Consider the following 43,936-nt stretch of genomic DNA (forward strand, 5'->3'; position numbering starts at 1 on the left):
CCGAGGTCGTATCCCCGTGCGTCGCCCGCCGCGGCGACGGCGCGCGCGGTCCCCGGCGGGGCCTGGCCGAGCGCTTCGCGCGCGCGGACGAGGGCGGTCTCGGCGTCGAGCAGGGCCTGGAGGTACGCCGCGTCACCGGTCGCGTCCGCCACGGCCGTTCCGGCCCGTACGGGTGCCAGCAGTCCGATGTCGGCGGCGGGGTCAGCCGAAGTCAAGGAAGACCGTCTCCTCGTGTACGCCGTCGTGCTGCAGACGGATGTCGAAGCGGTGGACGCCGTCGCCCTCCGGCACGGTGATCAGGGTCGCACGCCGGGCGGCGGGCAGGCCCGCGAGGAGCCGGTCGGTGCCGAGGCCGGGGGCGTCGTGCAGGTAGGCGCGTGTGTACAGGTGGTGGGTGAGTCCCCGGGCGAAGACCGCGAGCGCGACATAGGAGGCGCCGCCCGGAGCCAGGGTGCGTACGGCGTAGTGGCCGTCGGCGTCCGTGGCGACCCGGCCGAAACCGGTGAAGGCGAGGCCGTGGCGGCCGGCGACCGCGCCGGTGACGGGGTCGCGGCGCAGCGAGCCGGGGGCCCCGTTCCGCGATCCGTCGGGCGCCGGCTGCCACACCTCCACGAGTGCGTCCGGCACCGCCGCCCCGGCTCCGTCCAGGACCCGGCCGTGCACGACGAGGGCGTCGGGGTGTCCGGGCGGGGCGAGGTCGCCGCCCCCGGTGAAGGGCAGGGCGTATCCGTAGAAGGGCCCGACGGTCTGCGACGGGGTGGGGCCGGGCGGCGGCGGGGTGGCGGGCATCAGCGGCCTTCCTCGGTCCAGGTGGCGGACGGGCCGTCGAGGACGATGTCCCAGCGGTAGCCGAGCGCGTACTCGGGCACGGACCGTTCGTGGTCGTACGCGGCGACGAGCCGTTCGCGCGCGGCGTCGTCGGTGACGGACTGGAGGATCGGGTCGTAGCGGAAGAGCGGGTCGCCGGGGAAGTACATCTGGGTGACGAGCCGCTGGGTGAACGCGGTGCCGAACAGCGAGAAGTGGATGTGCGCGGGGCGCCAGGCGTTGGTGTGGTTGCGCCACGGATAGGCACCGGGCCTGATCGTGGTGAACGCGTAACCGCCCTGGTCGTCCGTCAGACAGCGGCCGACGCCCGTGAAGTGGGGGTCGAGCGGGGCGGGGTGCTGGTCGCGCAGATGGGCGTAGCGGCCGGAGGCGTTGGCCTGCCAGATCTCGACGAGCTGGCCGCGCACGGGGCGGCCGGAGCGGTCGAGGACGCGGCCGGAGACGGTGATGCGTTCGCCGAGCGGTTCGCCGTGGTGCTGCCGGGTGAGGTCGTGGTCGAGGTCGGTGACGTCGGTGACGCCGAAGACGGGGCCGGAGAGTTCGACGGCCTCGGGGTCCTCGCCGACGGCGATCAGGGGGTTGCGGGGGTGGCGCAGGGTGCTGGAGCGGTAGGGGGCGTAGTCCCGGGCGGGGTGCGGGCGGGCGGGGGCGCCGGCCGCGAGCGCGGCGGCGTAGGCGGAGCGGGCCGCGTCGATCTCGGCGCTGATCCCGGCCTGGTCCGGCGGGCGCGGGGCGGTGTCGCTTCCGCTCGGGTGCGGTATGCGCGGGGCGGCGGGGGCGGTCATGCGGGTCGGTCCTCTCGTTCCCGTACGGGGGCGTCGGTGCGGGCGCGCACCTCGGCGGCGTCGACGCCGGGCGCGGTCTCGACCAGGAGCAGTCCGTCGGGGGTGATGTCCAGGACGGCCAGGTCGGTGATGACGCGGTGGACGCAGGCGCGCCCGGTGAGCGGCAGGGTGCAGCGCTCGACGAGTTTGGGGCTGCCGTCCTTGGCGGTGTGGGTCATGGTCACGATGACGCGGCGTGCCCCGTGCACGAGGTCCATGGCGCCGCCGATGCCGGTGACGAGCTGTCCGGGCACCGCCCAGTTGGCGAGGTCGCCGCCTGCGGAGACCTGCATGGCGCCGAGTACGGCGGTGTCGATGTGACCGCCCCGGATCATGGCGAAGGAGAGCGCGGAGTCGAAGAACGACGCGCCCGGCAGGACCGTCACGGTCTCCTTGCCCGCGTTGATGAGGTCGGGGTCGACGTCCTCCTCGTACGGGAAGGGCCCGGTGCCGAGGATGCCGTTCTCGGACTCCAGGACGACGTGCACGTCCGGGGGCAGGTGGTTGGGGATCAGCGTCGGCAGGCCGATGCCGAGGTTGACGTACTCGCCGTCCCGCAGTTCGGCGGCGGCGCGGGCGGCCATCTCCTGGCGGGTCCAGCTCATCGGCGGCCGTCCTCGTCGGGGCTGGGGCGGGGGGTCACGGTGCGCCGCTCGATCCGTTTGTCGGCGGCCTGGGCGGGGGTGAGCGGGACGACGCGGCGGACGAAGACACCGGGGAGGTGGACCCGGTCGGGGTCGATCGCGCCGGGTTCGACGAGCTCCTCGACCTCGGCGACGGTGATCCGGCCGGCCATGGCGGCGAGCGGGTTGAAGTTGCGGGCGGCCTTGGCGAAGACGAGGTTGCCGTGCCGGTCGCCCAGGGCGGCCCGGACGAGCGCGAAGTCGGTGCGGATGCCGCGCTCCAGGACGTGCGGGACCCCGTCGAAGTCGCGGACCTCCTTGGCCGGGGAGGCGACCGCGACGCCGCCCCGCCCGTCGTAGCGCCAGGGCATGCCGCCGTCCGCGACGAGCGTGCCGACCCCGGCCGGGGTGTAGAAGGCGGGGATGCCGGCCCCTCCGGCGCGGAGGCGTTCGGCGAGGGTGCCCTGCGGGATGAGTTCCAGTTCGAGTTCCCCGGCCAGGTACTGGCGGCCGAACTCCTTGTTGGCGCCGATGTACGAGCCGGTGACCCGGCTGATGCGCCCGGCGGCGAGCAGGGTCGCGAGCCCGGACTCCTGGGCGCCGCAGTTGTTGGAGACGACGCGCAGGTCGCGGGTGCCCTGGGCGTGGAGGGCGGCGATCAGGGTGTCGGGGACGCCGCTGAGCCCGAATCCGCCCACCGCGAGCGAGGCGCCGTCCGGCACGTCGGCCACGGCCCGCGCGGCGGAGGCGACCACTTTGTCCATGGGACGGCTCCTCACGTGTTCGCATAGTGAAGTTTCTTTCACTATTCTTGGCCCGGAGTCTGCCGCCGCCCCGGCCCCCTGTCAACGGCCGGCGCCGCCGCCCGCTTCATTACTGTGTCCCCACCACGCACCACGGAGAGCCGATGCCACCGACCCCCACCGACCGCGCGACCGGCACAAAGCCGCCCGCCGAGGCCGTCACCCCGCTGATCCGGGGCATCGCCGTGCTGCGCCGCCTCACCGACGCGGGCGGCGCGATGAGCCCGAGCGCCCTGGAACGCGCCACCGGACTGGCCCGTTCCACCGTCGACCGGATCGTCGCGACGCTGGCCCGGATGGAGTACGTCCGGGTGGAGGGCCGGGACGTGGTGCTCGCCCCGCACCTGATGGAGCTGGGCAACGCCTATCTCTCCGCGCTGCGCCTCCCGGACCTGCTCGGCGGGCGCGCCGACGCCCTGGCCGACGCGCTCGACGAATCGGTCTCCCTCGCGGTGGCCGACGGCGACGGGATCCGCTTCGTCCATCAGGCCACCCGGCGCCGGGCGATGTCGCTCAGCTTCCGCATCGGTGATCCGCTGCCCGCCGAACGAACCGCCCCCGGACCGCTGTTGGCGTCCGGCTGGGACGAGGAGGACTGGCGGTCGTGGCGCGAGGGCCGGGCCTCGGACCCGGACGGTACGGCCTTCCCGGCGGCGCCGCCCCGGCCGCCGGCCGACGAGGCGGAATTCGCCGCGCGCGCCCGGCGGGCGGGGCGGGACGGCTGGGCCCTGGACGACCAGCTCATCGAACCGGGACTCGTCGCCCTCGCCGTACCGGTCCGCTCCCCGGACGGCTCCCCGGCCTGCTTCCTCAGCATCGTCAGCCACACCAGCCGGCACACCGCCGACTCCCTGCGCGAGACCCTGCTGCCCCGGCTGCTGACGGCGGCCGGGGAGATGGAGCGGGACCTGCGCCAGGCACCGCCCGCCGCCGCCCCGGACTCCCCCACCGCGCTCGCCTCCTGGACCGGCGCGTCCAAGCAGGAGCTGGGCCGCGACTTCAACGAGTCCCTGGCCCGGGGGCTGAGCGTGCCCACGGCCTTCGGCGCGGGCCGCGAGGCGCTCACGCTGAGCGAGGTGGCCCGTGCCACCGGACTGGCCAGGGCGACCGCCCGGCGGGCGCTGATCACCCTGGAGCACCTCGGCTACGTCACCGTGCGGGACCGGACGCACCGCCTCACCCCCCGCGTCCTCGCCCTCGGCTACCCGCCGCTGTCCCGGGCGACGCTCCCCCAGATCGCCCAGCCGCATCTCGCCGCGCTCACCGAGCGGGTCCGGGACTCGGCCTCGCTCGCCGTCCTGGCCGGGGACGAGGTGCAGTACGTCGCACGGGTGGCGACCCGGCGCATCATGAACGTCAACATCACGGTGGGGACGCGCTTCCCGGCGTACGCGACCTCCATGGGCCGGGTGCTGCTGGCCGCGCTGCCCGAAGAGGAACGCGACGCCCGGCTGGCGCGGAGCGCGCCGCACGCCCTCACCGAGCACACCGTCACCGACCGGGACGAGCTGCGCGCCGCCCTGGACACGGTCCGTGCCGAGGCGTGGGCCCTGGTCGACCAGGAGCTGGAGGCCGGCCTGCGCTCCCTGGCCGTTCCGGTCCGGGACCGCCGAGGCGCGGTGGTCGCGGCGGTGAACGTGGCCATGCACGCCAGCAGCCGCACCCTTGAGGAGTGCGCCTCGGAGGTGCTGCCCGCGCTGCGCGACGCCGCCTCCCGCATCGAGGCCGATCTCCACCTGACCGAACGGTTCGTCCGCGTCCCCGCCCTGTGAACCTCGCGGGGCGACGGCCGCGCGGCGCCCCGTGAGGTTCACAGGGCGGGGTAAATCCACGGGCCCCGCCGGGGGCCGGCTGTTAAGATCGTCGTGCTGTGCGGCGACGGGCCGCGTACGACGAGGAGACCAGACATGGCAGGCGACGACGACATCTCCGGGTGAGACCCGGTAGTGATCGGCCACCGCGGGCGCCCGGAAGCGTCGGCGAAGTGGCCATCTCGTTGTCCCTTTCGGCCATTCTCCGGACGGCAGTCCGTGCCGGTTCCGGAATGCACACCCTGAGGTCTTCCGCATGTCCGACGCATCCATCATCTGCTCCCAGCTCTCCTTCTCCTGGCCCGACGACACCCCTGTCTTCGCCGGGCTCTCCTTCACCGTGGGCCCCGGCCGCACGGGTCTGGTCGCACCCAACGGTTCGGGCAAGAGCACCCTGCTCAAGCTGATCGCGGGCGAGCTTCGCCCCACCGCCGGTTCGGTCACCGTGGAGGGCACGCTCGGCTATCTCCCGCAGAGCCTTCCGCTGACCGGAGATCTGTCGGTGGCCGAGGTCCTCGGTGTCGACGCGGTGATCCGCGCGCTGGACGCCGTGGAGTCCGGCGACGTGGACGAGAAGCACTTCGCCGTGATCGGTGACGACTGGGACATCGAGGAGCGCACCCGCGCCCAGCTCGACCGGCTCGGTCTGGGAGGTCTCGCGCTGGACCGGGGCATCGGCACGCTCAGCGGCGGCCAGGTCGTCTCGCTGGGCCTGGCCGCGCAGCTGCTGAAGTCGCCGGACGTCCTGCTGCTGGACGAGCCGACGAACAATCTGGACCTGGACGCCCGCCACGCCCTCTACGACACCCTGGAAGGGTGGAACGGCACGCTGCTGCTGGTCAGCCACGACCGTGCGCTGCTCGACCGCATGGACCGCATCGCCGAGCTGAACGCCGGTGAACTGCGGCTGTACGGCGGCGACTTCACGGCGTACGAGGAGGCCGTCCGGGCCGAGCGGGAGGTCGCCGAGAAGAACGTCCGCAACGCCGAACAGGAACTCAAGCGCGAGAAGCGGGAGATGCAGCAGGCCAAGGAGCGGGCCGAGCGCCGGGCGAGCAACGCCGCCCGCAACCTCAAGAACGCGGGCCTGCCGCGCATCTTCGCCGGGAACATGAAGCGCGGCGCCCAGGAGTCCGCGGGCCGGGCCGGTCAGACGCACGCCGCCCGGGTCGGCGAGGCCAAGGCCCGCCTCGACGAGGCGGGGCGCGCCGTGCGCGACGACCAGCACATCACGCTCGACCTGCCGGACACCGACGTCCCGGCCGGGCGGACGGTGCTGCTCACCGAAGGGCTCCAGGTCCGCCTCGGTGACCGGGACCAGTTCGCCGCGCCGGGCATCGGCCTCACGATCCGGGGCCCCGAGCGCATCGCGCTGACCGGACCCAACGGCGCGGGCAAGAGCACTCTGCTGCGCCTGGTCAACGGCGATCTGGAACCGTCCGGCGGCAGCATCAGGCGGGCGGACGGGCGGATCGCCTATCTGTCGCAGCGCCTCGATCTGCTGGACCCCGCCCGCACGGTGGCGGAGAACTTCGCGGACTTCGCCCCGCACCGCACGGAGGCCGAGCGGATGAACCTGCTGGCCCGCTTCCTCTTCCGCGGGGACCGCGCCCATCTGCCGGTCGCCGTGCTGTCGGGCGGGGAGCTGCTGCGGGCCACGCTGGCCTGTGTGCTGTGCGCGGAGCCGGCCCCGCAGCTGCTGCTCCTGGACGAGCCGACGAACAACCTCGACCTGGTCAGCGCCGACCAGCTGGAGAGCGCGCTCGGCTCGTACCGGGGCGCGTTCGTGGTCGTCAGCCACGACGAGCGGTTCCTGGAACGGATCGGGGTGGGGCGCCGGCTGCGGCTGGCGGACGGGAAGCTCACGGAGGCCGGGGCGCCGCTGTCATGACCTCCTGACGTGCGGTTCCGGCCCGCCGACCGGCGCGCCGTCCAACGACCCCGTAGGAGTTCCCTCATGAACGAGCGCCACCCCCTGCCCCCGTCCGCCCTGCTCGCCCACGACCTCGTCCGCGTCCTCGGCGGACGGCGCGTCCTGGACGGGGTGTCCCTCACCGCGTCCCCCGGCCACCGCATCGGCCTGATCGGGGAGAACGGGGCCGGCAAGTCGACGCTGCTGCGGTTGCTGGCCGGCGCGGACGAACCGGACTCCGGCACCGTGACCCGCCCCGCCGACGTGGGCTTCCTCCACCAGGAGATGGCGTACGACGCCAGGGCGACGATCGCCGACGTCCTGGACGAGGCACTGCGCGAGGCCCGCGCCGATGTCGCGGAGCTGGAACGGCTCTCCGGGCGGCTCGCCGCGACCGACGAGAGCTCCCCGGCGTACGCCGCGCTGCTGGAGGCGTACGGCGGGATGCTGGAGCGGGCCGAGGAGCGTGAGGTCTGGGACGCCGACCGGCGCGCCGGCGTCCTGCTGACGGGACTCGGTCTCGGCGCGCTGGAGCACGGGAGGACCCTCGGATCGCTGTCGGGCGGCCAGCGCGGCCGGCTGGCGCTCGCGGCGCTGCTGGTGCGGCGTCCCGGCGCCCTGCTGCTGGACGAGCCGACGAACCATCTCGACGACGAGGCGGCGGCGTTCGTCGAGGAGCAGATGCGCGCCGTGGCCGGTCCGGTGGTGATCGCCAGCCACGACCGGGCCTTCCTGGACGCCGTCTGCACGGACCTGATCGACCTCGATCCCGCGGTGGACGGCCCGGTGCGGTACGGCGGGGACTACACCGGCTATCTGGCCCAGAAGCGTGCCGAACGGGCGCGCTGGGAGCGGCGGTTCGCGGAGGAGGAGCAGGAGCTGTCCGCGCTGCGGCGGTCGGCGGACGTGACCGCCCGCGCGGTCGCGCCGGACCGGGCCCCGCGCGACACCGAGAAAATGGGGTACGGGCTGCGGGCGGGCCGGGTGCAGAGCCAGATCGCCCGCCGGGTCCGCAACGCCTCGCGCCGGGTGGAGGAGCTGGAGCGCAACCGGGTGGCGGAGCCGCCTCCGCCGCTGCGGTTCCGGCACACCGCCCTGGCCGGGGAGTCGGAGGACGGGATCCTGGTGTCGCTGCGCGATGTCAGCGTCCCGGGCCGGCTGGCGGTCGGCCGTCTCGATGTGACGGCCCGGGACCGGCTGCTGGTGACCGGCGGCAACGGAGTGGGGAAGTCGACGCTGCTGGCGGTCGTCGCCGGGAGGCTGGAGGCGCACGGGAAGGTGGAGCGGCGGCCGGACCTGTTCTGGGCGATGCTCGCCCAGGACACCCGCTTCTCCCGGCCCGAGCGCACGGTCCGCACGGTGTACGAGTCGGTGCTCGGCGCCGAGCGGGCGGAAGCCGTGCCGCTCGCCTCGCTGGGGCTGATCCACGACCACGACCTCGACACCCCGGTGGGCCGGCTGTCGGCCGGCCAGCGGCGGCGGCTCGCCCTGGCGATGCTCACCGCGCGCCCCCCGCAGCTCCTGCTGCTGGACGAGCCGACGAACCATCTGTCGCCGCGCCTGTGCGACGAGTTGGAGGACGCCCTCGGCCCCGGGCCCGGAGCGGTGGTCGTGGCCAGTCACGACCGCTGGCTGCGCCGGCGCTGGCAGGGCCGGGAGATCCGGCTCGGCGCGTGAGCGCCCGGGGGCCCGCGGGCCCCCGGGCGGCCTCCCTCAGCCGACCCGGGACTCCTCACCGACCTCGATCAGGAGGGCCTGGGCGGGGTCGAGGGTGGGGAAGGGCAGTCCGGCGCGGGTGAGGACGGTGCCGGGGAGCGATATCCAGCCGTCGAGCGCCGCCTCGTACCAGGCGGGGGCGGTCACCTCGTGCAGGGACGGCAGTCCGGCCTCGGTGCGGATCCTGAGGCCGTAGGTGCGGTCCGGTGCGAGGCCGGGGAGGGGGACCCGGCCGGACTGGGCGGGTACGGACGTCTCGGTGCGGGTCCAGCAGTACAGGGCGGAGCGGGCGTCGTGGGCGACGACGCCGTGGAGGTGTGTGGCGTCGTCGCCGAGGTCGGCGCGGACGACGCGTCCGGTGTGGAGCAGGCCGCGTACCTCTTTGTAGAGGGCGGCCCAGCGGGTGAGCGCGGTGCGTTCGTCGGGGGTACGGGCGGTGAGGTCGTCCTCGATGCCGGCATGGCCGAACAGGGCGGTGATCAGGCGGAAGGAGAGGTCGGTGGTGCGGGCGGTGGTGTGGCTGCGGGGACCGCCGACGTGGGCGCCGACGAGTTCGGGGGGCAGGAGTTGCGCGGTCCAGCGCTGGACGGCCTGGCGTTCGACGGGGTCGTTGCAGTCCGAGGCCCAGACCCGGTCCGTGCGGGCGAGGATGCCGAGGTCGGTGCGGCCGCCGCCGCTGGAGCACGACTCGATCTCCAGGCGGGGGTGGCGGGCCCTGAGCGTGTCCAGGAGCCGGTACAGGGCGCGGGTCTGGGCGTGGGTGCCGGGCCGGTCGCCGTGGCGGGGGTCGCGGTGCACGGCCTCGTGCAGGTCGCGGTTGTGGTCCCACTTCAGGTAGTCGATGCCGTAGGTGGCGACCAGGGCGTCCAGGGTGTCCAGGAGGTGGGTGAAGGCGTCCTCGTGGGCGATGTCGAGGACGTACTGGTGGCGGGAGGCCGGTCCGAGGCCGGCGGACGGGCCGAGGATCCATTCGGGGTGCTCGCGGGCGAGTTGTGAGTCGAGGTTGACCATCTCGGGTTCGACCCAGAGCCCGAATTCCATGCCGTGGGCGTGCACCCGGTCGGCCAGCGGGCCAAGCCCCTCGGGCCAGACCGCGGGGTCGACGGTCCAGTCGCCGAGGCCGGCGGTGTCGTCGCGGCGGCCGAGGAACCAGCCGTCGTCCAGGACGAGGCGTTCCACGCCGACGGCGGCGGCCGCGTCGGCCAGGGCGAGGAGCCGTTCGGGCCGGTGGTCGAAGTAGACGGCCTCCCAGGTGTTGAGGGTCAGCGGGCGCGGGGTGGAGGGGTGGCCGGGGCGGGAGCGGAGCAGGGTCTGGAAGCGGTCGGCCAGGCCGTCGAGACCGTCGGCCGACCAGGCGAAGAAGCACTCGGGCGCGGTGTAGGCGTCGCCGGGGGCGAGCCGGATCTCGCCGGGCACGAGGAGCTCACCGCCGCCGAGGACGGCCCCGTGCACGCCCGCGCCCTCGGGCCGGCGCTCGGCCAGCCAGCGCTGGTTGCCGCTCCAGCCGACGTGGAGCGCCCACACCTCGCCCTCGCGGAAGCCGAAGCCGGGCACGCCCACGGTGAGCAGATGCGGTGCGTCGTGGCCGGGGCGGCCCCGGCGGACCTCGCGGACATGGCCGGTGTGGGTGAGCGGGGCGCGCTGCGGGGCGCGTTCGCGGCACCAGGTGCCGGTGAAGTCCATGATCTCCTGGGCCCTCGCGGGCAGCGGGAGCAGCACGGTGGCGGCCGTGAGGTCGTAGGGGGCGGGGCCGGGGGCGTCGTCCGGGGCCGTGATCCGGGCACGCACGGCGAGGATGCCGGAGGGGTCGAGCCGATAGGTGAGGGTGAGGTCGAGTCCCGCGTCGTCGTCGTGGAGGCCGATCACCAGGGTGTCGGCGCTCTCCTCGGTGCCGGTCGTCCGGAGCCGGGGGGTGGTCGCGGTGCCGGCGCGGTGCCCCTCGTGGCCCGGGGTCCCCGACCAGCCCTCGGCCTGAGTGGGCCAGACCGTGAACCGGCGGGGCTCGTCCAGCGCGCAGTGCAGCCCCGCACCGTCCCCCGACAGGGCCAGGGCCGCGAGCCCGTCGCCGTCGAGCGGGCCGAGGTCCTCGCCCCAGTGCAGCACGCGGGGCAGCGGAGCGAGCAGTTCGACGACGAAGCTCACCCCGCCCGCGCGTAGATGGACGATCCGGGCGGTGCTGCGGGTCATGCGGGGTCCTCTCCGGTCCGGGGCCGAGCTACGGCATGGGTGAGGCAACCGCCCCCGGGACCGGTGCGGCACCGCGGGAGCCGTCACGGCTTCCCCGCTGCCGCCTCCCGGATCACCCGGACGGGCACCTCACCCGCCATGGCATGCCCATGCTGCGGCGGCCGGAACCCCGGTGTCCGCTCACTCGTAGTCCAGGAAGCAGTGCGCGGCGATCCCGGCCGTGGGATAGCCGACGCCGGTGTCCGTGAGCATGCGGACCAGGAACTCGGCGACCCCGCAGTCGTAGCGCTCCCAGGCGTCGCCGTCGGAGGCGTCCTCCTCCCAGCCGCCGAGGTCCGTGCGGACGGCGACGGTCCAGTCGTCCGGGTCGGCCGCGCCCGTCCGCCACATGAACTCCAGCTCCTGGTCGGACGACCCCCACCGCAGCAGCCCGCCCGGGGCCGGGAAGACGGGCACGCCGCGTCCGGCACCGCTCCCGGCCGCGTCCGTCCCGGCCCAGCGGACCAGATCGAGCCCGCGCCTGCCGGGCATCAGCAGGTCCACGTAGAGGTCGAAACTGCCGCACCCGAAGAGGTCCACGAGCGCCTTGTAGTCGGCCGGCAGCCGCGTCCCGAGCTCCTCCTCCGCCCTTCGCCAGTCCACCGGTGTCCGGGGCACCGGCTCCCAGCCGGTGAGCAGCCTCAGCCGCTCGACCCAGTCGGCGTCCTGCGGCAGTCCCCCGGCGGCGGGATCCTCGCGGTGGGCGACGACCGCCACCTGCCGCTCCCGTCCCGCTCCCCCGTCGAGCACGGCGCAGCCGATCCAGTCGTTCCAGTGGGCCCACGCGCGCAGTTCCCGCACGTCGTCCCCGAGGGCGTCCACGAGCGGCCGGCCGGTCCGCGCGGTGGCGGCCACCGCGCTCCTGCCTCCGGTACGCAGCGTTCTCGGCGTCCCGGCCCTGCCCGAGACGGCGTCGAGGAGGTCGTCGAAGTCCGTCCCGTCCGGCACGTCCAGCAGGACGGCGGCGCGGGGTGCGGGGGCGGGTCCCAGCACGGGACGCAGATGCTGCCAGATGGTGTCCAGGAACGGGTGATCGGCCATGGGGGAAGTGAAGCGCATCCCACTGACAGTCCCGGACCGTCGTCCCGCGCCGCCGGGCCTCCACCTCTCGCGGCGGCGTGCCGGGACCGCGCGCTCCGTGGACGCTGGTCGACCGCCGGCTCGGGTGATAGCCTTCTCAAGGAATTTTCGGCTGGTGACGACATGAGGGAGGTGAGGTTCATGACCGCGGTGGAGACCGCTGCCTTCGGCAGCACCCGGGCCATCCTCACGTCCCGGGTCCCGGTCTGAGTTCGTTTCTCCTCCACCCTGCTTGGAGCGTGTTCGCTCGCGTGGCGGCGTGACGTCCTGACGGGACCCTCGTTCAAAGGTCTCCGACGTTGTCATCCACCTTCTCCACCTCTTCCTCGTCATCCGATCCAGCCGGTTCCACCCTGGCCGCGTTCGGGTGGGACGAAGCGTTCGACCGTGATTTCGCCGCGCATCGCGCCGACGGCCTCGTTCCCGCCCGGATCGTCCGGGTGGACCGCGGCCGGTGCGACGTGGTCACCGAGTCCGGCCCGGTGCGGGCGGGCTCCCCGGCGGTGTCGTCGCCGGACCCCCTCCTGTCCCCCTGCACCGGCGACTGGGCCGCTCTGCGCACCGGCTCCGATCCGCAGCTGGTGGCCCTGCTGCCCCGACGGAGCGTCATCGTGCGCTCCGCCGCCGACCGTTCCTCCCACGGGCAGGCCCTGGCCGCCAACATCGACACCGTGGTCGTCGCCGTCTCCCTGGCGGCCCCGCCGAACCCCGGCCGGATCGAACGACTGCTCGCGCTGGCGTGGGACAGCGGTGCCGTGCCCGTGCTGGCACTCACCAAGCAGGACCTCGCGGACCCGGCCGACGCCGACGCCGCGCAGACCGAGGTCGCCGCGCTGGCGCCGGGCGTCGACACCGTGGTCACCAGCGCCGCCACCGGTGCCGGACTGGACATCCTCACCGCGCTGGCCCACGGCACCACGGTGCTGCTCGGCCCCTCGGGCGCGGGCAAGTCCACGCTGGCCAACGCGCTGCTGGGCGCCGAGGTCCTGGCCACGGGAGCGGTCCGGGCCCAGGACGGCAAGGGCCGGCACACCACCGTCCACCGCGAACTGCTCCCGCTGCCCGGCGGGGGCGTGCTCATCGACACCCCGGGGCTGCGCGGGATCGGACTGCAGGACGCCGCCGAGGGTCTGGAGCAGGTCTTCGCGGAGATCGAAGCCCTCGCCCAGGAGTGCCAGTTCCGGGACTGCGGGCACGACAGCGAGCCCGGCTGCGCGGTCCGGCGCGCGATCCGCTCCGGCGGGCTGAGCGAACGCCGTCTGGAGAGCTACCGCAAGCTGCTGCGCGAGAGCGAATGGGCGGCCTCCCGCAGCGACGCCAGAATGCGGGCCGGCCGCACCGACCAGCAGAAGTCCATCACCCGGCATCTGCGCGCGACCTACCGCTTCCGCGAGCGCCAGCAGTGACGGCGCACGGCAGCACCGCTCCGACCTCCCTTCCCCTTCCTCTCCACGAAACGGACCCGGCTCTTCCCATGAACGACTCCGTCATCTGGACCACCCGCCCCGAAACGCCCGCCGACGCCCATGCGATCCGCGAGGTCAACCTCGGCGCGTTCCCGACCCCGTTGGAGGCCGATCTCGTCGAGGCCCTGCGCACCGATCCGGCCTGGATTCCCGGCCTCTCCCTGGTCGCGGAAGCCCCGGACGGCACCCTCGCGGCCTTCGCGCTGCTGACCCGCTGCCACATCGACGACGCCCCGGCCCTGGTTCTGGGCCCGTGCGCGGTGCGTCCCGCGTATCAGCGGACGGGCGCGGGATCCGCCGTGATCCGTGCCGCGCTCGACGCCGCCCGCGCGCGGGGCGAGAACATCGTCACCTGCCTGGGGCACCCGGAGTACTACCCGAGGTTCGGCTTCACCCCGGCCTCGCGGTACGGCATCCGGCCCGCCTTCGAGGTTCCCGACGAGGCGATGATGGTCCTGGTCCTCGACACCACCGTCCCCGCCCCGGCAGGCACCATCCACTATCCGGCGCCCTTCGGCGTCTGACGGACGCGGGAACGGCCGGCCCCTCGCTCGACGGCGGGGGGGCCGGCCGGCTGTGGCGCCCGTGCGTGCGGGCCGCACACCGGGCGTACGTTCACGGGTCCGTGGTGACGGGCAGCGGTTCCCCGGCGTCGTGGTGGATGGGTGTGCCCGCCCCGGTCAGCCGGGCGCCCGTGCCGCCCCGGCGTTCGGCGACGATCTCGGCGGCGATGGAGAGGGCGGTCTCCTCCGGGGTACGGGCGCCGAGGTCGAGGCCGATCGGGGAGTGGAGGCGGTTGAGTTCCCGGTCGGTGAGGCCGGCTTCGCGCAGGCGGCGTTCGCGGTCCTCGTGGGTGCGGCGGGAGCCCATCGCGCCGACGTAGGCGACGGGGAGGCGAAGGGCGGTCTCCAGGAGCGGGATGTCGAAGCGGGGGTCGTGGGTGAGGACGCAGAGGACGGTGCGGGCGTCGGTCGCGGTGCTCGCGAGGTAGCGGTGCGGCCAGTCGACGACGAGTTCGTCCGCGTCGGGGAAGCGCGCCCGGGTGGCGAAGACCGGGCGGGCGTCGCAGACCGTCACATGGTGGCCGAGGAACTTGCCGGCCCGCACGAGCGCCGTGGCGAAGTCCACCGCGCCGAAGACGATCATCCGGGGCGGCTCCAGGCTGGACTCGACGAACAGCGTCAGTCCGCCGGGGCAGCCCGAGCCGTCCTCCGCCAGCTCGGCGGAGCCCGTGCGCCCGGCGTCCAGCAGGGCGCGGGCCTCGGCCGCCGCCACCCGGTCCAGCTCCGGCCGTCCGCCGAGCGTGCCCTCGTACGCGCCGTCGGAGCGCACCAGCAGCGCCTGCCCGAGGAGGTCGTCCGGCCCCCTGGCGACCCGGGCGAGCGCGGCCGGCTCCCCGCGCACCGCGGCCTCGAACGCCGCCGCGAACACCGGCGTTCCGGCGCGCACCGGGGTGACCAGGACGTCGAGGACACCGCCGCAGGTCAGTCCCACGGCGAAGGCGTCCTCGTCGCTGTAGCCGAACCGGCCGCGCACGGTCCGGCCGTCCCGGAGCGCCTGGACGCAGAGTTCGTAGACCTCGCCCTCGACGCAGCCGCCGGAGACCGAGCCGATGGCGGTGCCCTCGGTGTCGACGGCCAGGGCTGCGCCGGGGCCCCGGGGGGCGCTGCCGCCGACCCGCACCACGGTGGCGACGGCGAAGTCCCGGCCCTCCCGGGACCATTGGCGCAGGTCGGCGACGATGTCAAGCACCCGGTGCTCCCTCCTGCGCCGCGGTGAGGACACGGTCCGGGCGGATCGGCAGGCTGCGGTGGCGCACGCCGGTCGCGTGCCAGACGGCGTTGGCGACGGCGGCGGCCGCACCGACGATGCCGACCTCGCCGACGCCCTTGATCCCGACCGGGTCGTTCGGGTCGTGGTCGTCGACCCAGTCCGCCTCGACGCGGGTCACGTCGGCGTGGGCGGCGACGTGGTATCCGGCCAGGTCGGCGCTGACGTAACCGCCGGAGTGCCGGTCGCGGACCGCTTCCTCGTGCAGGGCCATGGACAGGCCCCACGTCATGCCGCCGACAAGCTGGCTGCGGGCGGTCAGCGGGTTGACGACGGTGCCCGCGGCGAAGATGCCGAGCATCCGGCGCACCCGCACCTCTCCGGTGGTGGTGTCGACGGCCGCCTCCGCGAACTGGGCTCCGTAGGTGTGCCGTTCGAGCTGGGCCAGCGCCTGGACGGCCTCGGTGGTATCGGACCGGGTGGTGAGGCCCTCGGGCGGGATCGTCCCGCCGAGCGCGAGCATCTCGCGCAGTTCCCCGGCCGCGAGCCGCACGGCCCACGCCCAGGAGCGGGTGCCCATGGAGCCGCCCGCGATCCACGCGGGGCCGATGTCGCTGTCGCCGATCAGGATCCGGACGCGGCCCGGGTCCACACCCAGCGCGTCGGCCGCGACGGAGGTCATCGCGGTCCGGGCGCCCGTGCCGATGTCCGCGGCGTTGACCCGTACGGTGAACCGGCCGTCCGGCAGGGCGGTCGCGGACGCCGTGGACGCGCCGGCGCCGGCGGGGAAGGTGGCCGCGGCCACCCCGGTCCCCAGGAGCCACCGCCCTTCGCGGCGGATGCCGGGGCGGGGGTCCCGGCCGGCCCAGCCGAACCTGCGGGCACCCTCCTCCAGGCACGCCCGCAGATTCCGCTTGCTGAACGGCAGTCCGGACACCGGTCCGGTCTCCGGCTCGTTGCGCAGCCGCAGCTCGACCGGGTCCAGGCCGCACTTCTCCGCCAGTTCGTCGACGGCCGACTCCAGGGCGAAGGAGCCCGGTGTCTCGCCGGGGGCCCGCATCCACGTGGGCGTCGGTACATCGAGCCGCACCACGCGGTGTCCGGTGCGGTGCGCGTCGGCGTCGTACATGACCCGGGAGACCGTGGCGCCGGGCTCGATGAACTCGTGCACGGTGGAGGTGAGGCTGAGCGACTGGTGGTCGAGGGCCAGCAGCCGGCCGTCGGCGTCGGCGCCGAGCGTCACGCGCTGGTGCGTGGGGCTGCGGAAGCCGACGAGGGTGAACATCTGGCGCCGGGTCAGCACCACGCGGACGGGGCGGTGCAGCATCGTGGTCGCCATCACGGCGCCCACCTGGTGGGGGGCGAGTCCCTTGGAGCCGAAGCCGCCTCCGACGTGTTCGGAGCGGACGCGGACGGAGCCGGGGTCGAGGGAGAACAGCGAGGCGAGTTCGCTCGCGACCCAGGAGGTGCCCTGGTTGGAGTCGACGACCTCCAGCCGGCCGCCGTCCCAGCGCGCGGTCGCCGCGTGCGGCTCCATGGAGTGGTGGTGCTCCTCGGGGGTCGTGTACTCCTCGTCCACGACGTACGCGGAGGCCCTCAGCCGTTCCGCGAGGTCGCCCTTGTCGGTGCCGGCGTCGGGCATGGCCTCCTCGGGGACGTAGGCGCCGGGGTGGCCGGCGGCGAACTCCACGTCGTGCGGCTCCCGCTCGTACTCCACGAGCAGCGCGCCCGCGGCCTCCCTGGCCTGTTCGGAGGTCTCGGCGACGACGAGGGCGACGGGCCAGCCCAGGAACGGGATCCGGTCGTGCTGAAAGAGGCCGACGACCGGGTTGGGCGATCCCAGCATGCCGATGTACCCGGTGTCGACGCGGGGAGCGTTGCCGTGGTGGAGCACGGCCAGGACCCCGGGCATGGCGAGGGCCGGGGCGTCGTCCAGGGAGCGGATGCGGCCGCGCGCCACGGTCGACAGGACGAACCAGCCGTGGGCGAGGCCGGCGAACGGGATCTCGCCCGCGTAGCGGGCGGCCCCGGTGACCTTGTCCCGGCCCTCCACGCGCGTCCGGGCGGTGCCGACGGCGCGGCCGGTGGTCGTGGTGTCGGTCGTCGTGGTCATCGGGCGGCCTCCTGGGCGAGTTCGGTGAGGACGGCGACGACGAGGTTGCGCATCAGCGTCACCTTGTACCCGTTGTCCGGAAGGGCCCGCGCGCCGGCCAGTTCGGCGTCGGCGGCCGCGCCGAAGGCCGCCGTGTCCGCCGGGCCCCCGGTCAGGACGCGTTCGGCCGCGTGGGCCCGCCAGGGCCGCGAGGCGACCGCGCCCAGGGCGAGGCGCGCCTCGCGCACGACGCCGTCGCGGATGTCGAGTCCGGCGGCGACCGAGCCGATGGCGAAGGCGAACGAGGCGCGCTCGCGCACCTTGCGGTAGCGGGAGTGCGCCGCGGCGGCGGCCGTCGGCACCGTGACGCCCGTGATCAGCGCCCCGGGCGGCAGCTCCGTCTCCAGGTGCGGGGTCACCCCCACGGGCCGGTAGAACGCGGACAGCGGCAGGACGCCGGGGCCCTCGGCCGTCTCGTACGACACGACGGCGTCGAAGGCCGCGAGCGCGACCGCCATGTCCGAGGGGTGGGTGGCGACGCAGTGCTCGGAGGCGCCGAGGATGGCGTGGTTGCGGTGCTCGCCCGTGAGGGCGGGGCAGCCGCTGCCCGGGGTGCGCTTGTTGCACGGCCGGGAGGTGTCGCCGAAATAGCCGCAGCGGGTGCGCTGGAGCAGGTTGCCGCCGACGGTGGCCATGTTGCGCAACTGGCCGGAGGCGCCGGCCAGGACGGCCTGGGCGAGGGCCGGGAAGTGGCGCCGCACCTCGGGATGGGCGGCGAGGTCGCTGTTGGTGACGGTCGCCCCGATGCGCAGGCCATCCTCCGTGAACGCGATCTCGCCGAGGGGCAGTTCCTGGACGTCGACGAGGAGCGCCGGGCGCTCCACACCGGCCTTCATGAGGTCGACGAGGTTGGTTCCGCCGCCGAGCAGCCGGGCCTCCGGCTCCGCCGCGAGCAGGGCGACCGCCCCGGCGACGGTGTGCGCCCGCTCGTATCCGAACTCCCTCATGCGGCGGCCTCCTCGGACCCGGCGTCGGCCGCGGTCCGCTCGGCGGCGCGGGCGACGGCCCGGACGATGGACATGTACGCGCCGCAGCGGCAGAGGTTGCCGCTCATCCGTTCCCGGATCTCCTCGTCGGTGAGGGCCGGTGGTCCCGCCTCGGGCCGCACGTCGTCGGTGACGGCGCTGGGCCAGCCGGCGGCGTGCTCCTCGATGACCGCGAGGGCGGAGCAGATCTGGCCGGGGGTGCAGTATCCGCACTGGTAGCCGTCGAGATCGAGGAACGCCTGCTGCACGGGGTGCAGCCGGTCGCCGTCGGCCACGCCCTCGATGGTGGTGACCGCCCGCCCCTCGGCGGCGACGGCGAGCTGGAGACAGGAGACCGTGCGCCGCCCGTCGAGCAGGACCGTACAGGCCCCGCACTGTCCCTGGTCGCAGCCCTTCTTCGTACCGGTCAGATCGAGGCGTTCTCTGAGTGCGTCGAGCAGGGTGGTGCGGTGGTCGACGGGAAGCGTGTATTTTTCGCCATTGATGTGCAGCGTGATGGCGCTGGACGTCGATGGGGACATGATCGGCCTTCCTTCGTACTGCGTGAGCGCGTCGGAACAAGACGAATCCGGTGAACCACCGGACGTGACACGGCGATACGGGTGGAGTGAACGGTGCGGGGGGAGACGGGTCGGCGGGATCGGCCGGAACTACCGCTAGGGTGCGGGGAAGCGGACAGCTGTCCGCTTATCTCCCGAACCTAGCGGACAGCTGTCCGCTCAGCAAGGCCGTTTCGTTGGTGTGTCCGGAAGGAGCAGGTGTGCGGGACGATATGAGCGCCCCTCAGCGCCCGGACGCCCAGCGCAATCGCGAACGCATCCTGGCCGTCGCCCTCGTCGAGCTCACGCGCGCCGCGGACACCCCGGTCAGCGTGATCGCCAAGAAGGCGGGGGTCGGCCAGGGCACGTTCTACCGGAACTTCCCCAACCGCGAGGCCCTGGTCCTGGAGGTGTACCGCTACGAGATGCAGCAGGTCGCCGAGACGGCCGCCCAGTTGCTCCTCGCGCGCCCCCCGGACGTGGCGCTGCGGGAGTGGATGGACCGGCTGGCCCGCTACGCGATGGCGAAGGCGGGCCTGGCCGACGCGCTGCGGACCACGGCGAGCCGCTGCGGCAGCCTGGCCCAGCTCGGGCACGGCCCCGTCACCCACGCCCTCACCCTGCTGCTGGACGCCAACGAGCGGGCGGGCACGATCCGGTCCGGGGTGACGCCGGACGACTTCCTGCTCGCGATCGCGGGACTCTGGCAGCTCGACCCGCACGGCCCGTGGGAGCCGCGCGCGGCCCGCCTCCTGGACCTCGTGATGGACGGTCTGCGCGCCGGGGCCCCGGGAGCGGCCCCTCCCCCGGCCTGAGCCGCGTACGGGGGTGGCGGGACGCACACGTATGGCCCCGCCCGCGCCCGTGCGGCCGCCGGGATCTCAGCGTCCCGTGCCGCCGCGCCCGATCATCACCGTGCGCGCCCAGGAGGGCGGTTCGTCCGGGACGTAGGTGGCGTCGTCCTCGTCCCACGTCGGGAGCCGGGTCCGGTCGAAGAGACCGATCACGGTGCGGCAGGGCGGCGGGGCGGACGGCCACGGCGTCTGTCCGTCGGTGAGGGCCACGACGACGTCTGGGCCGGGGCGGGTGCGCAGCGCACGGGCGAAGCCGTCGCGCAGGTCCGTGCCGCCGCCCCCGGCCAGGGGGATGCCCTCGGCCCGGCACAGCGGGTGCACCACCCGGGTCGCCGCGTCGCACGACAGGACCGTGATCAGGTCCCGACGGCCGCCCACGGCCCGGGAGATGGCCGTGACCTCCAGCAGCGCACTGCCCAGTTCGGTGTCGCTGACGGAGGCGGAGGTGTCGATGACGACGGCGACGCGGGGCGGCCGGCGCCGCAGGCCCGGGAGCACGGCCCCGGGCACGCTCGCCGAACGGCGGGCCGGTCTGCCGTACGAGTAGTCCTCTCCGGCCCCGGGCCCGGAGGCCGCCGAGCGGACGGCGGCCCCGAGCAGCTCCCGCCAGGGCTGCGGCGGGTGGAACACCTCCTCGGCCCAGCGCGCCCAGCCCTCCGAGGTGTCACCGGGCCGCCCGGTGATGCCCCGGGCGACGCGGAAGCGCACCGCGTCCCGTTCCTGGGCGCTCAGACCGTGGGCACCGTCCGGCCCGAGGTCCCACTCCCTCTCCAGCCCGTCGGCGCCGCTGCCGCAGTCCAGCCAGGCAAGGTGCGCGGTGAGCCGGCCGAGCCGGAACCGGGAAAGGTATTGCTCCATCAACTGCCCCTCGGGCAGGGCCAGATCGGCGGGCACCACGGCCCCGGCGGGGCGCGGCAGCGCCTCGTCGAAGGCGTCGTCGTTGATCTCGCAGTCCGCCGCGATGTTCATCCGCAGCCGCTCGGCGCGCCCGGTGAGCCCGTTCCGGCGGGCGTAGGCGTCGCCGCGCCCGTGGTGGTCGCGCAGGAGGTGCGAGACCTCGTGGACCCAGACCGCGGCCAGTTCCTCCACGGGGGTGGCGTCCACGAAGGCGGGTGAGACGTAGCAGCGCCAGAAGCGGTCCACGGCCATGGTCGGCACGCGTCGCGACGCGACGGTGTGCAGGGCGAACAGGGCGGTGGCGAGGTAGGGGCGGGCGCGGGCCGCGTACAGCCGGGCGGCGAAGAGCTTGTCGCGGTCCAGCGCCGCCGTCCTGGCCGGGTCCGTCTCCCAGGCCGGGGTCCCCGGCTCGGCCGGGTTCACCGGCGGGCTCCGGCGGGGGCGGTGGTGCGGGCCGCCGCCCGGTCGGCGCGGCGGGAGATCGAGACCACTCCGGCCATCCTCTCGATGGTCTCCGGCACGTCCCAGTCCTCCTGCCGCAGGGTGGCGAGCGTGGTGGCGGGCACCACCACGAGGTCCGGGGCGCCGGTCTCCAGGGCCCGGACCAGCAGCCGCCACGCCGCGTCCCAGCGGGCCCGGTCCGGCCGCTTCCGGACGGCGGCCACCACCCCGTCGAGTACGGCCTGGCGCAGATCACCCCGCTCGGGCAGAGCGGCGCCGTCCGGGTCGGCGAGCAGCATCTCCGGGTCCGGCAGGTCCATCCGGTCGACGGCGGCCAGCAGCTCCAGCCCCGGTCCGTCCCCGACCGCGCCCCGGACCAGCAGGGAGAGCACCTCGCGGGAGACGTCCGCGGCGGTCGCGAAGGCGATCAGGCGCACGGTCATCTCCCAGCTGCGCGGGGAGGGCCAGGCGCCGCCGCGCCGGGTCTCCCCGCTGGGCAGCCGGTGCACCAGCGCGGGCCGGGCGGCGAGCAGACCGCAGACCGCCCGGCGGGCGAACTCCACGGCCCCGGTGAGCCGTTCGGGGTCCAGCCGGGGCAGGGTCGCACGCGGCCAGGTCCCGCCGAGCCCCCGGACGACGACGTCGTGGTCGTGCACCCACTGCAGGTGGACGAAGCGGTTGGCGAGCGGCGGGCTGAGCTCCCAGCCGTCGGCGGCCGAGGACCGGGGGTTGGCGGCGGCGACGATCCGCACCCCGGGCGGGAGGCGGAGGGCGCCGACGCGCCGCTCCAGGACGAGCCGGAGCAGCGCCGCCTGGACGGCGGGCGGGGCGGTGGAGAGTTCGTCGAGGAAGAGCAGCCCGCGCCCGGCCCGGACCAGGCGCACCGCCCAGTCCGGTGGTGCCATCGGGACGCCCTGTTCGGCGGGGTCGTCGCCGACGATCGGCAGCCCGGAGAAGTCGGACGGCTCGTGGACGCTGGCGATGACGGTCGTCAGCGGGAGGCCGAGTGCGTCGGCGAGCTGGGTGAGCGCGGCGCTCTTCCCGATGCCCGGCTCGCCCCAGAGGAGGACGGGCAGGTCGGCGGCGACGGCCAGGGTCAGCGCCTCCAGTTGTGCGTCGGGGCGCGGTTCGGTCGACGTGGTGTCGAGCAGGGCCGTCAGTTCACCGGCGATGTGGAGCGGGTCGGCGGAAGCGGACAGGGGCGGGGACATCGTCATGAGGGCATCACCTTGGGTTCTCGTAGGTCCGCCACGGCCCGGAGGGGCCGGGCGGGGCCGCCTCCGGGTAAGGACACGGCAGGGCCCGGGTCTCGTCCACCCGGGTCGTTCGTTGGGATCAGACCGGTGCGGGCGTCGGGGCACACGCGTACGCCGTGCGGGGCGTGCGTCCGACGCCCGTGCGCGGCCGGGGCGTCAGGGGGATCGGTCAGCGGCGGCTTCGGCGGCGGGGAGAGCGCGGGCGGACCGGCTCTCCCCGGCGGGTGCGCGGGGCGGGTTCGGCGAGGCCGGCACGGAAGAGCCCGTACGCGATGCGGCGCCGCGCCGCGGATTCCAGCTCGTCCCGCAGCGGGCCGTCGCGCAGCACCGCGTCCGGTCCGAGCAGTCCCTCGACGACGGCGAGCGCACCGCCGATGTCGCCGTGGTCCAGCCGTTCGCGGACCCCGCCGAGGCAGTCCGGGCGGCGGTGCGCCGCGTCGACGGCCTGGAGACAGGGCAAGGGGGTGCCCGTCAGCGCGGCCAGCAGCTCTTCGCGGCGGAGTTCGGCGGGATCGTGGTCCAGCGGGGCCAGGACGCCGTCGACCAGGCCGATCCGGTGCGCCTCGCCCCGGCAGTCCACCAGCCGGACCCGCCCGGCCCCGCCCTCGGCCCCGGCCGGTGCGGGGGCGGAGTGGTCCGGGTACAGGGCGGTGCGCACGAGCGGATGCAGGCGTCCCGGGTCGAGCGCCCCGGCCCGGACCAGCTCCGCGTCGGGCAGGGCCCAGGTGGCGGCGTCGGGGAGCACGGGCGGGATGTCGCCGGCCCGTTCGCCCGGCGGATCCGCGATCCGGAGCACGGGCACCGCTCCCGGCCCGTCGCCGCCGGTGGCCAGGTCGAGCAGGAGCCGGTGTCCGCCACCGAGGCGCACGGCGAACGTCCGGTCCGTACGGGACCCGGCCCGCAGCAGCAGGTCCGCCTCGGCCGCCCACCGGTGCACGGCGCAGCGACGGCCCGCCGGCACCCGTGCGGCGACCGCCGGATCGAGCGCCGGGCCACGGGCGGGACCGGCGGGGCCCGCTCCGGAGCGCTCCCCCAGTTCGGCCGTGCGGCGCGCGTCCCAGAGGTGGCGGTGCAGATCCAGCCGGAAGCGGGCGCTGGGCCGGGGATGCGGGTGGCGGGCCGGGGCCGCGCGGGTCCCGTCCCACAGGGCGAGGCTGATCCGCTGTCCGGCGTCCGCCCAGGCGGGCGGGGTCCGGACGACCAGATGCACGGCCTCCCGTGGACCCGCGTCGCCGGTCTCGTACCGGGCCAGCGGGATCGTCAGCCCCGGGCGCAGCAGCCCGCGCGGAGCGATCCTCGGCAGATGCCAGCGCAGCAGGTCCGGTGCCAGATGGCGCAGGTCGGCCCGGATCCGGTCGGTGAGCTCCCGGCCGTACGCGGCGACCAGGGTGCGCGGTGCGAGGTCGACGTCGACCCCGGCCGCCGCGCAGGCGCCGGCCCAGTCTCCCGCCGTGCGCCGGGCCGTGGCGGTCTCGATCATGGAGGGCGGCACGGCGAACTCGCGCACGCGCAGCCAGAAGGTCAGGAAAGGGTCCCGAAGCGTTCGGTGAGTGGTCATCAGCACTCGCCTTGCTTGTTCGGGTCCCCCCATCTGTGAACAGTCCGGTTCGTCATCGCGGGGCAGCCTAGCGGGCGGCAGTCCCGGGGTCGAGATCTTTTTTTCCTTCGAGGCGGGGTGCCGCCGGTGCGGTGTCCCGGCGACCGGCCCTGCCGACGGGGCGCGGACGGGCGCGCACGGGGCGGCGCCTCGGTGCCCGAGATCGCCTGCTCCAGGTGGGGCCGGGGGCCGAAGGACCGCTGCCGGGCCGGGTGCGTCAGGGGCGAGGCGTCCGCAGGGCCGCGACCGCCCATCTGGCGCGGGTGGACAGGGGGGCGAGCCGCTTGGCCGATTCCTTGCCGATGAGGTCGAGCAGGGTGCGGGCCTGGGCCAGGGTCGTGTGTGCGAGGGCGGCGTCGCCGACTTCGGCGGCGGCCAGGGCGAGTTCGAGGTGCTGTTCGGTGATCAGCCGACCGAGGCCGCGCCGGTGCCATCCGGCCACCTGTTCGTCGGGCGCCGGGCCGCCGAGGCCGACGGCGGCCCTCGCCCATTCCAGTGCCCGGCCCGACGCGACGAGGTCGCCCGCGCGGCGCTCCAGCCAGGCCAGGACGTACGCCTCGGTGGCCCGGCCCGTCGCGGTGTCCTGGAGCGACAGCAGGTTCCTCCCGGCGCGGGCGGCCTGGGCGTGCTCGCCGATCGCCTCCAGGGCGCGGCTCAGTTCGCGCAGCCGTGCGGCGTCCGGGCCGGTGTCGTCGAGCATCCTGATGAGGGCCGTGCGCGCGTGCCCGGTCAGGCCCTGGCGGTGCGCCAGGTCGGCCCAGGTGACGTCGTTCTCGGACCCGGCGTCCTGCCCGTAGCGGCTCGCGTCCTCGGCGCGGGCCCAGGCGACGGCGGTGCGGGCGTCGGTGACCTGTCCCGAGGTGGCCTCGCGCAGGAGCGGCACGTCCTGGTCGCCGCCGTGCAGGGCGACGAGGACGGCGGCCAGCCGCCGTTCCTCGAACCGGTCCGTCCGCTCGGCGCACTCGGCCTCCAACAGGGCGCGCAGCAGCGGCAGATCGTCCGCGCGGCGGTCGAACTGGGCGGCCCGCAGCACTCCGGCGCGCAGCACCGGGTCGGTCGCCGCGCCGGCCGCGGATAGGGTCTCGCCCGCGCGCATCCGGTCCAGGGCCGTCCGCGCCGGGGCGAGGACGACGTCCCGCAGGCACATGCGGTAGGCGTCGTCGGGCAGCCGGTAGGCGCAGAGTTCGGCGGAGTTGAGGAGGAGGTGGTCCGGTTCGGTGCGGGCGGCGGCGGACTCCGCCATGGCCAGGAGTTCGGTGAGCGGCCGGTCCGGGAGGCCGAGTCCGGCGACGAGCGCGGCACGGTCCGCGTCGAGATCGGGGGCGAACTCCTCGCGCGCCTCGTCGTCGCAGGCGCGCACGACGGCCCGCAGCGCCTCCTCGTCCAGGTCGGCGGTGAGCCCCTCGCACCAGCCGGGCAGCCGCACCAGCATCTCCAGCGCCTCGGTGACGCTGTCCGCGATGAGCACGGCGTCGCCCTCCGACGAGGCGTAGAGCACGGCCGTGCCGCCCGAGAGGAAGTAGGTGCCTCCGGTGTCGTCCCCGGCGATCGGCTCCAGGGAGGCGCCGGACGCCAGATGCACGTCCTCCACGTGGTACGCCCGGCTCACGTCGAAGTCGAACGGGAACGCGGCCGTTTGGGCCAGTTCGGGGCGGGTGCGCAGGAGGTGCAGGACGGGGTCGGTCATGCGAGGGAAGCCTACTGAGGGGACCGTCCCGTGCGGCGCCCCGGGTGGCGGGGCGCCGCACGGCGGGCTCAGTGCGCGGAGGCGACGGGAGCGGGGCGGACCGGGGCCCAGGCGAACGGCGGATCGGGGATCTCGCGCCGCAGGACCGGGGCGATCTCGGCCTGGAAGAGTTCCAGCGAGTCGCGGTGGCGTGCGTCACCGAGCCCGCCCGCGTCGGCCTGCAGGTGCAGTACGGTGTGGCCGAGCGCCTCGTGGTAGCGGTGCACCTTCTCGATGATCTGCTGCGGGCTGCCGATCAGGGCGGAACTGCGCTCGACGAAGTCCTCCAGGGTGGTGAAGACCGGTTCGACACCGTGCTGCCGAAGGAAGGCCCGGTGCCCCTCGTAGACCGGCCGGTACGCGGCGACGGCCTCCTGCGAGGTCCGGGCGGTGTGGAACCCGGCCGTTCCGGCGCCGACGACGGCGCGGGCCGGGTCGTGGCCGTGGTGCGCCCACCGCTCCCGGTAGTGGCGGACCAGTTCCGCGTACGGTTCGACGGGGTGGGTGACGTTCGCCGAGAACAGCGGGTCTCCGTAGCGGGCGGCGAGCTCGACCGAGGCGCGGCTGGTGGCGCTGCCGTGCCAGACCCGGACCGGCTGCTGGAAGGGTTTCGGCCAGACCTCGGCCTCGTTCAGGGGCGGACGGAAGCGCGGGGCCGCCGTGACCCGTTCCTCGCGCCACAGCCGGCGGAAGAGTTCGTACCCCTCGGTGTTGCGGTCCCACTGGTCGTCGGCCGTCACCTGGAACAGCTCGCGCTGGGCCGTCCCGTTGCCCTTGCCGATGATCAGGTCGAGGCGTCCGCCGGAGAGCTGGTCGAGGGTGGCGTAGTCCTCGTACGCCCGCACCGGGTCGAGCAGGCTGAGGGTGGTGACGGCGGTGAACAACCGGATCCGCGAGGTGAGCGCGGCGATGTGGCTGAGCACCACCGGGGGCGAGGACGAGAGGAACGGCCGCTCGTGGCGTTCTCCGACGCCGAAGCCGTCGAAGCCCAGCTCCTCGGCGAGCACGGCGTTGTCCACGACCTCGCGGAACCGTTCGTGGGTGGAGCTCAGGACCCCCGTGACCGGGTCCGGGGCGTGGGCGACGAGGGTGATGGCGAGGAACTTCACGAGGCGGCCCGCCGGGTCCGGGCGGCGTCCGGGTGGGCGAGGCCGAGATGGTCGCGCAGGGTCGGTCCCTCGTACTCGGTGCGGAAGACGCCGCGTTCCTGGAGGAGGGGGACGACGGTGTCCGCGAAGCCGTCCAGCCCGCCGGGGGTGAGATGCGGGACGAGGATGAAGCCGTCGGCGGCGTCGGCCTGGACGAAGGAGTCGATGGCGGTGGCGACGGTGTCCGGGGAGCCCACGAAGGACTGGCGGTTGCCGGTCTCGATGACCAGATCGCGGATCGACCAGTTCTTCGCCGCCGCCAGCTCCCGCCATTCACGGGCGGTGGCGACCGGGTCGCGGTACATGCGGACCTGGGCGCGGCCCCGGGCCACGGTGTGTTCGCCGGGGTCGGGGTCGATGTCGGGCAGCGGTCCGTCGGGGTCGTACGCGGAGAGGTCGCGGTTCCACACGAATTCGAGGTGCTTGATCGCGGTGGCTCCGCTGACCTGCTGCCGGCGGACCTCGCGGGCGAGTTCGGCCGCCTCCGCGTCGGTGTCGCCGAGGACGAACGTCGCGGCGGGCAGGATCAGGAGCTGGTCGGGGGTGCGGCCGTAGCGGGCGAGGCGGCCCTTGACGTCGGCGTAGAAGGCCCGGCCCGCCGTGAGCGTGGCGTGCCGGCTGAAGATCGCGTCGGCCTCCGCGGCGGCGAACTCGCGGCCCTCGTCGGAGTCGCCCGCCTGGAAGATCACCGGACGGCCCTGGGGGCTGCGGGGGACGTTGAAGCGCCCTTCTATGGCGAAGTGCCGCCCCCGGTGCGCGAAGGAACCGGCGCGGGCGTCCCGCAGGAACGTGCCGGTGACGGGGTCGGCCACGAGGTCGTCGCGGTCCCAGGAGTCGAAGAGTTCGTGGGCCGTGGCCAGGAACTCCCGGGCCCGGGAGTAGCGCTCCTCCTGCGGGAGGAACCCGCCCCGGCGGAAGTTCTCCCCGGTGAACGCGTCCCAGGAGGTGACGACGTTCCACGCGGCGCGCCCGCCCGAGAGGTGGTCGAGAGCGGCGAACTGGCGGGCCACCTCGTAGGGCTCGTTGAAGGTGGAGTTGATGGTGCCGGTCAGTCCGAGGTGGTCGGTGACGGCGGCGAGGGCCGACAGCACGGTGAAGGTGTCGGGGCGTCCCACGACGTCCAGGTCGTATATCTTCCCGCCCTGTTCGCGCAGGCGCAGCCCTTCGGCGAGGAAGAGGAAGTCGAAGCGGGCGCGTTCGGCGGTGCGGGCGAGATGGGCGAAGGAGCTGAACTCGATATGGCTACCGGAGCGCGGATCGCTCCATACGGTGGTGTTGTTGACTCCCGGGAAGTGTGCGGCGAGGTGGATCCGCTTGACGGGTTTGCCGGTGGCGCGGTCGCTGCTCATGTCGGTGGTCCCTCCGGCTCAGACGGTGGCGTAGCGGTTGGCGGGCCGGGCGAGGCCGAGGAGTCCGCGCAGGGTGTCGGCCTCGTAGGCGGTCCGGAAGGCGCCGCGGCGCTGGAGTTCGGGGACGAGGCCCCGGGTGATCGCGGGGAGGTCGTGCGTGGTGACGGCGGGGCGCAGCCGGAAGCCCGTCAGTCCGGCCTCGCGCCGGTCCAGGAGCAGATCGGCGAGCTGGGCGGGGGTGCCGGTGAACACCTGGGCGTCGCTGGTGTACGCGGCCCCGGCCACCGCGTCGAGCCGGCCGAGTCGGTCCTCGGCGGCGGCGGGGGTCTCGTCGAGGAGGACGACGAGGTCCCCGAAGAGGTGGAGGGGTTCGCCCTCCCGTCCGGCGGCGCGCTGTTCGGCGCGGACCTCGTCGACGATCGCGCGGGCGTGCGGGGTGTCGCGCGGGGTGACGTAGCCGATGTCCGTGGAGCGGGCGAGGAGGCGGTAGGGGACGGTCTGGTGGGCGAGGGCCGTGACCGGGGGCTGGCCCTGCGGGGGCCTGGGGGTGATCGAGGGGCCCTTGACGCTGAAGTGCCGTCCCTCGAAGTCGGTGTAGTGCAGCCGGTCGCGGTCGATGAAGCGGCCGGTGGCGGCGTCGCGGATCTCCGCCCCGTCCTCCCAGCTGTCCCAGAGCCGGCGCACCGCCTCGACGTAGTCGGCGGCCTCGTCGAAGAGTTCGGCGGTGAGGGCGCGGACGGCGGGGGTGTCGCCGTCCTCGATGTCGAAGGCCGGGAAGGTGCGGCGTCCGAAGTGCGCCGCCTCGGTGCGGCGCGGGGAGACCTGGACCCGCACGCCGGCGCGTCCGGTGCTGACGTAGTCGAGGGTGGCGACGGCCTTGGAGATGTGGAAGGGCTCGGTGTGGGTGACGACGACGGTGGGGACCAGCCCGATGTGCCGGGTGAGGGGGGCGACGCGGGCCGCGACGAGGACGGCGTCGAGCCGGCCGCGTTCCCGGTCGGTGCGGTCGTCGGGTCCGTCGTAGCGGGTGGACTGGAGGCGCAGGGCGTCCTCGATGGTCACGAAGTCCAGCAGGCCGCGTTCGGCCTCGGTGACGGTGTCGGTCCAGTACGCGGGGGTGAGGAGTTCTGCGGGGCGGGCGCCGGGCTCGCGCCAGGCGGCCGGGTGCCAGCCGGCGCCGTCGAGGGCGGCGGCGAGGTGCAGCGGGGTGCGGGCGGGGTGCGGCCATGACGATGCGGACACGTGAGGGTGCCTTCCTGATCGACCGTGGAGGATCGCCGGGCCCCGTCGGGGGGCTGCGGCGTCGGGGGTACGGATCAGGGGCGACAGAGCGCGGCGGACACGCGCTGGAGGTCGATGTGCGGGCGGGAGTACAGGTGGACGCGGTGGCGGGGCACGAGCGCGACGGCGGGCGGCCGGGACTCGGGCATGACCGTCGCCTCCCCTCCTGACTCGGGACCTGTCCGGAACGCTACGCGCGACGGCGTCGCCGCGCAATGGTCCCGGATCATGGTCACGGCGGTCGCCGCACCGGTCACAACAGCGCGTCGGTGCGCGTTTGTTCCGGCCCGCCGCCCCGGATCCCTCGGGTGACCGGGCGTCAGTCCGCCAGGCCGGCGGCCAGGGTGGCGCCCAGCTCCCAGCACGCCTCGATGTCGGCCTTCGCGGGTTCGCCGGTGACCTCCACGGTGGCCGCCGCCCGCCGCCAGCCCAGACCCGTGGTGACCGAGTCGACGGCGCGCACGGCGCCGGTGACGTCGTTGCCGCCGTGCACGTAGTACCCGAAGGGGCGGCCGCGCGTGGCGTCCAGGCAAGGGTAGTAGATCTGGTCGAAGAAGTGCTTGAGGGCGCCGGACATGTAGCCGAGATTGGCGGGGGTGCCGAGCAGGACGCCGTCGGCGGCGAGGACGTCCGAGGCCGTGGCGGCGAGCGCCGGGCGCCGCTCCACGCGGACCCCTTCGATCCCGTCGGCCGTCGCTCCGGCGAGCACGGCTTCCAGGAGGGCCTGGCAGTTCGGCGAGGGCGTGTGATGAACGATCAGGAGAGTGGCCACACCCCGGAACCCTGCCGTGCCGGCCGCCCGCCCGCAAGCGCCCCCGCCGCGCGCGACCTGGGCGTTGTCCGGGACCGGCCGGTCGTCGATCATGGGCCGGACAGCGGCCGGAGGCCGGTCCCCCGGTGGCCGGCGGCGGGCCGGACGGATCCGGAGGGGGACGCATGGCATCCCGTACGACGCATCGCCAGGACATCGCCGTGCTGGCCGACGACCTCACGAGCGCGGGGGACGGGGCGGCGCCGTTCCGTCGCGGCGGCCATCCGGCGCGGATCGTGCTCTCCGCGGCGTCGGAGGCGGGCCCGGTCACGGGTGGTGCCGGGGTGACGGCGGTCGATCTGGCGACCAGGCTGCTGGACACGGAGGCGGCCGCCGCGCGGGCGGAACGGGCGGCGCGCGCCTTCGCCGGCTCCCCGGTGCTGCTCAAGACGGTCGACTCGACGCTGCGCGGGCATGTGGCGGCGGAGATCCGGGCGGCGTGGGCGGGTTCGGGGCGGCGGGCCGTCGTCCTCGCCCCGGCCTTCCCGGCGGAGGGCCGGGTGACGGTCGACGCGGTGCAGTACGTCGGCGGGGTGCCGGTGCACCGGAGCGCGTACGCCGACGACCCCGCGCATCCCGTGCGGTGCGCGGACCTGCGGACGCTGTTCCCCGAGGCGGCGCACCTCGCGCCGGGGCGGGTGCCCGCTCCGCCGGGGGCGACGGGCGGGGGCGGGCTGTTCATCTGTTCGGCCGCGACGGACGCGGACCTCGACCGCCTGGTGGCGGCGGTGCCGAACCCGATGGAGGTCCTGTGGGCCGGTTCCCCCGGGCTCGCGCAGGCGCTCGCCCGCCGGTTCCCGGGCGGCGGCCCGGCCGCTCCCCCGCCCCCTCCGGCCCGCCGCCCGCTGGTGGTCGCGGGCAGCGCCAATCCGGTCACCCGGCTCCAGGTGGAGGCGCTGCACCGCCGGGGCGGCGCGGCGGGCGTCGTCGCCGGTGACGACGCCGGGGCCGCGGTGGCCGCGCTGCGCGCGCTGACCGCCCGCGTGCTCACCCTGCGCACCCCGGACGAGCGCCGCACCCCCGGCGCGGCGCGGGCGCTCGCCCGGACGCTGGCCTCGGCCGCCGGGGCGCTGGCCGCGGAGGGGCTGGTGGACGCGCTGGTCGTCACCGGCGGGGAGACCGCCGCGACCGTGCTGCCGGCGCTCGGGATCGACGGGCTGGATCTGATCGACGAGCCCGAACCGGGTGTCGCCCGCGCCACCCCGCACGGGCGCCCCGGCTTCACCGTGCTGATCAAGGCGGGCGGATTCGGGGACGAGGAGGCACTGGTGCGGCTGTGCCGCCCGGGGGCGTAGCGGCCCCGCCCGTCCGAGCGGCCTGTGTCCGTCCCGGTCGGCCGACGTTTCCGGGGTGCTGACGTGACACCACCCGTGCTCGGCACACATCACGACGGTCGCCCCCTGCACGCTAATGCTCGAAAGTCGGCCCCGATGAACAACTATTGACATGTCACGGTCGTTCCCGCGAGAGTCGTCCCGCCAGTGATGCCGGTCTCGTCATGAGGAGCGTTGCCGCATGCCCGAAATCCCTGAAATCTCACGCCGTTCGGTCCTGGGAGGAACACTGGCCACGGGGGCGCTCGCCGTCGGCCTCGGATCGGCGGCCCCGGCGTCGGCGGCCCCGGCGACCGCCGCCGTGCCGCGCCGGGCGGCCGGTCAGAAGTCCATGATCGGCGTCCCCTTCGAGGCGTACGACACGGTCCGGGTCGGTGTCATCGGGCTCGGCAACCGCGGTTCGGGGATGACGACCGGCTGGGCCGCCGTCCCCGGCGCCGTCGTGACGGCCGTCTGCGACATCCGCGCCGACCGCGCCACGCGCACCGCCGACCGGCTGGTGGCGGCCGGGAAGCCGCGCCCCGCGGAGTTCGGCGGGTCCGCCGACAGCTACGCGCAGATGCTGAAGCGCGACGACATCGACCTCGTGTACATCGCGACCCCGTGGGAGTTCCACTACCCGCAGGGCAAGGCGGCCCTCCTGGCGGGCAAGCACGTCGTCGTCGAACTCCCCATCGCGACCGAACTCGACGAGCTGTGGGACCTCGTGGACACCTCGGAGCGCACCCGCCGCAACCTGATGCTCTCCGAGAACTGCAGCTACGGCCGCAACGAGCTGGCGATGCTCAAGATGGCCCACGAGGGCCTGTTCGGGGAGCTGACCAACGGTCACGGCGGCTACATGCACGATCTGCGCGCGCTGCTGTTCTCCGACACGTACTACACCGACTCCTGGCGCCGGCTCTGGCACACCCGCTCCACCGCCTCCTTCTACGCCATGCACGGCCTCGCCCCGATCGCCGCGGCCATGGACATCAACCGGGGCGACCGCATGACCACGCTCACCGCGACCGCGACCGCGCCGAAGGGGCTCGCCGACTACCGAGAGCGCTTCATGCCGGCGTCGCACCCGTCGTGGAAGGAGACGTACGTCAACGGGGATCTGGTCACCTGCCAGATACGGACGGCGCAGGGCCGGACCATCCGGGCCGAGCACGCGGTGAGCGCGCCGCGCCCGTACAGCAGGATCAACACGCTCGTCGGCAGCCGGGGCATCTTCGAGGACTACGCGGGGGACGGGCCGACCGGTGCCCGGATCTACGTCGAGCCCGACCACAGCGGCGACTACTGGCGCGACTTCGACGCCTATCTCAAGGAGTTCGACCACTGGCTCTGGAAGAAGATCGGTGACGACGCCGCGAACAACGGCGGCCACGGCGGCATGGACTACGTCCTCCAGTGGCGCACGGTCCAGCTGATGCGGGCCGGTCTCGTGCCCGACATCGACGTGTACGACTCCGCCTCGTGGTGCGCCCCGGTGCCGCTGAGCGTGATGTCCCTCGCCGCGAAGGGGCGTCCGGTGGACGTCCCGGACTTCACCCGCGGCTCCTGGGTGAATCTGCGCACCGGTCTCGACTCCCGCACCACCGAGATGCCCCCCGTCGTCCGATGAACGCCCCCGCGAAGGAGCACGCCATGAGACCGGCCCGACTGATCGCCCCGCTGCGCGCCGCCGCCGTGGCAGCCGCCGTCCTGCTCGTCCCCGCCCAGGCGGCCACCGCCGCGCCCGCCGCACCCGCCGCCGCGTCCGCTCCGGGCACCGAGGTCACCGTCTCGGCCGTGGACCTGGACGGACCCGCCGTCTCCGAGGTGGAGGTCACCGTCCGCAACACGGCCCCGCAGCGCCTGCGTTCACTGACGGTGTCCTTCCGCGGTCCGGTCGGCTGGGCGGTCCAGCCGGCCGTGCGGAGCGTGTCCGGGTCCCTGGCGACCGGCACCTCGGCGTCCACGACCTTCCGGATCCAGGTGCCGGAGAAGCGCTCCGGGTTCGTGATCCGCACGTTCACCGCGACGGCGACGTACCAGGGAGGTGACGGCCTCGGCACGGCCACCGGCACCCGCACCGAACGCTCCGGCGCGCCGCAGGCGAACCTGGCCGCCGCGTACAACGCGGTCGCGATCACCGACGAGGCGGACCCGAAGCCGGGCAACTACGACGGCGAGGGCAACAGCTTCTCCGCCCAGAAGCTCGCCGCCGTCGGTCTCACCCCCGGCGCCCGGGTCGAGGCCCTGGGCGCCGAGCTGACCTGGCCGGACGTGCCCGCCGGCACCAAGGACAACGTGTCGAGCGCCGGACAGGCGGTCGCCCTCCCGGGCCGGGGCTCCGCGCTGGTGTTCCTGGGGTCCGGCGTCGGCAGCGGGGCCACGGGCAGCGCCACCGTGTACTACACCGACGGGACCACGACGACCGGCTCGTTCGGCTTCCCGAACTGGTCGTTCGACCCGGCCGACGCCCACGGCGCCACCCTGGTCGCCTCCACGGACGGCCGCAACCGGCCCGACGGGTACGGCAACGCGACGGTGAAGTACCGCGTCTTCGCGCACTCCGTCCCGCTGCACCCGGACAGGACCGTGGACTTCGTGGTCCTGCCCGCCAACGGGAACGTGCACCTCTTCGCCATGGCGATCGCCCCCTGACGGCGGCGAGGCCGTCCGCCGCACCCGGTCGCGGGCGCGGCGGACGGCCTCGGGACGCTCGCCGGGCGGGCTGCGCCGGGGCTCAGCCCCGGGCGAGGAGCTGGAGCGTGTCGATGACGCGGTTGGAGAAGCCCCACTCGTTGTCGTACCAGGCGACGACCTTGACGTGACGGCCCTCGACCCGGGTCAGCGCCGAGTCGAAGATCGACGAGGCAGGGTTGCCGGTGATGTCGGAGGAGACCAGGGCGTCCTCGGAGTACTCCAGGACCCCGGCGAGCGGGCCTTCGGCCGCCGCGCGGTAGGCCGCCAGCACGTCCTCGCGGGTCACGTCCCGGGCGACGGTGGTGTTCAGCTCCACGATCGAGCCGACCGGTACGGGCACCCGGATCGAGTCCCCGGACAGCTTGCCGTCGAGGTTCGGCAGGACCAGGCCGATCGCCTTGGCGGCACCGGTCGTGGTCGGCACGATGTTGACCCCGGCCGCGCGGGCCCGGCGCGGGTCGCGGTGCGGGCCGTCCTGGAGGTTCTGCTCCTGGGTGTAGGCGTGCACGGTCGTCATGAACCCGTGCTCGATCCCGGCGAGTTCGTCGAGGACGGCGGCCAGGGGGGCGAGCGCGTTGGTGGTGCAGGACGCGTTCGACACGATCGTGTGCAGTTCCGGGTCGTACGCGTCGGTGTTGACGCCGTACGCGAGCGTCACGTCGGCACCGTCGGACGGAGCGCTGACGAGCACCTTCCTCGCACCCGCGTCCAGGTGGGCGCGGGCCGCCTTCGCCGAGGTGAAGCGGCCGGTGGCCTCCAGGACGATGTCGACGTCCAGAGCCTTCCAGGGCAGCTTCGCCGGCTCGCGCTCGGCGACCACGGTGATGCGGTGCCCGTCGACCACGAGGACGTCGCCGTCCAGGCTCACGGGCCGGCCGAGCCGGCCGGACGTGGAGTCGAAGGCGAGCAGCCGGGCCAGGGCGGCGGGCTCGGTGAGGTCGTTGACGGCGACGACCTCCAGGTCGGTGTCGCGCTCCAGCAGGGCGCGCAGCACATTGCGTCCGATGCGGCCGAATCCGTTGATGGCGATGCGAGTCATGAGCGATGTCCCTTCGTTTCGTCACCCAGGTTCGCTCGGAAGACGCCGCCCCGGCAGCGGCGTGGGCGCCACGGTTCGAAAGGATCCCGCCAGGCGTCCGCCGGGCTCATTCGGCGCGCGCGAAGGTCCGCCGGTACTCGCTCGGTGTGGTGCCCAGGATGCGCTGGAAGTGCAGGCGGAGGTTGGTTCCGGTGCCGAGTCCGGTCTCGGCGGCGATCTGCTCGACGCTGTGCTCCGAGCGCTCCAGGAGTTCGCGGGCCCGGTCGACGCGGGCCCGCATGACCCACTGCATGGGGGTGTAGCCGGTGTCCTCGACGAAGCGGCGGGACAGGGTGCGCGGGGAGACGGCCGCGTGCCGGGCGAGGGCGTCGAGGGTGAGCTGTTCGCCGAGCCGGTGCAGCGCCCATTCGCGGGTGGCGGCGAAGCGTTCGCCGAGGGGTTCGGGGACGCTGCGGGGGACGTACTGGGCCTGGCCGCCGCTGCGGTAGGGGGCCGCGACCAGCCGGCGGGCGGCGTGGTTGGACGCCGCGACGCCGAGGTCGCCGCGCAGGATGTGCAGGCACAGGTCGATGCCGGACGCGGCCCCGGCCGAGGTGAGGACGGCGCCCTCGTCGACGAAGAGCACGTTCTCGTCGACCCGGATCAGCGGGTGCTTGGCCGCCAGGGCCCGTGCGTAGTGCCAGTGCGTGGTGGCGCGCCGGCCGTCCAGCAGTCCGGTGGCGGCGAGGGCGAAGGCCCCCGTCGAGATCGCGGCGAGCCGGGCGCCCCGCGCGTGGGCGGCGACGAGCGCGTCCACGACGGCCCGCGGCGGGTCGTCGCGGTCCGGGCGGCGGTAGCCGGGGATGAAGACGATGTCGGCCCACTCCAGCGCGTCGAGGCCGTCGGCGACGTGGTACGAGAGTCCGTCGCCTCCGGTGACCAGGCCGGGTGCGGCGCCGCACACCCGGACCTCGTACGGCATGCTCGCGCGGGTCGTGAACACCTGCGCGGGGATTCCGACGTCGAGCGGTTTCGCGCCCTCCAGGACGAGGACGGCGGCGCGGTGCAGACGGTGGGCGGACACGGGGCCAGCGTACGAGTCGCCCGGCGGGGCGGGCGACCGGGCCGGAACGGTCCTGCCGCCCCGGCCCGTCAGCCCTCGCCCCCAGCCCCCGGCCGCCGGCTCGCGGACGCCGGCCCCCGTCCCCGGGGCCCGGCCCTCGGTCGGCCGCCCGGGGGCCGGGCTCATCCGGCGTGGCGGGCCATCCACGCCTCGACCTCGTCGGCGGACCGGGGCAGGGCCGCCGACAGGTTCTCGTGGCCGTCGGCGGTGACCACCAGGTCGTCCTCGATCCGGACGCCGATGCCGCGCCACTCCTCGGGCACGGTCAGGTCGTCGCGCTGGAAGTACAGTCCGGGCTCGACCGTGAGGACCATGCCGGGCTCCAGGACGCCGTCGACGTACTCCTCGCAGCGGGCGGCGGCGCAGTCGTGGACGTCCAGGCCGAGCATGTGGCCGGTGCCCGCCATGGTGAAGCGCCGCTGGAGGCCCAGTTCGTACGCGCGGTCGGCCGGTCCCTCGATGAAGCCCCAGTCGACGAGGCGTCCGGCGAGGTGGCGCTGGGCGGCCTCGTGGAAGTCCCGGTAGGCGGCGCCCGGCTTGACGGCCGCGAATCCGGCCTCCTGCGCCTCGTGCACCGCGTCGTAGACCGTGCGCTGGACGGGGGTGAACGTGCCGCTGATCGGCAGGGTGCGGGTGACGTCGGCGGTGTAGAGGGTGTGGGTCTCCACCCCGGCGTCCAGCAGCAGCAGTTCTCCGGGACGGACGGGTCCGTCGTTGTCCGTCCAGTGCATGATCGTGGCGTGGTCGCCCGCCGCGCAGATGGTGCCGTAGCCGACGGAGTTGCCTTCGAGGCGGGCGCGGCGCAGGAAGGTGCCCTCGATCCAGCGCTCGGAGGAGGCGACGGCGGTGGAGAGTTCGGCGACGGCGTCGGTGAAGCCGCGCACGGTGGAGTCGACGGCCTTGCGGAGTTCGCCCAGCTCCCAGTCGTCCTTGACGAGGCGCAGACCGCTCAGGGCCTCCTCCAGTTCGGCGTCACGGTCCGCGTCGGTGCGCAGGGCCGCCTCCAGGACGGGGTCGACGCCCCGGACGACGCGGGTGGGCGTGTCGGAGGCGGCGAGGTCGTCGGCGGCGGTGCGGACGTCGCGGCAGGGCAGGCCGAGAACGCGTTCCGCCTCGGCCAGCGAGCGGCGCCGGCCCATCCACAGCTCCGCCGTGGGCCCGGTCCAGAACTCGTCGTCGTCCCGGCTGTCCCTCGGCAGCTGGAAGCAGTAGGCGTCGTGTCCGCCGTCGGCGCGCGGCTCCAGGACGAGGGCGCCGTCGCGGGCCCGGTCGCCCGTCATGTGGACGTAGCCGGAGTAGGGGCGGAAGGGGTACGGGTCGTCGTTGGACCGGGTCTTGAGGCGCCCGGCGGGCACGACGAGGCGTTCGCCGGGGAAGCGCGCGGAGAGGGCCGCCCGCCGGCGGGCGGCGTACGGGGCCTGCTCGTCGGGGGCCAGGTCGTGCCGCTCGGTGTCCGCCCAGCCGGTCCGCATCAGCGCGGACAGCTCCGGCGAGATCTCCGGGTAGAGGCGGTTCTTCCGGCCTTTCGCCACGTCTTGCTCCTTCGTCGCATCGGTCTCCTGCGGCGCGGGACGGGTCGGGGGCCCGGTGGGCGCCGGTGGGGCGCGGCCGGGCCGTTCCCGACGGGTCCGGGGCGCGCCCGGTGGGTGCGCTCGCCGTCGCCGGTCGTCGGCTCCCGGAGGCTATCGGCCGTTCCGGCCCCGTGGCGCCCGATCGTGCCAGTGGCACCGATCGGCCGTCGGAGGTCACCGTTCCGGTGGACCGCCGGGCTCGTGGAGGGCGCGGGCGGCTTCGTCGGGGCGGGTCGGCCGGGAGGCGTACCGGCGCCGGGGCCCATGGTGACGGGGGTGTGGGGCGGGGGCCGGGACGGATCGGGGCCGGTGGCGGGCGTCGTCGGGAGAGGGCCCCGGGAGGCGTCATAGTGGCGCCCATGACGAACGAGAGACTCGGCGAGGCGCTGCGGCTCCTGGGCATCGACGGGCCGGCGCGCCGGGTGTATCTGGCGCTGCTGGAGCGGGCGCCCGCCCCGTTGGAGGCGATCGGGGAGGCGGCCGGTCTGGAGGGCGCCGAGCTGGCGGAGGCGTACGCCGCGCTGGTGGACGCCGGGCTGGCGGGGGCGGCGGACGGGGCGGGCGCGGTGGTGGTCCCGGTGCCGCCCGCGGCGGGGCTCGACGTGCTGGCCCGGCACCGGGCGGCCGAGGTCGAGGAGTCGCGGATCGCGGTCGGCGGAGCGTTCGACGCGTTCCGGCGGCAGCGGCTGGCGGCCTCCCCCGGCGATCTGGTGGAGGTGGTGACCGGGGACGCGGTCGGGCCGAGGATCCGGCAGGCGTGGGCGAGCGCGCGGGAGCAGATCCGGCAGTTCGAGTCCCCGCCCTACGTCCCGCTGCCCGGCGCCACCGAGGACGCCCTGGCGACCCTGGCGCGCGGGGTGACGCAGCGGGTCGTGTACTCGCGCGCGTCCCTGGAGCATCCGGGGCACCTCAGGGACGTCATCGAGCCGTGCGTCCGGGCCGGGGAGCAGGCGCGGGTACTGCCGTCGGTGCCGGTCAAGCTGGTGATCATCGACGACGCGTACGCGCTGGTCTCGCTGTCGATCCGGGAGGCCGACGTGCACCACACGATGCTGGTGGTCCGGCCGTGCGGGCTGTTCTCGGCGCTGGTGGCACTGTTCGAGCAGTCCTGGACCGGCGCCCTGCCGTTCCACGGGCGCACCGCCCGGCCAGGTGGCCTCGCCCCGGCGGACCGGCGGCTGCTGTGGCTGCTGGCGGGCGGGGCGAGCGACGAGGTGATCGCCCGGGAGCTGGGCGTCAGCCGGCGCACGCTCTTCCGCCGGCTGTCGACGCTGATGGCGCGGCTCGGCGCGGCGAACCGTTTCCAGATGGCCCTGCGGGCCCAGCGCTCGGGCTGGCTGTGAACGGGTCCGGCGCGGCGGACGGACCGCCGCGCCGGGCCGGGTTCAGCGCGCCGCGGCGGGCTGGCCGGGGTCGTCGAGGAAGCCGCCGGACTGGTGCTGCCAGAGCTTGGCGTACGCCCCGTCGGTGGCGAGCAGTTCGTGGTGCGAGCCCTGTTCGACGATGCGGCCCCGGTCCAGGACCACCAGTCGGTCCATGGAGGCCACGGTGGAGAGCCGGTGGGCCACGACGAGGGCCGTCCGTCCCTCCATCAGCCGCCACAGCGCCTCCTGGACCAGGATCTCGCTCTCGGAGTCCAGGGCGCTGGTGGCCTCGTCGAGCAGCAGGATCGGCGCGTCGCGCAGGATGGCGCGGGCGAGGGCGACGCGCTGGCGCTGTCCGCCGGAGAGCTTGATGCCGCGCTCCCCCACCATGGTGTCGAAGCCCTCGGGGAGCGCGTCGGCGAACTCGGTGACGTGCGCCGCCTTGGCCGCGCGGCGGATCTCGGCCTCGGTGGCGTCGGGCCGGGCGAAGGCGATGTTCTCCCGGAGGGTCCGGTGGAACATCGCCGGGTCCTGCGGAACGTAAGCGATCTGCGCGCGCACGTCGGCCTGGCGCATCCGGCTGATGTCCTGGCCGCCGATGAGGATGCGGCCGCCGTCGACGTCCGACATCCGCAGCAGGAGCCGGCTGAGCGTGGTCTTGCCGCCGCCGGACCGGCCGACGAGGCCGATCTTGGTCCCGCCGGGCACATCGAGGTCCAGCGACTCGAAGAGCGGCCCCGCGCCGGGGTGGGCGAAGGTCACCCGCTCGAAGCGGACGTCGGCGGAGCGGGTGAGCAGCGGTTCGGGGTGCTCGGGGTCGGTCAGCGAGGGCGGGGTCAGCAGCAGTTCGGTGAACTGGGCGGCCTCCGTCATCGAGCTCTCCAGCCGCCGGTAGATCTGGTTGAACTCGAACATGATCCGGGTGGCGTTGGAGTAGTAGGTGAAGGCGACGACGACGGCCTCCACGCCGTTGCCCCCACCCCCGAGGGCGACCGCGAGCAGCAGGCCCAGGGCGTTGGTCAGCACGGACATGGGCGCGACGAAAGTGTCGATGCGCAGATTGCCGTAGTCCCACGACCTCAGCGTGAGCCGGCGCGATTCGGCGACGCGTGAGCGGTGCTCGGCGGCCTCGCGCCGTTCGGCGGCGAAGGCCCTGACCGTGTCCATGTTCATCAGGCTGTCGGCGACATGGCCGGAGACCCGGGCGATGGCCTCCTCGCGCCGGGCGACGAGGGCCTGCCGGCGCCGGATCAGCGGGGCGACGCAGACCCCGGTCACCAGGATCATCGTCAGCAGTCCGACGACGAGGAGCGGTTCGTAGCGCCACAGCACCACGGAGCCGAAGATCAGCGGGACGAGGCTGCCGACGACGGAGAAGGTCAGTGTGTCGATGAACTCCTCGAAGCGGGAGGCGAAGCTCAGGACCCGCTTGGTCAGCGATCCGGCGAAGTTGTCGTGGAAGAACGTGGCGTCCTTGGCGTACAGCTCGTCCATGCCCTGGACGTAGAGGCTCTCGATGCCGAGCGCGTCCAGCCGGTTGAGGAAGTGCAGGCCGATGCGCCAGCAGGTCTCGGCGAGCAGCAGCACCACCGCGAAGCCGACGACGTAGGGGAGCATCGCGCGGACCGAGAGGCCGGAGTCGTCGGCGATCCGGCCGACGAGTTTCGCGACGACGAGCGGTGCGACGTAGCTGATCCCGATGTTGCCGAGCGCCGGGAGCAGCATCGCCGGCGCGGTCATCCGTTTTCGGCGGGTCAACTCCCGTCCGTAGTAGCGGAGTGCGAGGAGGACGGAGCCCTTGCGGGGCCCTCCGTGCGTCTGAGGCGTACCCATGCCAACCCTGTGTCGTCGTGCGGTGTGCCCACGCCCCGGGTGGGTCCCTCCGCCCACGGCGACGCGCCGGCAACGGCCCCCGCGCGGTCGGCGGCGGTGTGTCGGAGTGGGAGGGAGGAAGGTGGGCGATTCGCCCCAGTCTCCCGCCGTCGCGTCCGGCGAGTCCACGCGTTTTTACCGGCCACATTGCTTCCTGTCGTGGTGGCCGGTTCTGTGTGGTGGGGGCATCGGCCCCGGCGGGGCCGGGGGGGGCGTGAGGGGGCCGCACCGGCGGCGTGGACATCCGTTCGCCGCGTCCTCCCGTCCCGGCCGTTACCGGCCTTTTTGTACGGGCGTTCACAGGGTGCCGGAACCCTGGCCCGGACCGACGATCGGAGCTTCCATGCCCACCTCCCCGGTGCACGCGCCGCACCTGCCGCACCTTCCCCAGCAGCCCGACGGAGGGATCCCGGGCTGGCTGCCGCCGGAGGAGTACGCCGAGACGGTGCTGAAGGCCACCGCCTTCGCCTGTCTGTACTTCACCGACGAGGACGAACGGCCGCTCCAGCTCAGGGCGGTGTACTCGCGCAGCCACCCCTGGCAGCTGGTCGGCGGCACGATGGATCCGGGCGAGCGGCCGTGGGAGACGGCGCTGCGGGAGTGCCGGGAGGAGACCGGGATCGTCTTCGACGGTCCGCCCCGGCTGCTGGCCACGGTGTTCGGCCAGCCCGGGGCGGAATGGCCGTACGCGACCATCGGGTTCGTCTTCGACGGCGGGCGGCTCACCGGCGCGCAGCTCGACGCGGTCACCCTCGATCCGGCCGAGCACGACACCGCCCGGGTCCTTCCGCTGGCGCGGTGGCGCGGACTCATGCCCCGGAAGGACTTCGTCCGCCTGGAGGCGGTCGCGGAGGCCCGGCGTTCCGGGACGGCCGCCTACGTCGGTGCCTGGGACTGGGAGCGCTGAGGGCGGCGGACGGCGGCCCAATCCCGGTACGCTCGCGGGCTCCGGACCCTTCTCAACCGAGCGGATCGATCCCATGCACGTCGAGTTCACCGGCCGCGTCGTCGAATGGCGGGGCCCCTCGCCGTTCTTCTTCGCCACCGTGCCCGAGGAACAGGCCGCCGACATCCAGGAGGTGGCGGCGATGGCCACCTACGGCTGGGGTGCCGTGCCCGTCGAGGCACGGATCGGCGGTACCGCCTTCACGACCTCGCTGTTCCCCCGGGACGGCGGCTATCTGCTGCCGCTGAAGGCGGCGGTGCGCCGGTCGCAGGCGCTGGCGACCGGCGACGAGGTGAGCGTACGGATGACCGTCCGTCTCCCGGGTGCCCGGTGACCGGCACACCGGCCGGCGAAGACACCGAGCCGCTGACCGGCGGCATGGTGAACGCGGGCGCGGTGGTCCGCCGGGGCGACCTGGTGGAACGCCCGGCCCCCCGCTCGGCCCCCGCTCTCCACGCCCACCTCCACGCCCTGCGCGCACACGGCTTCGACGGGGCTCCGCTGCCCGTCGGCCCCGTGACGGACGGCCGGGAGCGGCTGACCTTCCTCCCTGGAGACGTCGCACTCCCCCCGTTCCCGTCCTGGGCGATGACGGAGGACGCCCTGCGCTCGGTCGGCGCACTGCTCCGCCGACTGCACGACGCCTCGGCCGACGTCCCGCTCGACACGCACGCCCCGTGGCCGGACGAGCTGTCCGACCCTCAGGGCGGCCCCCTGCTCTGCCACAACGACGTCTGCCCCGAGAACGTCGTCTTCCGCGACGGCCGCGCCGCCGCCCTGATCGACTTCGACCTGGCCGCCCCGGGCCGGCCGCTCTGGGACCTCGCGATGGCCGCCCTGTACTGGGCCCCCGCCGTCGACCCCGCGACGGGGGCCGGGACCTACCCCGAAGGGCTCGACGTACCGCGCAGGCTCCGCGTCCTCGCGGACGGCTACGGCCTCCCCGCGCCGGAGCGGGCCGCGCTGCCCCGGGTGATCGAGGAGGCCACCGCCGCCTGCCGGGCGTTCGTGGCCCGCAAGCTCGCCGACGGGGACCCCGCGTACACCCGCGTATGGGACGAACGCGGCGGCACCTGGGAACGCTGGGACCGCCGCCGGGCGTGGCTGGCGGAACACCGCGCGGTGTTCACGAAGGCGCTGGTCGAGGGCCTGGATGGGTAGACCGGGCGGCCGGGCGGGACCCCGGGCGCCCGGTCCTGTCCTCCCCCTCGCCGAAAACCTGTGGCCCTCCGCCCCCCGCGTCCGCGACGATGACCCGTATGAGCGACCGACCCGCACGCTGGACCAGCGCGACCGTCTATCCCGACATGTGGACGGATCCGGACAAGGATCCCCGTGAGCGCGACGGGCCGGGCCCGGAGGGGGAGGCGGAGACGCTGCGGGACTTCCTCGCGGACTACCGGCTGACGCTGCGGATGAAGTGCGAGGGGCTGGACGCGGAGCAGCTGGCGCGGCGGTCGGTTCCGCCGTCGACGATGTCGCTGCTCGGTCTGGTACGGCATCTGGCCGAGGTGGAGCGCGACTGGCGGAACTGGATCCGGGAGGAGGAGCGGCTGCCGCGGCTGTACGGTCCCAAGGACGCGGACTTCGACGGGGCGGTGGCCGATCCGGCCGCGGTCGAGTCGGCCTTCGCGGATCTGGCCCGCGAGCAGGCCGCGCTCGACGACGAACTGGCCGTCCACACCGACCTGGGGGTGCGGCTGGGGCGGGAGGAGATCGCGGTGCGGGAGCTGATGGTGCACCGGATCGACGAGTACGCCCGCCACTGCGGCCACGCCGATCTGCTGCGCGAATGCGTGGACGGACGGGTGGGTCAGTGAGCGGCGGGGGCCCCCGCCGCCCCGGGGGGCCCCCCCCCCCCCCCCCGCGGCCCCCCCCCCCCCCCGAGCGCGAGACCCAACAAGAAAAACACAAAAAAAAAAAAAATATAAAG

38 protein-coding genes (1 of these 38 only partly in view) are annotated in these 43,936 nt (G+C 74.6%); 14 read left to right on the forward strand and 24 right to left on the reverse strand.

The features are described from left to right. The 5 genes in view from pcaB to ACWCXC_RS10180 are tightly spaced (each overlapping or abutting the next) and all read right to left on the reverse strand, a layout consistent with a single transcriptional unit that may run on beyond the window. A protein-coding gene (pcaB, locus tag ACWCXC_RS10160) for a 3-carboxy-cis,cis-muconate cycloisomerase (RefSeq protein WP_450887924.1) crosses the window boundary here: on the reverse strand, positions 1-215 show its start. Its footprint begins 1,165 nt before the window's first position; the window shows 215 of its 1,380 coding nt (coding positions 1-215); it begins with the start codon at positions 213-215; its stop codon lies off the left edge, out of view. Beyond that, the gene (gene pcaG, locus ACWCXC_RS10165; protein ID WP_450686139.1) at positions 202-789 is read right to left on the reverse strand and encodes a protocatechuate 3,4-dioxygenase subunit alpha; all 588 of its coding nucleotides are present in this window, start codon (positions 787-789) and stop codon (positions 202-204) included. The genes pcaB and pcaG overlap by 14 nt, the downstream gene beginning before the upstream one ends. Beyond that, positions 789-1,613: a protocatechuate 3,4-dioxygenase subunit beta gene (pcaH, locus tag ACWCXC_RS10170; RefSeq protein ID WP_450686138.1), complete on the reverse strand. Its 825-nt coding sequence runs from the start codon at positions 1,611-1,613 to the stop codon at positions 789-791. The genes pcaG and pcaH overlap by 1 nt, the downstream gene beginning before the upstream one ends. Continuing rightward, a complete protein-coding gene (locus ACWCXC_RS10175) occupies positions 1,610-2,257 on the reverse strand; it encodes a CoA transferase subunit B (RefSeq protein ID WP_450686137.1) in 648 nt (215 codons plus the stop codon). Before ACWCXC_RS10175 ends, pcaH begins: the two co-directional genes overlap by 4 nt. Beyond that, a complete protein-coding gene (locus tag ACWCXC_RS10180) occupies positions 2,254-3,039 on the reverse strand; it encodes a CoA transferase subunit A (RefSeq protein ID WP_450686136.1) in 786 nt (261 codons plus the stop codon). The genes ACWCXC_RS10175 and ACWCXC_RS10180 overlap by 4 nt, the downstream gene beginning before the upstream one ends. 143 nt (positions 3,040-3,182) lie before the next feature. Here ACWCXC_RS10180 and ACWCXC_RS10185 point away from each other — a divergent pair, with 143 nt between their 5' ends. The 3 genes from ACWCXC_RS10185 to ACWCXC_RS10195 all read left to right on the forward strand — a co-directional run bounded on the left by ACWCXC_RS10185 (position 3,183) and on the right by ACWCXC_RS10195 (position 8,478). Next, positions 3,183-4,850, forward strand: coding sequence for an IclR family transcriptional regulator domain-containing protein (locus ACWCXC_RS10185; RefSeq protein ID WP_450887927.1), 1,668 nt, complete (start codon positions 3,183-3,185; stop codon positions 4,848-4,850). Positions 4,851-5,145: 295 nt separating this feature from the next. Next, on the forward strand, positions 5,146-6,780 hold the full coding sequence (abc-f, locus tag ACWCXC_RS10190) for a ribosomal protection-like ABC-F family protein (RefSeq protein ID WP_450887929.1): 1,635 nt from the start codon (positions 5,146-5,148) through the stop codon (positions 6,778-6,780). Between the two features lie 66 nt (positions 6,781-6,846). Continuing rightward, positions 6,847-8,478, forward strand: coding sequence for an ABC-F family ATP-binding cassette domain-containing protein (locus ACWCXC_RS10195; protein WP_450887931.1), 1,632 nt, complete (start codon positions 6,847-6,849; stop codon positions 8,476-8,478). Between the two features lie 36 nt (positions 8,479-8,514). On the opposite strand, the gene ACWCXC_RS10200 is transcribed toward ACWCXC_RS10195, so the two are convergent. After that, positions 8,515-10,704: an alpha-galactosidase gene (locus tag ACWCXC_RS10200; RefSeq protein ID WP_450887933.1), complete on the reverse strand. Its 2,190-nt coding sequence runs from the start codon at positions 10,702-10,704 to the stop codon at positions 8,515-8,517. Positions 10,705-10,884: 180 nt separating this feature from the next. Further along, the gene (locus tag ACWCXC_RS10205) at positions 10,885-11,784 is read right to left on the reverse strand and encodes a hypothetical protein (RefSeq protein ID WP_450686197.1); all 900 of its coding nucleotides are present in this window, start codon (positions 11,782-11,784) and stop codon (positions 10,885-10,887) included. Positions 11,785-12,122: 338 nt separating this feature from the next. Between ACWCXC_RS10205 and rsgA the strand changes: the two genes are divergently transcribed. After that, on the forward strand, positions 12,123-13,229 hold the full coding sequence (rsgA, locus tag ACWCXC_RS10210) for a ribosome small subunit-dependent GTPase A (protein WP_450686198.1): 1,107 nt from the start codon (positions 12,123-12,125) through the stop codon (positions 13,227-13,229). A 68-nt stretch (positions 13,230-13,297) separates the two neighbouring features. After that, positions 13,298-13,813 (forward strand): GNAT family N-acetyltransferase, encoded by a 516-nt coding sequence (locus ACWCXC_RS10215; protein WP_450887936.1) that lies wholly within the window; start codon positions 13,298-13,300, stop codon positions 13,811-13,813. Between the two features lie 91 nt (positions 13,814-13,904). On the opposite strand, the gene ACWCXC_RS10220 is transcribed toward ACWCXC_RS10215, so the two are convergent. Genes ACWCXC_RS10220 through ACWCXC_RS10235 form a run of 4 tightly spaced genes read right to left on the reverse strand, consistent with a single transcriptional unit; the run spans position 13,905 to position 18,718 of the window. Next, positions 13,905-15,041, reverse strand: a complete 1,137-nt coding sequence (locus tag ACWCXC_RS10220) for an XdhC family protein (RefSeq protein WP_450887938.1) — start codon at positions 15,039-15,041, stop codon at positions 13,905-13,907. Continuing rightward, a complete protein-coding gene (locus ACWCXC_RS10225; protein WP_450887940.1) occupies positions 15,034-17,172 on the reverse strand; it encodes a xanthine dehydrogenase family protein molybdopterin-binding subunit in 2,139 nt (712 codons plus the stop codon). The genes ACWCXC_RS10220 and ACWCXC_RS10225 overlap by 8 nt, the downstream gene beginning before the upstream one ends. Then, on the reverse strand, positions 17,169-18,158 hold the full coding sequence (locus ACWCXC_RS10230; RefSeq protein ID WP_450887942.1) for an FAD binding domain-containing protein: 990 nt from the start codon (positions 18,156-18,158) through the stop codon (positions 17,169-17,171). The genes ACWCXC_RS10225 and ACWCXC_RS10230 overlap by 4 nt, the downstream gene beginning before the upstream one ends. Continuing rightward, positions 18,155-18,718, reverse strand: coding sequence for a (2Fe-2S)-binding protein (locus tag ACWCXC_RS10235; protein ID WP_450686424.1), 564 nt, complete (start codon positions 18,716-18,718; stop codon positions 18,155-18,157). Before ACWCXC_RS10235 ends, ACWCXC_RS10230 begins: the two co-directional genes overlap by 4 nt. Before the next feature lie 251 nt (positions 18,719-18,969). Between ACWCXC_RS10235 and ACWCXC_RS10240 the strand changes: the two genes are divergently transcribed. Next, positions 18,970-19,551, forward strand: coding sequence for a TetR/AcrR family transcriptional regulator (locus tag ACWCXC_RS10240; protein ID WP_450887944.1), 582 nt, complete (start codon positions 18,970-18,972; stop codon positions 19,549-19,551). Between the two features lie 66 nt (positions 19,552-19,617). On the opposite strand, the gene ACWCXC_RS10245 is transcribed toward ACWCXC_RS10240, so the two are convergent. The 9 genes from ACWCXC_RS10245 to ACWCXC_RS10285 form a co-directional block, all read right to left on the reverse strand. Further along, positions 19,618-20,910: a vWA domain-containing protein gene (locus ACWCXC_RS10245; protein ID WP_450887946.1), complete on the reverse strand. Its 1,293-nt coding sequence runs from the start codon at positions 20,908-20,910 to the stop codon at positions 19,618-19,620. After that, entirely contained in the window at positions 20,907-22,145 is a 1,239-nt protein-coding gene (locus tag ACWCXC_RS10250) for an AAA family ATPase (protein ID WP_450686221.1), read from the reverse strand. The genes ACWCXC_RS10245 and ACWCXC_RS10250 overlap by 4 nt, the downstream gene beginning before the upstream one ends. Before the next feature lie 208 nt (positions 22,146-22,353). Beyond that, entirely contained in the window at positions 22,354-23,742 is a 1,389-nt protein-coding gene (locus tag ACWCXC_RS10255) for a hypothetical protein (protein ID WP_450887948.1), read from the reverse strand. A gap of 256 nt (positions 23,743-23,998) precedes the next feature. After that, entirely contained in the window at positions 23,999-25,468 is a 1,470-nt protein-coding gene (locus tag ACWCXC_RS10260; protein WP_450887950.1) for a hypothetical protein, read from the reverse strand. Positions 25,469-25,536: 68 nt separating this feature from the next. Next, complete coding sequence (locus ACWCXC_RS10265) at positions 25,537-26,616, reverse strand: LLM class flavin-dependent oxidoreductase (protein WP_450686022.1); 1,080 nt, start codon at positions 26,614-26,616, stop codon at positions 25,537-25,539. Next, a complete protein-coding gene (locus ACWCXC_RS10270) occupies positions 26,613-28,004 on the reverse strand; it encodes an NtaA/DmoA family FMN-dependent monooxygenase (RefSeq protein WP_450686021.1) in 1,392 nt (463 codons plus the stop codon). Before ACWCXC_RS10270 ends, ACWCXC_RS10265 begins: the two co-directional genes overlap by 4 nt. 18 nt (positions 28,005-28,022) lie before the next feature. Then, positions 28,023-29,246 carry an LLM class flavin-dependent oxidoreductase gene (locus ACWCXC_RS10275; RefSeq protein ID WP_450887953.1) on the reverse strand — a complete coding sequence of 408 codons (1,224 nt, stop codon included), beginning with the start codon at positions 29,244-29,246 and terminating at the stop codon, positions 28,023-28,025. 74 nt (positions 29,247-29,320) lie between these two features. Continuing rightward, complete coding sequence (locus ACWCXC_RS10280; protein ID WP_450887955.1) at positions 29,321-29,434, reverse strand: putative leader peptide; 114 nt, start codon at positions 29,432-29,434, stop codon at positions 29,321-29,323. Positions 29,435-29,604: 170 nt separating this feature from the next. After that, positions 29,605-30,057 (reverse strand): flavodoxin family protein, encoded by a 453-nt coding sequence (locus ACWCXC_RS10285; RefSeq protein ID WP_450686018.1) that lies wholly within the window; start codon positions 30,055-30,057, stop codon positions 29,605-29,607. A gap of 164 nt (positions 30,058-30,221) precedes the next feature. Between ACWCXC_RS10285 and ACWCXC_RS10290 the strand changes: the two genes are divergently transcribed. The 3 genes from ACWCXC_RS10290 (at position 30,222) to ACWCXC_RS10300 (ending at position 34,067) form a co-directional block, all read left to right on the forward strand. After that, positions 30,222-31,391, forward strand: a complete 1,170-nt coding sequence (locus ACWCXC_RS10290) for a four-carbon acid sugar kinase family protein (RefSeq protein ID WP_450887957.1) — start codon at positions 30,222-30,224, stop codon at positions 31,389-31,391. Between the two features lie 220 nt (positions 31,392-31,611). Then, positions 31,612-33,042 (forward strand): Gfo/Idh/MocA family protein, encoded by a 1,431-nt coding sequence (locus ACWCXC_RS10295; protein ID WP_450686339.1) that lies wholly within the window; start codon positions 31,612-31,614, stop codon positions 33,040-33,042. 23 nt (positions 33,043-33,065) lie between these two features. Beyond that, positions 33,066-34,067: an NEW3 domain-containing protein gene (locus tag ACWCXC_RS10300; RefSeq protein WP_450887959.1), complete on the forward strand. Its 1,002-nt coding sequence runs from the start codon at positions 33,066-33,068 to the stop codon at positions 34,065-34,067. An 82-nt stretch (positions 34,068-34,149) separates the two neighbouring features. Here the strand turns inward: ACWCXC_RS10300 and gap are convergent, their stop codons facing one another. The 3 genes from gap to ACWCXC_RS10315 form a co-directional block, all read right to left on the reverse strand. Beyond that, complete coding sequence (gene gap, locus ACWCXC_RS10305; RefSeq protein ID WP_450686335.1) at positions 34,150-35,148, reverse strand: type I glyceraldehyde-3-phosphate dehydrogenase; 999 nt, start codon at positions 35,146-35,148, stop codon at positions 34,150-34,152. A 106-nt stretch (positions 35,149-35,254) separates the two neighbouring features. Beyond that, on the reverse strand, positions 35,255-36,211 hold the full coding sequence (locus tag ACWCXC_RS10310) for a GlxA family transcriptional regulator (RefSeq protein ID WP_450887961.1): 957 nt from the start codon (positions 36,209-36,211) through the stop codon (positions 35,255-35,257). Positions 36,212-36,372: 161 nt separating this feature from the next. Beyond that, entirely contained in the window at positions 36,373-37,782 is a 1,410-nt protein-coding gene (locus tag ACWCXC_RS10315) for an aminopeptidase P family protein (RefSeq protein ID WP_450686308.1), read from the reverse strand. Between the two features lie 398 nt (positions 37,783-38,180). Between ACWCXC_RS10315 and ACWCXC_RS10320 the strand changes: the two genes are divergently transcribed. Beyond that, positions 38,181-39,164, forward strand: coding sequence for a LuxR family transcriptional regulator (locus ACWCXC_RS10320; RefSeq protein WP_450887963.1), 984 nt, complete (start codon positions 38,181-38,183; stop codon positions 39,162-39,164). Positions 39,165-39,206: 42 nt separating this feature from the next. On the opposite strand, the gene ACWCXC_RS10325 is transcribed toward ACWCXC_RS10320, so the two are convergent. Then, positions 39,207-41,018 (reverse strand): ABC transporter ATP-binding protein, encoded by a 1,812-nt coding sequence (locus ACWCXC_RS10325; RefSeq protein WP_450887965.1) that lies wholly within the window; start codon positions 41,016-41,018, stop codon positions 39,207-39,209. Between the two features lie 382 nt (positions 41,019-41,400). Between ACWCXC_RS10325 and ACWCXC_RS10330 the strand changes: the two genes are divergently transcribed. The 4 genes from ACWCXC_RS10330 (at position 41,401) to ACWCXC_RS10345 (ending at position 43,823) form a co-directional block, all read left to right on the forward strand. Continuing rightward, a complete protein-coding gene (locus tag ACWCXC_RS10330) occupies positions 41,401-41,964 on the forward strand; it encodes an NUDIX domain-containing protein (protein WP_450887967.1) in 564 nt (187 codons plus the stop codon). Between the two features lie 73 nt (positions 41,965-42,037). Continuing rightward, the gene (locus tag ACWCXC_RS10335; RefSeq protein WP_450686107.1) at positions 42,038-42,337 is read left to right on the forward strand and encodes a DUF1905 domain-containing protein; all 300 of its coding nucleotides are present in this window, start codon (positions 42,038-42,040) and stop codon (positions 42,335-42,337) included. A 44-nt stretch (positions 42,338-42,381) separates the two neighbouring features. Then, entirely contained in the window at positions 42,382-43,164 is a 783-nt protein-coding gene (locus tag ACWCXC_RS10340) for a phosphotransferase (protein WP_450888159.1), read from the forward strand. 98 nt (positions 43,165-43,262) lie between these two features. Further along, positions 43,263-43,823, forward strand: coding sequence for a DinB family protein (locus ACWCXC_RS10345; RefSeq protein WP_450887969.1), 561 nt, complete (start codon positions 43,263-43,265; stop codon positions 43,821-43,823). The last annotated feature ends 113 nt before the right edge of the window (positions 43,824-43,936 follow it).

Source organism: Streptomyces sp. NPDC001515 (assembly GCF_053597115.1).

Excerpts from the sequence above, each read along its gene's own strand:
- pcaG (WP_450686139.1), bottom strand. The coding sequence starts at position 789 with ATGCCCGCCACCCCGCCGCCGCCCGGCCCCACCCCGTCGCAGACCGTC.
- pcaH (WP_450686138.1), bottom strand. The coding sequence starts at position 1,613 with ATGACCGCCCCCGCCGCCCCGCGCATACCGCACCCGAGCGGAAGCGAC.
- ACWCXC_RS10175 (WP_450686137.1), bottom strand. The coding sequence starts at position 2,257 with ATGAGCTGGACCCGCCAGGAGATGGCCGCCCGCGCCGCCGCCGAACTG.
- ACWCXC_RS10180 (WP_450686136.1), bottom strand. The coding sequence starts at position 3,039 with ATGGACAAAGTGGTCGCCTCCGCCGCGCGGGCCGTGGCCGACGTGCCG.
- ACWCXC_RS10185 (WP_450887927.1), top strand. The coding sequence starts at position 3,183 with ATGCCACCGACCCCCACCGACCGCGCGACCGGCACAAAGCCGCCCGCC.
- abc-f (WP_450887929.1), top strand. The coding sequence starts at position 5,146 with ATGTCCGACGCATCCATCATCTGCTCCCAGCTCTCCTTCTCCTGGCCC.
- ACWCXC_RS10195 (WP_450887931.1), top strand. The coding sequence starts at position 6,847 with ATGAACGAGCGCCACCCCCTGCCCCCGTCCGCCCTGCTCGCCCACGAC.
- ACWCXC_RS10200 (WP_450887933.1), bottom strand. The coding sequence starts at position 10,704 with ATGACCCGCAGCACCGCCCGGATCGTCCATCTACGCGCGGGCGGGGTG.
- ACWCXC_RS10205 (WP_450686197.1), bottom strand. The coding sequence starts at position 11,784 with ATGGCCGATCACCCGTTCCTGGACACCATCTGGCAGCATCTGCGTCCC.
- ACWCXC_RS10215 (WP_450887936.1), top strand. The coding sequence starts at position 13,298 with ATGAACGACTCCGTCATCTGGACCACCCGCCCCGAAACGCCCGCCGAC.
- ACWCXC_RS10225 (WP_450887940.1), bottom strand. The coding sequence starts at position 17,172 with ATGACCACGACGACCGACACCACGACCACCGGCCGCGCCGTCGGCACC.
- ACWCXC_RS10230 (WP_450887942.1), bottom strand. The coding sequence starts at position 18,158 with ATGAGGGAGTTCGGATACGAGCGGGCGCACACCGTCGCCGGGGCGGTC.
- ACWCXC_RS10235 (WP_450686424.1), bottom strand. The coding sequence starts at position 18,718 with ATGTCCCCATCGACGTCCAGCGCCATCACGCTGCACATCAATGGCGAA.
- ACWCXC_RS10240 (WP_450887944.1), top strand. The coding sequence starts at position 18,970 with ATGAGCGCCCCTCAGCGCCCGGACGCCCAGCGCAATCGCGAACGCATC.
- ACWCXC_RS10250 (WP_450686221.1), bottom strand. The coding sequence starts at position 22,145 with ATGACGATGTCCCCGCCCCTGTCCGCTTCCGCCGACCCGCTCCACATC.
- ACWCXC_RS10255 (WP_450887948.1), bottom strand. The coding sequence starts at position 23,742 with ATGACCACTCACCGAACGCTTCGGGACCCTTTCCTGACCTTCTGGCTG.
- ACWCXC_RS10260 (WP_450887950.1), bottom strand. The coding sequence starts at position 25,468 with ATGACCGACCCCGTCCTGCACCTCCTGCGCACCCGCCCCGAACTGGCC.
- ACWCXC_RS10270 (WP_450686021.1), bottom strand. The coding sequence starts at position 28,004 with ATGAGCAGCGACCGCGCCACCGGCAAACCCGTCAAGCGGATCCACCTC.
- ACWCXC_RS10280 (WP_450887955.1), bottom strand. The coding sequence starts at position 29,434 with ATGCCCGAGTCCCGGCCGCCCGCCGTCGCGCTCGTGCCCCGCCACCGC.
- ACWCXC_RS10290 (WP_450887957.1), top strand. The coding sequence starts at position 30,222 with ATGGCATCCCGTACGACGCATCGCCAGGACATCGCCGTGCTGGCCGAC.
- ACWCXC_RS10295 (WP_450686339.1), top strand. The coding sequence starts at position 31,612 with ATGCCCGAAATCCCTGAAATCTCACGCCGTTCGGTCCTGGGAGGAACA.
- ACWCXC_RS10300 (WP_450887959.1), top strand. The coding sequence starts at position 33,066 with ATGAGACCGGCCCGACTGATCGCCCCGCTGCGCGCCGCCGCCGTGGCA.
- gap (WP_450686335.1), bottom strand. The coding sequence starts at position 35,148 with ATGACTCGCATCGCCATCAACGGATTCGGCCGCATCGGACGCAATGTG.
- ACWCXC_RS10320 (WP_450887963.1), top strand. The coding sequence starts at position 38,181 with ATGACGAACGAGAGACTCGGCGAGGCGCTGCGGCTCCTGGGCATCGAC.
- ACWCXC_RS10325 (WP_450887965.1), bottom strand. The coding sequence starts at position 41,018 with ATGGGTACGCCTCAGACGCACGGAGGGCCCCGCAAGGGCTCCGTCCTC.
- ACWCXC_RS10330 (WP_450887967.1), top strand. The coding sequence starts at position 41,401 with ATGCCCACCTCCCCGGTGCACGCGCCGCACCTGCCGCACCTTCCCCAG.
- ACWCXC_RS10335 (WP_450686107.1), top strand. The coding sequence starts at position 42,038 with ATGCACGTCGAGTTCACCGGCCGCGTCGTCGAATGGCGGGGCCCCTCG.
- ACWCXC_RS10340 (WP_450888159.1), top strand. The coding sequence starts at position 42,382 with ATGGTGAACGCGGGCGCGGTGGTCCGCCGGGGCGACCTGGTGGAACGC.
- ACWCXC_RS10345 (WP_450887969.1), top strand. The coding sequence starts at position 43,263 with ATGAGCGACCGACCCGCACGCTGGACCAGCGCGACCGTCTATCCCGAC.